The organism is Massilia atriviolacea (genome assembly GCF_003953935.1).
Classification (GTDB): domain Bacteria; phylum Pseudomonadota; class Gammaproteobacteria; order Burkholderiales; family Burkholderiaceae_D; genus Telluria_A; species Telluria_A atriviolacea.
This window is the reverse complement of sequence record NZ_RXLQ01000001.1, coordinates 57672-115013: the sequence shown is the minus strand read 5'-3', so window position 1 is coordinate 115013 and position 57342 is coordinate 57672. Positions and strand designations below refer to the sequence as shown.

Sequence of the window (57342 nt, the reverse complement as noted above, 5' to 3'; positions counted from 1 at the left end):
CTGTCGAGCGCGGGCGCGCGCATGTCGAACGACTTCACGGGTGGCTACGGGCCGGAGGAATTTTCGGTGCGCCGCGCAACGCCCGGCAAATACCGGATCGAAGCCAACTACTACGGCAACCGCCAGCAGGTGGTGGCGGGTGCGACGACCTTGCAGGTCAAGCTGTTTACCGCGTTCGGCACGCCGCGCCAGAAGGAGCAGGCCATCACGCTGCGCCTGAAGGACCGCAGCGAGACGGTCTTCGTCGGCGAATTCGACGTCAAGCCCTGACTTCCCGGGGGCCGGCGTCTATGGTTTGATCGCCGTGATCCGGTCCCGCGTTTCGGCGGGCACCGGATAATCGGGATAGGCGGCGCGGAACCTGGTCCATTCGGCCAGCGCTTCCTTATTCAGCTTGGCCTTGAGCAGCGCGTCGATCACCGACAGCCAGTCGCGCGCGCGCTTTTCATGCGCCTCGGGGCTATCGGGCTTGAACTCCTCCAGACTGTTCTTCGCCTCCCGCGCCGGCGCGCTCGGGCGCGCCATTTTCGCTAACGACGGCGCCACCTCGTCTCTCGCATCCGCAGCAGGCGCCGGCGGCGGTGCAGGCGCCGGCATCGCTCGCGGCGCTGCGGCCACCGGCGGCATGTGCATCTCGGGGACGGGATTGTCGCTGTTGTACCCTTGCGTCGATGGCTTGGACGCCACGCCGTCAGGGTCGCGCGGTAACACCGTTACCGGCGAGCTGGCCTCGGCTGACTTTTGCTTGATCGAGGAACCGGCAAGGTACACCCGCTGACGCTCTTGCGGCGCAGGGGCGGCGGCCAGCTCCGCCGGCGCTGGTGCCGGTGCCTGCGCTGGTGCCGGTGCCTGCGCTGTTGCCGGCGCAGGAGGCGCCACCCTGACGGCCGGCGCAGGCGCAGGCGCCGGCGGCGGCACCGCTTCGGCGATCGCCTCGGGAAGCGGAGGCGGCGCAGCCTGGGCCACCACCACCGGTGGCGGTTCCGCCATCTCGGCCAGCACGGGAGCGGCCGGCGCGGCGGCCATGCCCTCGTCCATCCGCGCCCCGCCGTCCCGGTACACCTGATGCCCGAGCACGCCGGCCAGCACACCGGCCGCAATCCCGGCCGGAATGCGCCAGCGCCGTCCCAGGCCGGGCGCCAGCCGGGGCGGCGCGCCTTCGATCGGCGCGTCGTTGGCCGCCGCAGGACGGGCGGCCTGCGCCTCCTGCGCCAGCCCCTCCTTGACGTAGCCGAGAATGGCGGCATCGAGCTTGGGACTGGAAGCCGGCTGGGTCAACCCTTGCAGACGGCGCGACAGATCGTCTTCCCCACGCAGGAAGGCGTCGAATTCCTCGTCGCTCATGTCATCGTTGTTCACTCAGGCTCCCTTCGCGCAGTTTGCGCATGGCGTAGCGCAAACGGCTCTTGACCGTTTCCACCGGCGCTGCCACCACGGCGGCAATGTCTTCGAGGCTCATGCCGCAGAACTGCTGCAGCACCAGCGCCTCTTTCTGCTCGCTCGGCAGGCCGGCAAGCGCCAGGCGCAGGCTGTCGCTCTGCTGCTTCTGCTCCAGCGCGGCCTCGGGCGAGACCACATCCTGCGCCGCATCGGCCAGCGAGTCAAATACGTCGCGGCCATCCGTGCCGCTGCCCAGTTCCGCCGCCAATAGCGGTTGCTGCTGGCGCAGCAGGTCGAGCAGTCGGTTGCGGGCGATCTGGAACAGGTAGGTGCGAAACGCGGCGTCGGGCTGATAGCGGCTGCGCGCATGGTGCAGCTTGATCCAGCTGTCCTGCACGATCTCGTCGACCCAGTCCGCGCGCGGCGAACGCCAGGCGACGAAGCGGTACAGGCCCGCATGGTGACGGCGATACAGCTCCTCGAAGGCGAGCAGGTCGCCATCGCGGTAGCGCAGCATCAGCTGCTCGTCTTGTAGGGTGGCGGGCATGTGCGGCCATTGTATGGCCTGCCCTGTGAATACGCAAATGCCGCGGCCCTAAGGCCGCGGCATTTGCGAATGGGACGCTGACGCGCTTACTGCCAGCCGCCGCCCAGGGAGCGGATCAGGGCCACCGTGGTGACCGCGCGGTCGCCGCGCAGCTGCACCGCGTTGCGTTCCACCGCCGCCAGGTTGCGCTGGGCGTCCAGCAGGTCCAGATAGCTGGAACGGCCGGCGTCATACAGCTTTTGCGCCAGGTCGGCCGAACGGCGCGCCGATACCACCGCCGCGTCGATCTGCTCCGTCTGTCCAGCCAGGATGCGCAGGCCGGCCAGGTTGTCTTCGACTTCGGCAAACGCCGCCAGCACGTTCTGGCGGTAGCTGGCTACAGATTCTTCCAGCACCGCTTCGCTGCGTGCGACGTTGGCCTTGTTGCGGCCACCGTCGATGACCGGCATCGACAGCAGCGCGCCCAGCACCCAGGAACGCGCGCTCCAGTTGAACAGGTTTGCGCCGCTGCCCGATTCGGTGCCAAGGCCGCCGGTCAGGCTGAACGACGGATACATCGCCGTTTTCGCCACGCCGATGCGCGCATTGGCGGCGATCATCGCACGCTGGGCGGCGGTGATGTCGGGACGGCGCTCCAGCAGGGCCGATGGCAGTCCGGCCGGAATGGCCGGCAGCAGCGCCGACTCCACCAGCGGATTGACGTCGGCGCTGAACATGGCGGCCGGTTTCCCCAGCAGCACAGCCAGGGCGTGCTCCAGCTGCACGCGCTGGCGTTGCAGGCCGATCGCCTCGGCTTTTACCGTCGACAGTTCGGTCCTGGCGCGGGCCAGGTCGAATTCGCCGATGTCGCCATTGTCGTAGCGGCTCTGGTTCACCTTCACGCTCTGGCTGCGCAGGTCGACCGTGCGCGCCAGGGTGGCCAGTTCGGCGTCCGTTTCGCGCAGCTTGAAGTAAGTCTGCGCCACGTCGGCCTGCAAGGCCAGCAAGACCGACTTGTAGGTCGCCTCGGACGCCGCGGCGTCGGCGTTGGCGGCGCTGACACTGGCCGCCACGCGGCCGAACAGATCGAGCTCGTAGCTGGCCGTCAACCTGGCCTGGTACACATTGCCCGGTGCGACCGCCGCATCGTCGGCCAGGCCGCGCGAGACGCCGGAAGTGCGGCTGCGCTGTGCGCCCATGCCGGCGCCAACCTGCGGCGAACGGTCCGCCGCCGAGATGCCGGCCAGCGCCCTGGCCTGCTTGACGCGCGCCGCCGCCACCTGCAGGCTGGCGTTGGCGTCGGTCGCTTCCTTGATCAGGGCGGTCAGGTTGGCGTCCTTGAACGCCAGCCACCACTCGCCGCGCGCCTGCCCTTCGGCCGGCTGCGCCACCTTCCAGCGCGTGCCGTCGGCAGCTTGCAGCGGCTCGGGCGACTCCTTGAAGCTGGACGGCATGTCCAGCGCCGGGGCCTTCAGTTCCGGGATGCTGGAACAGGCCACCAGCAGCAGCGCCGCCAGCAAGGGCGCGATGCGCCTGGTGATGGTTCTCTTCATATCGGTCATTACACTGCTCCTTCCAGATGCGCAGGCACTGCCACGCTCGATTTCTTTTCCATCTTCTTGGCGAAGGTACGCAGGATCACGTAGAACACCGGCGTCAGGAACAGGCCGAAGAAAGTCACGCCCAGCATGCCGCCGAAGACCGCCACGCCCATCGCATGGCGCATTTCGGCGCCTGCACCGCTCGAGAACACCAGGGGCACCACGCCCATGATAAAGGCGATCGACGTCATCAGGATCGGACGCAGACGCAGGCGGCACGCTTCCAGCGCGGCTTCGACGACGGTGCGGCCATGGTCTTCAAGTTCGCGGGCGAATTCGACGATCAGGATCGCATTCTTCGAGGCCAGCCCCACCAGCACGAACAGCGCGATCTGGGTAAAGATGTTGTTATCGCCTCCGGTCAGCTTGACGCCGATCAGCGCGCACAGGATCGACATCGGCACGATCAGGATCACGGCCAGCGGCAGGGTCCAGCTTTCGTATTGCGCCGCCAGCACCAGGAACACCAGCAGTACGCACAGCGGGAACACCAGCACCATCGTATTACCGGACAGGATCTCCTGGTAGGTCAGTTCGGTCCATTCGTACGACACGCCTTTCGGCAGCGTTTCGGCGACGATCTTTTCCAGCGCGGCCTGGGCCTGGCCGGACGACACGCCGGGAGCCGGGCCGCCGTTCATGTCGGCGGACACGTAGGCGTTGTAGCGCTGCACGCGGTCCGGACCATACGTGTCCTTGATGCGCATCAGCGACGACAACGGAATCATTTCGCCCTTGTCGTTACGGACCTTGAGCTGGGCGATCTGGTCGGCGTGCGAACGGAACGGCGCATCGGCCTGCACGCGCACCTGGTAGGTACGGCCGAACTGGTTAAAGTCGTTGACATACAGCGAGCCCAGATTGATCTGCAAGGTCTGGTAGATCGTCGTCAGCGGCACGCCGAGCTGCTTGGCCTTGACCTTGTCGACGTCGGCGAACAGTTGCGGCACATTGATCTGGAAGCTGGAGAAGATGCCCGCCAGTTGCGGATCCTGCCACGCTTTCATCTGCACCGCCTGGGTGGCCTTGTACAACTCGTCGTAGCCCACGTTGCCGCGGTCTTCGATCATCATCTTGAAGCCGCCCACGGTACCGAGGCCGTTGACCGGCGGTGGCGGGAACACCATGATGAAGGCGTCCTGGATGGCGCCCAGGCGCTTGTTTACTTCCGCCGCGATCTCGGGACCGGACATGCCTTTTCCTGTGCGCTGCTCGAAGGACTTGAGCGTGACGAACACGATGCCGGCGTTAGGCGCATTGGTGAAGTCGTTGATCGACAGGCCGGGGAAGGCAATCGACGATTCCACGCCAGGCACCTTGGCCACGATGTCGGACATCTGGCGAATCACGGCATCGGTGCGGTCCAGCGAGGCCGCGTCGGGCAGTTGGGCGAAGCCGACCAGGTACTGCTTGTCCTGCGCCGGCACGAAGCCGCTCGGTACCGCCTTGAACATGAACACGGCGGCAACCGCCAGCACGGCGTACACCATCAGCGAGATGCCCTTGCGTTTCAGGACCACGTTGACGCCGCCTTCATACTTGGTCGATGCGCGGCCGAAGAAGCGGTTGAACCAGGCGAAGAAGCGGCCGAACAGCTTGTCCATCACGCGGGTCAGGCCATCCTTCGGCGCATGGTGCGGTTTCAGCAGGGCGGCGGCCATGGCCGGCGACAGGGTCAGCGAGCTGAATGCCGAAATCACGGTCGAAATGGCGATCGTCAGCGCGAACTGGCGGTAAAACTGGCCCGACAGGCCGGCCACGAAGGCGATCGGCACGAACACGGCGCACAGGACCAGGGCGATGGCGATAATCGGACCGCTCACCTCTTTCATTGCCTGCACCGTGGCGTCGCGCGGCGTCAGGCCGGCTTCGATATTGCGTTCCACGTTTTCCACCACCACGATGGCGTCATCGACCACGATACCGATCGCCAGCACAAGGCCGAACAGCGACAGGGTATTGATCGAAAAGCCGAAGCCCAGCATCACAGCAAAGGTGCCGATGATCGATACCGGTACGGCCAGCAGCGGAATGATCGATGCGCGCCAGGTTTGCAGGAAGATGATCACGACCAGCACCACCAGCGCCACCGCTTCGAGCAGGGTGTGGATGACGGATTTGATCGATGCGCGCACGAACTGGGTCGGGTCGTATTCCACGCTGAAGTCGACGCCTTCCGGGAAGTCCTTCTTCAGTTCCGCCATCTTGGCGCGCACGTCGGCCGACAGTTGCAGGGCGTTGGCGCCCGGCGCTTCGAAGATACCGATGGCGGCGGCCGACTTGTTGTTCAACAGCGCGCGCAGGGAGTACGAGTTCGATCCCAGCTCGATCCGGGCCACATCCTTCAGGTGCGTAATGGCGCCGTCGGACCCGGTACGCACGATGATGTCGCCGAACTGCTCGGTCGATGTCAGGCGGCCCTGGGTGTTGACGGTCAGCTGGAACTCGGAGCCTTTGGACGGCGAGGCGCCGATCACGCCGGCGGCAACCTGCACGTTCTGCTCGCGCACGGCGGCCACCACGTCGGACGCGGTCATGCCGCGCGCCGCGACTTTCTGCGGGTCGAGCCAGATGCGCATGGCGTAGTCGCCCGCGCCGAACAGCTGGGTGTCGCCCATGCCGGGGATACGTGCCAGCTGGTCCTTCACGTTCAGCACCGCGTAGTTACGCAGGTAGACGTCGTCGTACCGGCCGGTCGGCGACACCAGGTGCACCACCATGGTCAGGTTGGGCGAGCTCTTGACCGCCGTCACGCCGATCTGGCGCACTTCCTCGGGCAGTCGCGGCAAGGCGCGCTGGATGCGGTTCTGCACCTGCGACTCGGCCTGCTCGACATCGGTGCCGACCTTGAACGTCACGGTCAGCATCAGCGAGCCGTCCGAGGTGTTCTGCGACGACATGTAGAGCATGTTTTCGACGCCGTTGATCTGTTCTTCCAGCGGGGCGGCGACGGTTTCGGCGATCACTTTCGGGTTCGCGCCAGGGTACTGGGCACGCACCACGACCGATGGCGGCACCACGTCAGGGTATTCGGAGATCGGCAGTGCAAAAATCGACAGCAGGCCGGCCACGAATATGATGATCGACAGGACGGCCGCGAAAATCGGCCGGTCGATGAAAAATCGTGAAAAGTTCATGTGAATTATTCCTTGGTTTTAGCCGATGCGTCGGCAACCTTGAGTTCTGTTTTGGCTTCGGCCGCTTTGGCTTCCGGCGCTTTGTCGCCCTCGGCCTTGGCCTGCGCGGCCTTGCTATCCTGGTCCATCGGCACGATCGACGCCGTCACCGGTGCGCCCGGCTGCACGCGCTGCAAGCCGTTGATGACGATTTTTTCGCCCGGCTTGACGCCGCTGCGCACCACGCGCAGGCCGTCCACGCTCGGTCCGAGGACCACGGCGCGGTATTCGGCCTTGCTGTCGGCGCCGATCACGTAGACGAACTTGCGGTTCTGGTCCGTGCCGACGGCGCGGTCGTTGATCAGGATCGTCTTGGCCTGGTTGCCTTCGCCGCCGCCGAGCTGGACCCGTGCGAACAGGCCCGGTACGAGGGTGTTGTCGGTGTTGTCGAACATGGCGCGCATGCGCACGCTGCCGGTTGCCGTATCGAGGCGGTTGTCGATGAATTCGAGCTTGCCTTCGTGCGGGAAGCCGCTCTCGTTGGCCAGGCCGATCTTGACCGGCACGGTGCTGCCCTTCTGCGCCACGCGGCCGACGCGCAGGTAGGTGTCTTCGTCGCCGTCGAAGGTCGCGTAGATCGGATTGCTCGATACCACCGAGGTCAGGATCACGGCGCCGTCGACCAGGTTACCGGTGGTGACTTCGGCCTTCGAGACGCGCCCGCCGATCGGCGCCTGCACATTGGTGTAGCTCAGGTTCAGGCGCGCCGCTTCGAGCGAGGCCTGGGCCGCGCGCACATTGGCGTCCAGTTCCTTCAGGCCCGAGGCCTTCTCGTCGAATTCGCGCTGCGCGATCGCCTTGTCGCCCAGCAGGCGCTCGGCGCGGGCCAGTTCCAGCTTGGCCAGGTCGGCGCGCGCGCGGGCCGAGCTGACCGCCGCTTCGGCGCGATTGGCTTCGGCCTGGTACGGACGCGGATCGATCACGAACAGCACATCGCCCTTCTTGACCACGCTGCCCGGCTTGAAGTTGACCGCCGTGATAAAGCCGTTCACGCGCGCCCGGATGTCGACGCGGTCGACCGCTTCCAGCCGGCCCGAGAATTCCTGGGTCTCGTTGACCGCGCGTTCGATGACGGTGGCGGCGGTGATCGGCGGCCCGGCGGGAGCGGCTGGCTGGGCCTTGCTGTTCGCGTCTTCGCAACCCGCCAGCGACAAGGCCGCCAGTCCCGCCAGGGCCATCGCGGCCGCGAGCGGGCGGGCGAAGGTCATTAATCGATTAGTGGTTTTCATTTTTTTCCTCTTATTGATGAAAATGATTAATAAATCAGGCGTTGAACGGGCTGGCGTTGGCCTGCCCGCGACCTGCGGTATTGCGATATTGCAAAAATGGCAAAAAAATGGCGAAAAGGGTCCGTACGCTGCGGCGAGGGTCTCTCAGCGCAGCTGCACGGGGGTAAGCGGTATGGAGCTAACGGGTACTACAGCTGAAGCCTTACGTCAGGGGCGGCACCGGAGGACACTCCAGGCCATGCAAAAAACTGCCGATTTCGTGGAGGGCCACGGCCTTGCAGGCGCACTCGTTGCGCGCGGCCGTGTCGTCCAGGGGCGCCGCCGCCATGCGCTTGACGGTCGTCGTCACGCCGCAGGTGGCCAGCTTGGCGCCGTATTGTTCAGCCTCGTCGCGCAATGGATCGTCTTCGGCGGACAGGATCAGCGCGGGCGGCAGGTTTTTCAGGCGGCTCGATTGCAGCGGCGACGCGTACGGGTGGGTGCGGTCGGCCGCATTCGGCAGATACCCGCGATAGCTGGCGGCGCACTTGACGGCCACCCCGGCCAGGCTCACGTCCTGCGGAATCTCGCGCATCGAACAGGTGGACAGGCCCGGATCGAGCATCGGCATGATCAGGATCTGGCCCACCAGCGCCGGCCCGCCGCGGTCGCGCGCCATCAGGGTACACACGGCGGCAAGGTTAGCGCCCGCCTCGATGCCCGACACCAGCAGGCGCTTGCCGCTCCATCCCAGCTTGGCCTTGTGCTTCTTGGCCCAGGCCAGCACCGCGTGCGCATCCTCGGCGGCGGCGGGAAACGGGCGCTCGGTGGCCAGGGTGTAGCGCGATGCCAGCACCAGGTGCTGGGTCGAGCAGCTGGCCAGGTGGCGCAGGAATTCGTCCGCCTCATCGAGGTCGCCGCCGATAAAGCCGCCGCTGTGGAAGAACACGATCAAGCCATCTTTCTTGGCGCCGGCGTCGCCGCCGGAATACAGACGCGCAGCCAGCGGGCCTTCGGCCCCCGCAACCTCAAGGTCGCGGATCTTCAACTGCACTGGCGCGTCCTGGACACTCATGGCGCCTCCGCCAGTTCTTCTTCGCCATCGGCCACCAGCGCGGTGCCGAACAGGTCATGTGCGAGTGCATCAAAACCGATGCTCTCGGCACTTGCCGCCTGCGGGAAGCGGTCGGACAAGGCGGTACCCGTCAGCGTCAGCATCGCCATCGCGATTGTCACGATCATCATGATTGCTTTTTGATAACGCATAATAGTAGCCCTTTCCTTCCCGTTGTCCCGACATCCTTTGATGCAGTACGAGCACTTTAAACTTGATCTACAATCTGATAAAGAGGGCAAGAGCGAATTGATTGTTCAACTTTCTGAACAATACGGAGATATATGAATAAATTACAAGCCATGGAAGTGTTTGTGCAGGTGGTCGACGCCGGCGGCTTTACGCGCGCGGCGGAAAGCATGCAGCTGCCCAAGGCGACCGTCTCGACCCTGGTCCAGGGACTCGAACAGGCGCTCGAAGTCAAATTGCTGCACCGCACAACACGCCATGTCAGCGTCACCGCCGACGGCGCCGCCTATTACGAGCGCTGCCTGCGCATTCTGTCGGACGTGCGCGAAGCCGAGGAATCGCTCTCGCGCAACCGCGCCAATCCGAGCGGGCGGCTGCGGGTGGACGTATCGAGCGGGATCGCCAACGACATCCTGCTGCCGGCGCTGTCCGATTTTTTCGTGCGCTATCCCGACATCCGCCTCGATCTCGGGATCGGCGACCGCCCCGTGGACCTGATCGAAGAAGGTGTCGACTGCGCCATCCGGGGCGGCAACCTGCCCGATTCGGCGCTGATCGCGCGCCGCGTCGGCGTGCTGCACTTCGTCACCTGCGCCACCCCGGGCTACCTGAACCAGCACGGGCGGCCCACCCACCCGAACGACCTGTCCAGCCACCGCTGCATCAACTACTTCTCCACCAAGACCGGCAAGATCTACGACTGGGACTTCATCCGCGGCGATGAAGTGATCAACATCGCGGCGCCGGCCTGCCTGGCGGTGAACGACTCCACCGCCTACCTGACGGCCGGCATGCAGGGGCTCGGGCTGATGCAGATGTCGAGCTTCATGGTCGACCAGATGGTCGCCGCCGGCAAGCTCGAAATCGTGCTCCCCGACTGGACCAGCACCCCGCTGCCGATCAACGTGGTCTACCCACAGAACCGCCACCTGTCGGCCAAGGTGCGCGTTTTCGTCGAATGGGTCGCCGACCTGTTCCTCACCCATCCGTTCCTGCAACTGCAAAGGCCCTGATATGCACAGCATCGTCTTCCTCGACCGCGACAGCCTGATGGCCGACGTGCGCCGCCCCGGTTTCGAACACACCTGGCGCGAACATGGCGCGACAAGCGCCGGCCAGGTGGTCGAACGCCTGCGTGGCGCCACCATTGCGATCACCAACAAGGTGCCGCTGCGCGCGGCCGACATCGCACAGCTGCCGGAGCTGAAGATGGTGGCGGTGGCGGCGACCGGCACCGACAACGTCGATCTCGACGCCTGCCGCGCGCGCGGCATCGTGGTCTCGAACATCCGCAATTACTCGCTGGTGTCGGTGCCGGAGCACTGTATCGGCCTCATTCTCGCCCTGCGGCGCAAGCTGAAGGCGTATTGCGCGGATGTGGATGCGGGTCGCTGGCAGGCGTCGTCCCGATTCTGCCTGCTCGATCATCCCATCGGCGACCTGGCCGGCAGCCGGCTCGGCATCGTCGGCTACGGCGCGCTGGGCAAGAAGGTGGCGCTGCTCGGGCGCGCTTTCGGGATGCGTGTGAGCGTGGTATCGCGCTCGCCGGTGGACGACCCGGATGTCGATGTGGTCACGCTCGACGAGCTGCTGGCGACCTGCGACGTGGTCAGCCTGCACCTGCCGTTGACCGCGCGAACGGCCAACATGATCGGCGCGCGCGAGCTGGCCCGCATGAAGCGCGGCGCGCTCCTGATCAACACCGCGCGCGGCGGCCTGGTGGACGAGGCGGCGCTGGCGGCCGCGCTGAGCGACGGCACGCTCGGCGGGGCCGGCTTCGACGTTTTGAGCGAGGAGCCGCCCGCACCGGACAACCCGCTGCTGGCGCTGCGGCTGCCGAACTTCATCCTGACGCCCCATGTGGCCTGGGCCAGTGCCGGCGCCATGCAGACCCTGGCCGACATGCTGATCGATAACGTGGAAGCCTTCGACGCCGGCCAGCCGCGCAACGTCCTCTAGAACGTCCCGGGGAGCAGGATGTTCCTGTCCACGTCGTTCACATCGCGCAGGCCGCAAAACGCCATCGTCAGATCGAGCTCGTTGCGGATGATCTCCAGGCACCTGGTGACACCCTGCTCGCCCATCGCACCGAGGCCATAGAGGAAGGGCCGGCCGATGTACACGCCCTTGGCGCCAAGGGCCAGCGCGCGGATCACATCCTGCCCCGAGCGCACCCCGCCATCCATATGCACCTCGATGCGCTTGCCCACCGCCTCCACGATGGCCGGCAGCGCGCCAATGCTCGACTGCGCGCCATCGAGCTGGCGTCCGCCATGGTTCGACACGATCAGCGCGTCGGCGCCGGAATCGCGCGCCAGGCGCGCATCCTCCGCGTCCATGATGCCCTTGATGATCAGCTTTCCGCCCCAGCGCCGCTTGATCCACTCCACATCGGCCCACGACAGCGCCGGGTCGAACTGCTGCGAGGTCCACGCCGACAGGGAGGACATGTCCGACACGTCGCTCGCATGGCCGACGATATTGCCGAATCCGCGCCGTGGCGTGCGCAGGATGCCCATGCACCAGCGCGGCTTGGTCATCAGGTTGACGATGTTCGCCAGCGTCATCTTGGGCGGGGCCGTCATGCCATTGCGCAGATCCTTGTGGCGCTGCCCCAGCACCTGCAGGTCGAGCGTGAGCACCAGCGCCGAGCAGCGCGCCGCCCTGGCGCGGTCGATCAGGCGCTCGATGAAAGCCCGGTCCTTCATCACATACAGCTGGAACCAGAACGGCTTGCTGGTGCGCGCCGCCACATCCTCGATCGAGCAGATGCTCATGGTCGAGAGCGTGAACGGCACGCCGAAGCGTTCGGCGGCGCGCGCGGCCAGGATTTCGCCGTCGGCGTGCTGCATGCCGGTCAGGCCGGTAGGCGCGAGCGCCACCGGCATCGCCACCTCCTGCCCGATCATCGTGCTGCGGGTCGTGCGGTCGACCAGGTTGACCGCCACCCGCTGGCGGAACTTGATCTTCGCGAAATCGTCGCTGTTGGCGCGATAGGTCGATTCGGTCCACGAGCCGGCGTCGGCGTAGTCGTAGAACATGCGCGGAACGCGCTTGCGGGCCAGTACCCGCAGGTCTTCGATGTTGGTGATGATGGTCATGCATCTCCTTGTGCGTGTTGACTTCTAGGCTGCCACCCTGAGCGGCAGGTCGATGAAGAAGGTGGTGCCGCGACCCGCGCCGCTCTCGACCCGGATGCTCCCTTCCAGCAGCGAGGTAACGATGTTGTACGTGATGTTCAGGCCCAGGCCCGAGCCGCCCTGCCCCATCTTGGTCGTGAAAAACGGATCGAAAATACGCACCTGGTGCTCGACCGGGATGCCCACGCCGTCGTCATGGAACACTACCTGCACCCGCTCGGCGCCGTGGCGCGCGGCCGTCACCGTGATCGCACCGCCGATGCGCCCTTCGAAGGCGTGCAGCAGCGCGTTATTAATCAGGTTGATCATCACCTGCCCGAAGGGCCCCGGATAGCTGTCCATCTCGACGCCGGCCTCTACCTGCAAGGTGAGCGTGTGGCCGGCCTTGCGCACCTGGTTCATCATGGTGGCCACGATTTCGTGCGCCGCCTGCTCCAGGTCGAAGCGGCGCCGCTGGGCACTGGCCTGGTCGACCGCCACCTGCTTGAAGCTGTTGAGCAGGTCGGCCGCGTTGAACAGGCTGCGCATGATCAGTTCCGACGCCTCGCGCGCGGCGTCGATGAACACTTTCAGTTCGGAGCGGCGGATGGTGGCGCCATCGAATTTTTGCGCGATGTCGCCGGTCTTTTCCTGCAAGGTGCTGGCCATCAGCAGGCTGTTGCCGATCGGCGTATTGAGTTCGTGCGCCACGCCGGCCACCAGCGAGCCCAGTGCCGCCAGCTTCTCCTGGGCCACCAGCTGCGCCTGGGTGCTCTGTAGCTGGCGGTAGGCGTCGGCATTATCGAAGGCCACGCCCACGTACGACGCCAGCGTGCGCAGCATGTCGAGGTGAATGCGTTCGTAGGCGTTTTCCACGTAGCTGTGCACCGACACCACGCCCAGCATGCGGCCGTTGACCGCGATCGGCACATACAGCAGCGAGCGCGGTGGCGTCGGCAGCGATCCATCTTCGAGCGTGCCCAGATGCTCCTCGCTGGACGTGAGCGACAGGTCGCTGATATAGCTGCGGTACTCGCGCTCCAGGTTATTGATGAACACATCGCTCTCGTTGACGATGCACCACACCGCCAGCTGGTTCGGGTCGTCCATGCTGCGCGAATACGGCGAATAGCGCTTGCCGCCCTCGATCGCGAACGGATAATCGATGCTGGCGCGATCCGGCCGGTACAGGCCGATGCCGAACACGCTCGCATCCATCAGCTCATTCACATGCGCGTACAGCATCAGCATGATCGACTCGCTATCGAGCTTGGCGGTCAGCTTGCGGCCGATATCGCTCAGGAGCGCGATGTTGCGGTGCGCCTGTTCGACTTCCGCCTTCTGGCGTTCCACCGATTCCTTTTGCAGTTGCAGCTCCGCCGTGCGCGAGCCCACCTGCCGCTCCAGCAGGGACTTCTGCTGCACCAGCGCGCGCACGCGCAGGCGCATCAGCGCATACGCCGCGCCCAGCACGACGAGCGCCAGCGCAAGGCGGAACCACCAGGTCTTCCAGACCGGTGGAGTGATCGTGATCGCCAGGGTCGTGGGGGTCTCGTTCCACACGCCGTCCTTGTTGCTGGCCCTGACCTGGAACACATACCGTCCCGGATCGAGATTGGTATACGTGGCGAAGCGCTTGCCGGCATCGGTGCTGACCCATCCCAGGTCGAAGCCTTCCAGCTGGTACTGGTAGCTATTGCGCCGGGGATCGGCAAAATGCAGGGCCGCGAATTCCAGCGACAGCACCGAATCGCGGTGCGACAGCGTGATCTGGCGCGCGTCCTCGATGGCGCCGGTCAGCCCTGCGCCATCGCGCTGCGGAACGGCGCGCAACGGGCGGTTGAAGACCAGGAAGTCGGTGATCACGACCGCCGGCGGATAGGGATTGTCTCGGATCGCCTCGGGACGGAAGGACGTCAGGCCGCTGATGCCGCCGAAGTGCAGGCTGCCGTCACGGGTGCGCGCAGCCGCGCCGACAAAGTACGAACCGTCGGTCAGGCCATCCCTGGCGGTGTAGCGCTTGACCTGGCCGGTGGACGGGTCGAGCCGCGCCAGGCCGGCGGTGCTGCTCACCCACAGCATGCCGGCATCGTCCTCCAGGATGCCGCCGATCGGGTCCGACGCCTCCGCGCCGTTGAGCGCGAAGAAGCGGAAGCGCACCTTGCCGTCGGTCCCGGGATCGAGCCGGTGCAGGCCGCCGGCGGTGCCGACCCACAGCTGCCCGGCGCGCGACTCGAACAGATAATAAATGCGGCTGTGGCGCAGGCTGGACGCATCGGCGGGGTCGTAGCGATAGTGGGTAAAGCGGCTGGTGGCCGGATCGAGCCGTTCGAGTCCGTTGTCGGTACCGACCCAGATGATCCCGCGCCGGTCCTCGACCATCGCAAAGCCGTGGTTCTCGCCCAGGCTGTGCGGATTGTGCGGATCGTGGCGCCAGCCGATCCGGTTGCCGCTGGCCGGGTCATGGCGCATCACGCCGCCGCGCGTGAGTATCCACAGCTTGCCGGCACGGTCGATCAGCAGGCGCTGGATGTACGAGGCGTTGGCGTCGCCGCCCAGCGCCAGCGGCGTGACATCCCCTCCCTGTTTATTCATCGACGACAGGCCGGTAGGCGTGCCGACCCAGACCCGGTCCGCGCCGGCCGCCAGCGCCGTCACCAGCTCGCCCTGCCGCATGCGCGTTACCGCGCCGCTGGCCACATCGACCTTGTTGACGCCACCGCCGGTGGTGCCGAGCCACAGCGCGCCGTCGGGGTCGGGCGCCAGGGCGCGGATCTTGTTGGAACTCAGGCTGGCCGGATCGTCCGGCACGTGCGCGAGGCGGTTAAAGCCGCCGCTGGCGATGTCGACCCGGTTCACGCCGCCGAACCAGCTGCCCACCCACAGGGTCCCGCTGCGGTCGAGGAAGGTGGCCGCGACGCGGTTGTCGGACAGCGAATGGCGGTCGAGCGGCTGGTGGCGGTAGCTCACAAACCTGCCGCTGGCGGGATCGCGCCAGAACAGGCCATCGAGTTCGGTGCCGACCCACAGGTTGCCCTTGGGGTCGTGGTACAGCGATTGCACGCGCACCGGGCCGATGCCATCGGCCGCGCCAGGCTGGCGCCGGACCGGCTGCGGCCCGCCCAGCTGCCACGCTTCGAGCCCGCCGCCGGTGCCGATCCATAAGGTGCGCCTGGCCCCGAACGCGAGCGACAGCACCTGGTTGCGGCGCGCGTCGCCGCCCGGGGTGATGACAAACCGTTCGAAGCTACGCGCGCCTGGCGCGAGCCGGTCCAGGCCGCGCGCGGTCGCCACCCACAGGCTGCCATCGGTATCGCGTGCCAGTGCGTTGACGCGGTCGTCGGAGAGGCTTGTGGCATCGCCTGGGTCGTGGCGCAGGGTCTCAAAGCGGGCGCTGGCCGGATCGAAGCGCTTGAGTCCTTCGCCGCTGGCCAGCCACAGGCCGCCGCTGCCGTCGGCGACGATGGCCGAGACCACGCGGTTGTTCATGTCGCCGGTGGCGTAGCGGATGAATTTGCGGGTGCCGCGTTCGTAGCGGATCAGGCCTCCCTTGGTGCCGAACCACAGGCGGCCCTGCTCGTCCTCGAACGAGGCGGAGATGTAGTTATCGGCGATGCTGTCCGGGTCGGCCGGATCGTTCTTGAAGACGGTCATGCGGTAGCCGTCGTAGCGGTTCAGGCCCGCCTGGGTCCCCAGCCACATGAAACCCTGGCGGTCCTGCAGGATGGTCTGCACGGTTTCCTGCGACAAGCCCTGCTCCAGCCCGATATGTTCGAAGCGCAGGCTGCGCACCGGGGCGGCCAGCGCCGCGCCGACGCAGGCCATGCCCAGCAGCCAGGCGAGGGCCAGCCGGGACAGCATCGCGATCGGTCGGGTCGTCAATCGAAGCATCATGGGGGCATTCCACGCAGCAATAGGAGTAATCTAACAGATGCCCGGGCGGGGGTGAAAATTACTTGCTGAGGTGCGCCGCCTGTTTCCGCTCTGGACAAACGGCGGAGGCGCCACTACAATAGCGCCTTCTTCGGAAATGCAAGCGATCCGAAGAGTAGTAGAAACACAAAGTGGATGGCGCCAGCAAATCAAGGGTTCCGAAAACAAAGTGAAGCTGCTATAATCGTTGCTTAAGCGGCTGTAGCTCAGCTGGATAGAGTACTTGGCTACGAACCAAGGGGTCGTGGGTTCAATTCCTGCCAGCCGCACCAAAATTCGTAAGGACGAAGGGCCTTTGAAGAAATTCAAAGGCCCTTTTTCTTTTGCCCTGCTGTTTGCTTGTTCGGTGTTTTTAAAAGATAGCCGCAAGAAGATTTGGTAAAGTCAGAATGCGCTGCTATAATGTTTGCTTAAGCGGCTGTAGCTCAGCTGGATAGAGTACTTGGCTACGAACCAAGGGGTCGTGGGTTCAATTCCTGCCAGCCGCACCACAATTCGTAGGACGAAGGGCCTGAAGAGAAATCTTCAGGCCCTTTTTCTTTGCTCGACGGTTTGCTTGTTCGGCGGCCATGGGAGAAAGCGGTAAGAAGATTTGGTAAAGTGCGAACATGCTGCTATAATCTTTGCATACGCGGCTGTAGCTCAGANTGTTTGCTTGTTCGGTGTTTTTAAAAGATAGCCGCAAGAAGATTTGGTAAAGTCAGAATGCGCTGCTATAATGTTTGCTTAAGCGGCTGTAGCTCAGCTGGATAGAGTACTTGGCTACGAACCAAGGGGTCGTGGGTTCAATTCCTGCCAGCCGCACCACAATTCGTAAGATGAAGGGCCCGAAGAGACATCTCCGGGCCCTTTTTCTTTGCCCACACAATGTCCACATCGGTGCCAGGTCTGACTTTCGGACATTTCCACCTTGGTGCCAGGTCTGACTTTCGGACATTTCCACCTTGGTGCCAGGTCTGACTTTCGGTCACGAACTCTGCTTTAGTCGCTGTTTGTCCACATCGGTGCCAGGTCTGACTTTCGGTCACGAACTCTGCTTTAGTCGCTGTTTGTCCACATCGGTGCCAGGTCTGACTTTCGGTCACGAACTCTGCTTTAGTCGCTGTTTGTCCACATCGGTGCCAGGTCTGACTTTCGGACATTTCCACCTTGGTGCCAGGTCTGACTTTCGGACACGAACTCTGCTTTAGTCGCTGTTTGTCCACATCGGTGCCAGGTCTGACTTTCGGACATTTCCACCTTGGTGCCAGGTCTGACTTTCGGACACGAACTCTGCTTTAGTCGCTGTTTGTCCACATCGGTGCCAGGTCTGACTTTCGGACACGAGCTCTGCTTTAGTCGCTGTTTGTCCACATTGTCCACATCGGTGCCTGTCCACATCGGTGCCAGGTCTGACTTTCGGACACGAGCTCTGCTTTAGTCTCTGTTTGTCCACATTGGTGCCAGGTATGACTTTCGGACGCGACCTCTGCTTTTGTCCGCATCGGTGCCAGGTCTGACTTTCGGACACGAGCTCTGCTTTAGTCCCTGTTGGTAATGTCCATACAGTCGGGTTCGTGTCCGAATGTCAGACCTGGCACCGGGGTGGACACTGTGGGTAACGTCCATACAGTCGGGTTCGTGTCCGAATGTCAGACCTGGCACCGGGGTGGACACTGTGGGTAACGTCCATACAGTCGGGTTCGTGTCCGAATGTCACACCTGGCACCGGGGTGGACACGGCCTGAAGCGGTGGGTCAGAATGAGCGGCCGACCGTCAGTACCAGGCCGTTGCGCGAGGCGATCGTGCCGCTCGAACGGGCGTAGGCGCCCCGCTGCGCGTGCAGCGCATCCCATGCGGCTTGCACTTTCCAGGCGTCGACGCTCACGCCGATGCCGATCCGCCCGTCCACCCGCGTGCCGGAACTGTAGCGCGGCACCGTCGACACCGGACGCAGGTAACCGACACGCGCGAACAGGCCCACGTCATCCGAAAGCGCAACGCCGCCATTGAGTTCTCCGTACACGGTGCCCATGCTCGTGCCCAGATAGGCGGGCGAATACGAAACCCTGCCGCTCAGGCGCTCGCCTCCCAGCCCCGCATACACTTCGCGATAATTCAGGCCCGACATGGTCGAAAAGGTGTGGTTCGATGCGCCGACTTCCCACGAAGGACCGGACCTCATGCGCCGCGCATAGCCGGCATAACCGATCGCGTACACCCCGCGCGGCGCCCCGCTCATCTTCAGCAGCGAAGCGAAACTGCCGGCATAAAAGCCGCTGCGGGTGTCGAACGAGAGATTGAACTGGGCCACCGGGTCGCCCTTGCTGTAGCCGACGCCTCGGTAATAATAGTCGGACACCAGCGCCACGCTGCCGCTGGCCTGGGCGCAGGCTTGGCCGGCAGCCAGGCAGCTCGCCAACGCAAGCGCCAGCGGCCATCTACGCAAGGGCCGCTCCGCGCGCGCGAATGTGTTTCAGATCCTGGGCGGCGAGACCTCGACGCAGACGCATGTACATTTTCCTGTGAGGCGGGTGACGGTGGCGCAGAGGTTGATGCCGCCCGGTTGCAGCACGATGCTCGACCGGACCTGCGGCAAGGTGAGCCCGGGACGCAGCTCGCTCAGCACGGCCATCATGCCAGAGATATGCGCCGCTGAATAGGACGACCCCGATACCATGCCCCAGCGCGCGCCCGGCGCCGACGTCGGAATGTCGCGCCCGGGCGCCATCAGCACCTGCGCCGTCAACTGCCGGCTGCTGTCGGCCGCCACCGCGAACACGCCCGGATGCGAGGCCGGAAAGCCGCCGTCGGCGCTGGCCGCGTCGACCGCGCCAACCACCCGCACGCCGCGCGCGCAGGCGACGTCGATCAATTCGCGCAGCAGGCGGTCGGCCGGCCCGGACAGGCTCAGATTGATCACCTGCGCTCCGTGCATCAGCGCGAAGTTGAGCGCCTTGGCCAGGGTGAAGCTGTTGCAGCGGGTCGCGCCGCCGGCCACCTGCCAGCATGCGCGCAGCGCCATCAGGCGCGCATCCGGCGCCACGCCTTCGATGCCGACACCATTGCCGGCCAGCGCCGCAATCACGCCGGCCACGCCGGTGCCGTGGGTTTCGGCGGCATACGCCTGGCCGTCGACAAAATTCTCCTGGAAGGCGATCTGCCCGGCCAGGTCGGGATGGTCGGTTTCGACCCCGCTGTCGATCACCGCCACCAGCACCTTGCGCCCGGTGGCGGCCTTGCGCACTTCACCCAGCTGCCATTGCAGCGCGGCCGGCTGCACCGGGTACAGCGGATCGCTGGCCTGGGCCGAGAAGGTGTTGATCGCCTGCGCCCAGTCGACCCGCGCATCGCGCGAGAGCGCTTCGACGATCTTGCCCGGCTCGGCGCCGGCCGGTTCGGCCATGCGGTAGCAGTCCACGTTCAGCGCCGGCATGGGCCAGCCTTCGAGGATGGTCAGGCCATGTTCGCGCGCCAGCGCTTCGGCGATGCGGCGCCGCGCCAGCCGTCCGGCATCGTCGCGGTAGTTGGCGCCGTAGGCGGCGTCGGGCCGGAAGTGCGGCGCCGGCAGATGCAGCATGACCAGGATCTGGCGCACTTCGGCCGGGGCCTGGGCCGGCGCCGGCGCCGGCGCCTCCTGGGCGCGGCCGGCGCATGCCGTCAGGAGCAGCAACGCCGACAGCAACAGACGCATAACGGCGCGCATCACGGCGCGCTCCTCGGCCCGAGCGCTTCGGCCAGTTGCACGCCGGCGTCGGCGCGCAGCACCGCCAGCGCCCTGGACTGGCCTCCCGCCGGCGCGTTGAGGACAAAAGCGCCGGTCACGGTCGGCCCGTCGACCACGCGCGCGCCGCTCTCTTGCAGGGTGCGCTGGACCTCGCGCAGGCTGGCGTCGGGCCGGAACATGACGACAATGCTGCCGGCAGGCGCCGCCCCCGATGCGGCGTTACTCAGCGCCTGGTAGGCGGGCCCCTTGTCCGCGGGCGCGATCAGATGGAATGCCAGCACGGCGATCAGGGCGCCCTGCCCGGCCAGCGCCCACGGCATCCAGCCGCCGCCGAACCACGCACGCAGGCCCGCTGGCGCGGGCGGCGCCGCGCGTTCGTGTTTCTCAGGACCGAGGCGCGGCATCAGGCGCGCCAGCGCGCGTTCAGGATCGAGGCCGACCGGGTCGGCCGGCGCCGCCGCATGCAGGCGGCGCTGCCACGCGACTTCGCCGGCGCACTGCGCGCAGTGCTGCACGTGCGCGCGCACGGCGGCCGCCTCGTTCTCGCCCAGGGTGCCGTTGGCAAACCACGGCAGCAGATCGCGCATCGCCTGGTGCGATGCGCCGTTCGGTTCTTGGTTCAGGTTCATAACAGTTCTTCCTGATGTGCGGACAGCAGCACCCGCAGGCGCTGCCGTGCGTGAAACATCCGCGTCTTGACAGTGTTGACAGGGCAGCCCATCGTCTCGGCGATTTCCTGGTAGCCCATGTCGTGGTAATAGGTGAGGGTCACGACCACCCTCTGTTCGAGCGACAGCGCCTTGAGCGCGTCGCCCACGCCCTGCTGCAGCTGCTGCTGCGCGATGGCCTGTTCCGGCTCCTGGCGCATGTCGCCCGCTTCCAGCTCAAAATTCGATTCCACCGGCTCGTCGCGCAAGTTCACCGCCTTGAGCCCCTGGCGGTAGGCGATGGCGAACACCCAGGTCGAGACCTTGCAGCTACTGTCGTAGGTGTGCGCCTTCTGCCATACCACCAGCATGGTGTCGTTGACGATTTCCTCGATCAGGGCGCCGTTGCGCACCATCCGGTCCAGGAAGCGCGCCAGCCGCCCGAAGTAGATCCGGTACAGCGCCTGGAAGGCGTCCCTGTCCCCGCCCGCGATCAGGGCAATCAACTCCGGCTCGCTCGCCCCTTCCGGTCGTGCTGGCGCGCCCCCGAATCGCGCTCTCCATTGTCTAAGCATGCTGCGATGTTCTCCACGATGTTCGCTACTTCTGCGGTGAATACTTGCCCGTAACGAAAAGGTTCATGCTGCCGAGAAAAAAATTTTGTCGTCCTGCCCCAGCCTCCGATTTTACACGCGGCTATTTCCATAAAAATAATTTGCAAAAGCATTGAACCTTTTGCATGCCAGTCTGTATTGACCGTTCAATAACGCCGAACAATGCATCGCCAACGACGAAGGATCAGCATTTTGTTTGCCCTGTGCGGCCCATCACTGTTCGATCACTCGGCGGCCAGCCTGTTTCGCCTGCTCTTGCTCGCGCCGCTGCTGGAGGAACTGGTGGTCCGGGCCGGCCTGCAGGAATGGCTGATGCGCCGCAGCGGCCACGTCGCGGTAGTCCTGGCCGTGCCGGCCCTGGCCTTCAGTCTGCTGCATGCGGCGTCCGGCTGGCAAGCGATGCTGGCCGTGTTCCTGCCCGGACTGGCGTTCGGACTGGTGTATCGCCGCTGGCGCGACTGGCGCTGGTGCGCACTGGTCCACGCGCTGTGTAACGGATACGCATTGGTTTTTTGCAGTTTCAGCATCTAGTTTCAGCATCCATGACACATCAACCAGGAGTAGCAATGAGGGGATTTCGACTGAACCAATCCGGCCTGCGGCATTACATGCGCGGCGCCGGCCTGTGCGCACTGCTGGCGATGGGCCAGGCCCACGCGGCCGATGCCCTGCGCGGCAAGACGCTGTACCTGAACGGGCCGACCGGCGGCGGCACGGCGTGCGCGCGCTGCCACACCGCCAACCCGGCCACCAACGTCAGCCGGATCCTGAGCGCGGCCAATAATCCGGCCGCCATCAGCGCCGCGATTGCCGCCAACAAGGGCGGCATGGGCAATATCTACGCCGGTAAATTCGTCGATGCCGACCTGGCCGACATCGCGGCCTTCATCGGCAACCCGGGCGTGACCGGGGCGCCGGCGGCGAGCCTGACTCCCTCCAGCCTCGCCTTCAGCGGCACGCTGCTGGGGCAGACCGGCAGCGCTCTCGCGGCCACCCTGGCCAACACCGGGACCAGCGCGCTCACGATCGACACCATCGGCGTGACCGGCGCGGCGGCGGCGGACTTCAGCATCGCCGGGGGCACCTGCGCCCCTGGCGGCGCGGTGGCGGCGGGCGCCAACTGCACGGTGCTGGTCAGCTTCAAGCCGAGCGTCGCCGGCGCGCGCAGCGCCACCCTGGCCGTGGCCCACAACGGCACCGGCGGCACCAGCAGCGTGGCCCTGAGCGGCACCGCCAGCGCATCGCCCCAGGCCACCATCGGCGTGTCCGCCACCAGCATCGACTTCGGCGCGCTGGCCATCAATGCGCCATCGGCCCCGCAAAGCATCACCATCAATAACAGCGGCCAGAGCCCGCTGACCTTCAGCGCCCTTACCCTGGGCGGCGCCAATCCCGCCATCTTCTCGCTCGGCGGCGCGTGCGCTGTGAGCAAGCCGCTCGCCGCCGGCGCCAGTTGCGCGCTGACGGTGGTGGCGCAGCCGACCGCCGGCGGCGCCTTCGCCGGCAACCTGACGGTGGCCTCGAATGCCGCAAACGGCAACGTCACCATCGGCCTGGCCGGCAGCGGCGCCAGCGCGACGGCGGCCGCCAGCGCCACCCCGAGCGCGCTGGCCTTCGGCAGCCAGACCATCGGCAGCGCCGCCGGCACGCAGAGCGTCACGCTGGCCAACACCGGCAACGTGTCCCTCGCTTTCTCGTCGATTGCCTTCAACGGCGCCGCTGCGTTCAGCGTGGCGCCGGGCACTCACTGCGGCGCGCCGCTGGCGCCGGGCGCCACCTGCAGCGTACCGGTGCTGTTCGCACCGTCCGCCGCCGGATCGTTTGCGGCTACGCTGGTGGCCAGCTTCAACGGCGGCGCCGTGCAGGTGGCAGTCAGCGGCGCCGGCACCACCGCCGCTGTCGCCACGCCAACCTTGTCGGACACGGGTCCGGTCGGCTTCGGCGAAATCCAGGTCGGTAAAAGCGCAGCGCCGCACACGACGGTACTGCGCAATCCCGGTACGGCGGCTCTGAAGATCGCAACGCTCGCGATCGACGGCGCCAACGGCGGCGACTTCGTCCTCGGCGGCACCTGCGCCGCCGACGCCACGGTCAGCCCCGCAGGCAGCTGCACCATCGAGACCACCTTCAAGCCAGGCGCACCTGGCGCGCGCAGTGCCAGGCTGCTGCTGGCAACCGACGGCGGCACGCAGTTTGCGCTGCCGCTGGCAGGCACCGGCACCGCCGTCGCGGCCGCGCCATCGCTCACGCTCACGCCGCAGTCGTTCGACTTTGGCGCCAGCACGGCGAACAAGCGCTTCACGCTCGGTAATGCGGGCACCGCCGCCATCAACCTGGCCTCCGCGACCTTCAGCGGTCCGTTCGCGCGCGTGCCTGATGCCAGCGGCTGCGCGGCCTTGCCGTTTGCGCTGCAACCGGGCGCCTCGTGCGACCTGGTGGTGGCCTACACCCCGGCCGCCTCGGGCGCCAGCAGCGGCAGCGTGGTGCTGCGCACCGACACCGGCGCCAGCTGGACCATCGCCTTGGCCGGCCAGGCCGCCGCCACGCCAGCCGCTCCGGCGCCGGCACAGAACCAGGGCGGCGGCGGCTGTTCCTCGGTACGCGGCGGCAGCGATCCGATGCTGGCCCTGCTGGCACTGATGGCGGCAGCGGTCCTTCTCTGGCGCCGGCGCAATCCGGCGCAGCCATGATCAACCCACTTTACGGAACCGGCATGAACAACTTCAAACGCAACACACGCGCACTGGCCGCATCCCTGCTCCTGGCGCTGCTGGCGGCGCCCGCCAGCGCGCTGGAAGCGGGAAAACCCGCCCCGGCCTTCGACCTCGCCGGCCCCGATGGCGCGGTCAAGCTCGACAAATACGCCGGCAAGGTGGTGTACCTCGACTTCTGGGCCTCCTGGTGCGGCCCGTGCCGCCAGTCGTTCCCGTGGATGAACGAGATGCAGGCCAAATACGGTCCGCAGGGCTTGCAGATCGTCGGCGTCAATGTCGACGCCAAGGTCGACGATGCGCGCACCTTCCTGGCCGGCACCCCGGCCAAGTTCGCGATCGGCTTCGATCCGGCCGGCGCCACGCCGCGCAGTTATGGCATCAAAGGCATGCCGAGCAGTGTGCTGATCGGCGCGGACGGCAAGGTGCTGTTCGAGCATAGCGGCTTCAAGGCGGGCGACCGCGAGGAACTGGAAACCAAGATCAGGGCGGCGCTGGGAGCGAAGAAATGACGGCCCTGTCCACGATCCTGCTGCGCGCGGCCGCGGTGGCGGCGCTGGCCGCCGGCGCCACCGGCTGCGCGGCCATCACTCCGGTGCAAGCCTGGGAAAAAGGCACGCTGGCCAAGACCGAGATGCTGATGGAGGGCGACGGCCTCGAAGCGCGCTTCAACGAGCATATTTATAACAGCCGCGAGGCGGCGTCCGGCGGCAGCGGTGTCGGCGGCGGCGGCTGCGGCTGCAATTAAGAGGAATCGAACAGCACATGACCACCCCACTCCTCCCCGCGCACAATCCGGCCCTCGGCCACGCCATCCTGGCGGCGGCGCTCATGCTGCCAGGCCTGGTGCATGCCGAAACCCCGCCCGAGCACGCGTCCATCAGCGTCAAGCTGCTCAGTTACGAAGAGAACCAGTCCAGCATGGACCGCATCCGCGTGCGCGCGCCGTCGATCTCGGTCGTCGCGCCGGTGGCCGGCGTGTGGTCGGTCTCCGGTTCGCTGACGGCCGACGATGTGTCGGGCGCCTCGCCGCGCTACCACACGGCGGTGTCGGGCGCCTCGCGCATGAGCGACGACCGCAAGGCCGGCGACGCCGCCGTTACGCGCTACTTCTCGCGCGGCAGCCTGACCGTCGGCGCGGCCTATTCGACCGAGCACGACTACGATTCGCGCGCCCTGTCGCTGACCGGCACCATGTCGAGCGAAGACAAGAACACCACGTACTCGCTCGGCGTGGGCGGCTCGGACGACTCCATCAATCCGGTCAACTTCATCGTGCGCGACGAATCGCGCCAGACCCTGAACTTCCTCGCCGGGGTGACCCAGGTGCTGGGACCGAACGACCTGGCGCAGCTGACCGTGACCCACAACCGCGGGCACGGCTACTTTTCGGACCCGTACAAGGCCTTCGACAACCGGCCGCGCAAGCGCAACCAGAGCACCGTCATGGGGCGCTGGAACCATCACCATGCCGCGCTCGGCGCCACCAGCCGCCTTTCGTACCGCTATTACACCGATACCTACGGCATCCGCGCCCACACCTTCGGCGGCGAATACGTGCAGCCGCTCGGCCAGGGCTGGATCGTCACGCCCTCGGCGCGCCTGTATTCGCAGCGCGCGGCGCGCTTCTACTTCGATCCGGTGTACGACGGCGTGCTGGGCGAGCCGTTCCGGCCCGGCTACGAACGCAACCCGGACGCGCTGTCCTCGGCCGACCAGCGCCTGTCCGGCTTCGGCGCGGTGACGCTGGGGATCAAGGTCGCCAGGCAGTTGAGCCGCGACTGGATCGTCGACGTCAAGTTCGAAGCCTACCAGCAGCGCGGCAGCTGGCGCCTGTTCGACAAGGGCAGCCCGGGACTCGAACCGCTGCGCGCCCACAGCATCCAGCTGGGCCTGACGCGCCAGTTCTGATGGACGTCCAGGCATTCCCGTTCGAGGCCATGGCCAGCCGCTGCGAGCTGCGCCTGGCAACGGCGCCCGGCGCCAATGGCGCGGCATTGGCGCGAGCGGCCATCGACGAGGTGCGCCGCGTCGAGCGCAGCTTCTCGCGCTACCGGGCCGACAGCATTGTCGCGCGCATCAACGCCGCCGCCGGGGGCGATGCGCTGGCCTGCGATGACGAGACCAACGCCCTGCTGGACTATGCCGGCGTGCTGCACGCCAGCAGCGGCGGCCTGTTCGACATCACCTCCGGCGTGCTGCGGCGCGCCTGGGACTTCCGCCGTCCTGTCCTGCCGGCGCAGGCGGCGCTCGACGCGCTGCTGCCGCTGGTCGGCTGGCAGCAGGTGGAGCGCGCCGGCGGCGCCGTCCGCCTGGCCAGGGCGGGCATGGAGATCGACTTCGGCGGCTTCGGCAAGGAATACGCGGCCGACCGCGCCGCCGCACTCTTGTGCGCGGCCGGGGTGCGCCACGGTTACGTCAACCTGGGCGGCGACCTGCGCATCATCGGCCCGCAGCCGGACGGCGCGCCATGGTCGATCGGCGTGCAGGACCCGCGCGACAGCGAACGCCTGGCGGCGGCGATCCCGATCGCCAGCGGCGCGCTGGCCACCAGCGGCGACTACGAGCGCTTCATCGACGTCGCCGGCCGCCGCTACTGCCACCTACTCGATCCGCGCAGCGGCATGCCGGTGTCGCACTGGCGCTCGGTCAGCGTGCTCGGGCCGCTGGCGATTGCCGCCGGCAGTTGTTCCACCATCGCCATGCTGATGCAGGAGGACGGCCTGGCCTTCCTCGACCGGTCGGGCATGGCCTACCTGGCCATCGACCAGCAAGGCCAACGCTACTCCAAAGATGTGCAAGCAGCTTCACCCTGAACCAACTACTGGAGAATCACCATGACATCCGCACCTTTCATGAGATGGCTGCTGTCGCTGCTGGCCATGCTCGCCCTTGCCGGCTGGGCGGGCAAAGCCGCCGCGGCCGACGACTTCCTCGATCCCGAGCAAGCCTTCGTGCTGCGCACCGAAGTCAAGGACGGCGGCGCCGTCGCCCTGCGCTGGAGCGTCGCCCCGGGCTACCACCTGTACCGCGACCGCCTCGGCTTCACCAGCGCCGCCGGCCAGGACCCGGTGGCCGCGCCTGGCCTGCCGGCGGGCGTGCGCAAGTTCGACGAGAACTTCAACAAGGAGATGGAAACCTACGCCGGCCAGCTCGATGTCACGCTGGCCGCGAGGTCCAGGCCGTTCACGCTGAACGTGGCCTACCAGGGCTGCGCCGACGCGGGCCTGTGCTACTCGCCCATCACCAAGACCTATCTGGTCGATCCGGCCAGGCCGGGCGTGCTGACGGCGCAGGCCGAGGCAGCGGCACCGGCTGCCGCACCGGCAGCGCCGGCCGCGCCGGCAGCGGCGGCGGCAGTCCCTGAAGACGACACCACCCTGGCCCAGCGCACCCTGCAAAGCGGCAGCCTGTGGCGCATCGGCAGCGCCTTCCTGCTGTTCGGCCTCCTGCTCTCGTTTACGCCCTGCGTGCTGCCGATGGTGCCGATCCTCTCGTCGATCATCGTCGGCGAAGGCACGGTATCGCGTTCGCGCGGCCTGCTGCTGGCCAGCGCCTACTGCCTCGGCATGGCCCTGGTCTACACCGCGCTCGGCGTGGGCGCGGGGCTGGCCGGCGAAGGCCTGGCCGGCGCGCTGCAAAAACCGTGGGTGCTGCTGACCTTCGGCGCGCTGCTGGTCGGCCTGGCGCTGTCGATGTTCGATGTGTATCAGCTGCAGCTGCCAAGCTCCCTGCAATCGCGCCTGTCCAGCACCGGCGGCGCGGTCCAGGGCGGGCGCTTCGCGGGCGTGTTCGTCATGGGCGCGCTGTCGGCGCTGATCGTCGGTCCCTGCGTGGCAGGTCCCCTGGCCGGCGCGCTGCTCTACATCAGCCAGACCGGCAATGCCTGGATCGGCGGCTGGGCGCTGTTTTCGATGGCGCTCGGGATGAGCGTGCCCCTGCTGCTCACGGGGCTGTCGGCCGGCAGCCTGCTGCCGCGCGCCGGCGCCTGGATGAACGGCGTAAAGAAGGTGTTCGGCATGCTGCTCATCGCGGTCGCCATCTGGATGGTCTCGCCGGTGTTCCCGGTGCAGGTGATGATGGCCTTGTGGGGCGGCTTTGCAATCCTGTGCGCGCTGTTCCTGCACGTGGGCCAGGCGCTGCCGCCGCACAGCGGCATCGGCGCCTATGCCGGCAAGGCGCTGGGCGTGCTGATGCTGGTCGGCGGCCTGTTCGAACTGGCCGGCGCGGCCAGCTCGGGACGCGACGTGCTGCAACCGCTGGCGCACCTGCGCGGCGGCGGCGCGATCGCCACCGCGCACGCCGAAGAAGGGCCGCAGTTCACCCGCATCCGCACCGTGGCCGAACTGGAAAAGGCATTGGCCGACACCACCACCCCGGTGATGCTCGACTTCTACGCCGACTGGTGCGTGGCCTGCAAGGAGATGGAACGCATGACCTTCCCGGACAGCGCGGTGGCCGCCTCGATGAAAAAAATGCGCCTGATCCAGGTCGACGTCACGGCCAACAATGCCGACGACCGCGCGCTGATGAAAAAATTCAGCCTGTTCGGGCCACCGGGCATCATCCTGTTCGATGCCAACGGCAAGGAAGTGCCGCAGGGCCGCATCATCGGCTTTGTGCCGGCCCAGCGCTTTGCCGAGCGCCTGCAGGCGGCGCACGGCACGGCGGGCTGAGCGCGGCGCAGCGGAAGCCAGGGCGATCTTGGCCCGGTTGACGCTGCCGCCGGGCCGGGCGATACTCGCCGGTTATCGATCCCCGGACTGTGAAGCCAGTCCGGCAGCGGTCGCCGTGTCAATACCCTGGAGCCCGCATGCCCCCTGCCTCTGTTCCCATGATCACCAACGATGCCGTCATCTTCGGCATGCTCGCTATCATCCTCGGCACCGTGATGTGGACCGCCGCCCGCCAGGACGGTTTCTGGAAAAAGTTCTACAGCTACGTGCCGGCCCTGCTGCTGTGCTACCTGATCCCGTCGCTGCTGAACACCCTTGGCGTGATCGATGGCGCCACCTCGAAGCTGTATCCGATGGCGCGCGATTACCTGCTGCCCAGTTCCCTCGTGCTGCTGTGCGTGGCGATCGACTTCAAGGCCATCGTCCGGCTGGGACCGAAGGCGGTGATCATGTTCCTGACCGGCACCGCCGGCGTCATGCTGGGCGCCATCGTCTCGTTCGAGGCAATGCGCCTGATCCACCCCGAGACCGTGGCCGGCGACACCTGGCGCGGCATGACCACCGTGGCCGGCGCCTGGATCGGCGGCGGCGCCAACCAGGCCGCCATGCGCGAAGTGTTCAATGTCGACGCGACCATGTTCGGCCAGTTCGTCGCGGTCGATGTGCTGGTCGGTAACCTGTGGACCGCGATCCTGCTGTTCCTGGCCAGCCGCGCCGCCGTATTCGACCGCTGGACCGGCGCCGACCTGACGGCGCTCAACCGCCTGCGCGACAGCATCGAGCTGTACCAGGCGCAGCACGCGCGCATCCCGAGCCTGACCGACATCATGGTGATTCTCGCGATCGGCTTCGGCGCGACCGGGCTGTCCCATTTTCTGTCGCAACTGCTGGTCAGCTGGATCGGGACCCTGCCCGCCGAATGGCGCCTGCAGGACTACAGCCTGACCTCCGGCTTTTTCTGGATCGTGGTGATCGCCACCACCATCGGCCTGCTGCTCAGCTTCACGAAAGCCCGCACCTACGAAGGCGCCGGCGCCTCGCGCATCGGCTCGGTGATGCTGTACGTGCTGGTCGCCACGATCGGCATGCAGATGAACCTGGCCGCCCTGCTCGAGCGGCCCTGGTTGTTCCTGCTGGGCCTGATCTGGATCTTCTTCCACGGCGGCTTGATGATCCTGATGGCCAAACTGATCAAGGCGCCGCTGTTCATGATGGCGGTCGGTTCGCAAGCCAACATCGGGGCCGCGGCATCGGCGCCGGTGGTGGCCAGCGCCTTCCACCCGGCCCTGGCGCCGGTCGGCGTGCTGCTCGCGGTGCTCGGCTATGCGCTGGGGACCTACGGCGCTTACCTGACCGGCATCGCCCTGCGCGCGCTCGCCGCCGGCTAGCTTAAAGCAGCCAGTCGATCGGCAGCAGCGACAGCAAGCCCACTGCCGCGCGCTTCCAGAAACCGGTGCCGGGTTCGGTATCGTGCCGGATCTCGGTCTCGCCCACCCGCTCGGTCCAGTACAGGGCGCCGTCGGGCCCCAGGTGCACCCGGTAGGCGCGCGCCGGCACCTGTTCGCGCAGCGCCCTGGCCATGCGCGCGGCCATGGCCGGGCTCTCGATCACGAAGCCCATCTCGGTATTCAGGTCGGCCGAGCGCGGGTCGAAGTTGAAGGACCCGATGAAGACGCGCTGGCGGTCCACCGAAAACGTCTTCGCGTGCAGGCTCGATGCGGAGCTCCCCAGTTTGCCGCCCTTCGCTCCCGGGGGCGCCCGCTCGCCGCCCACGCCCCGGTGCAGTTCGTACAAGGTCACCCCCGCCTCCAGCAGGCTCTTGCGCCATTTGGCGTAGCCGGCGTGGACGGCCGCCACGTCGGTCGCTTCCAGCGAATTGGTCAAAATGTGCACGTCCACGCCGCGCGCGGCCATCGCCGCAAAATTGGCGGCCCAGGTTTTACCGGGGACAAAGTACGGCGAGACCAGGTCCACCGTCTGCGCCGGCTCGCCCAATAACTGCCGCAGCTGGTAGGCGACCCTGGTGTCGGGCGCCTCGGTGCCGAGCACCTTGCCCGGATCGTCGCTCACCAGCCTTGTTTCGGCCCACTCGAAGGGCAAGGTACGCCCGACCAGCTGTTCCACGAAGGGCGAGGTGCGCACCGCCGCCACGTAGTCGAGCGCCTCGGCGCTCTGCGCTTCGAGCGGATCGGCGCGCCCGGCCGGCGGCACCAGCAGTCCGACCGGATAGGCCGAGCGGCTGTTCCAGTAGCGGTCGAAGTCGCGCGAGACGGCGTCCACCACCGGACCGACCGCCATCACGTCGAGATCGATGAACAGCAGGCTGCCGGCAGCGCCGAAATACTCGTCGCCGATATTGCGCCCGCCGATGATGGTGGCGGCGTTATCGGCGGTGAAGGATTTGTTGTGCATGCGCCGGTTCAGGCGCGAAAAATCGCTCAGGTAGCCCAGCGCGCGGTGCGCGCGCAGCACGAAGGGATTGAACAGGCGTACTTCGATATTGGGCTCGGCGTCGAGCGCGGCGAGGACGGGGTCGAGGCCGGGCGTGTTGTTATCGTCGAGCAGGAGGCGCACCCGCACGCCGCGCTGCGCCGCCGCGCGCACGGCGTTGAACAGCAGGACGCCGGTGGTGTCCCTGCGCCAGATGTAGTACTGGATGTCGAGGGTGCGCTCGGCGGCGTTGGCCAGCATGGCGCGCGCGGCAAAGGCGTCGCGCCCGTTGGCCAGCGAGTACAGGCCCGACATGCCGGGACGGGCCGCGTTCAGGGGCGCCAGCGCGGTACCGAGGCGCGTGGCCGACGTCGCCGCGATGGCATGGCTGGCCGTGCGCCCGTCGAGCGCCGGCAGCCCGGCGCAGCCCTGCAGGGTGGCCGCCGCCAGCAGCAGTGCCGCCAGGGTCGAACCGATTGCGAATAGCTTCATGGTGGGCTCCCGGACCGGGTTAATCCAGGTCTCATCCGTGTGCGCGATAATAGCGAAGTTTGCCTAACCGGACCCGCTCCATGAAAAGAACATCGCCATGAACGTCAGTCTCGGGCCCTTCAGCTTCCAGACGGCGCACTTGTTGCTCGTGATATCGCTACTTATAGCATGCGGTGTCGGAAATTGGGTTGGGCGCCATCAGAAGGTCCGGACCGGCAAGGTCTTGCTGGACATGCTGCTGGTCGGCCTGGTGGCCGGCCGGATCGTGTTCGTGGCCACCTGGTTCGCGCAGTACCGCGCCGCGCCGCTGTCGATCGTCGATATCCGCGACGGCGGCTTTACGCCGTGGGCGGTGGTGCTGGCCGGGCTGGCCTTCGGCGCCTGGCGCATGGTGCAGACGCCGCGCCTGCGCAATCCGCTGGCGGCCGGCGTGCTGGCCGGGGCGCTGGCCTGGTTCACTTCGGGCGCGCCGCTGCTGCTGAACCTGAGCGAGCGCAAGCCGTTGCCGGCGGTGGCGCTGGTCACGCCGGCCGGCGCGCCGGTCGATCTCGCCGCGCTGGCGCAGGGACGGCCGGTGGTGCTGAACCTGTGGGCCAGCTGGTGCCCTCCCTGCCGCGCGGAGATGCCGGTGCTGTCGAGCGCGCAGCAACGCCGGCGCGATGTGCTGTTCGTGTTCGTCAACCAGGGGGAAGATGGCCAGACCGTGACGGCTTACCTGAATGGCAATCGACTGGCGCTGGAGAATGTGCTGCTCGATACCCGCTCGGCCATGGGGCGCGAGGTGGGTTCGAGCGCGTTGCCGACCACCCTGTTCTACGACGCCGGCGGCCGGCTCGCCAATTCGCACCTGGGCGCGGTCTCGGCCGCCTCGCTGGAAAGCAAGCTGAGCGGCTTGCAGAAAAAGCAATAGACGGCGTATTTACATATCGTCCATTGCGGCGAACAGGCCGGCAGGCAATTCCTGTTCGATCTGGACGATCCGGTTGCGCCCTTCCCGCTTGGCTTCGGCCATGGCTTTTTCGGCGCGCTGGATCATCATTTCGGCGGTCTCGGCCGGGGCGTTGGTGGTCAGGCCGGTCGAGAAGGTCACGCTGCGGCCCGGCGTGAGGCCGTCCCAGGCGAAGGCGGCAACCTTGGCGTTGAGGCGGTTCATCGCCAGCACGCCCTGGTGCAGCCAGGTGGCCGGCAGGATGATGCCGAATTCGTCGCTTTCGATGCGGCCGAAACGGTCCAGGGTGCGCAACAGCTCGGTGGCCGAGCGGCTCACCGCCTGCAGGACGGCGTCGCCGGTATCGTGCCCGAACTGCTGGTTGACTTCCTTCAGGTGGTCGATGCCGATCATGGCGAAGCAGAACGGCTGCCCGGTGCGCGAGGAACGCTGCAGTTCTTCGGCCACCAGCTCGGTCAGCGCGCGCCGGTTCAGCACGCCGGTCAGGGTGTCGTGGCGCGTCAGCGACTCGGTCAGCTCCAGGATTTCCTGCTCTTTTTCAGCCAGCCTGGCGCGCAGGGGAGCGCATTCCGGGCAACCGTCGCATGGTGTACTCATGAAAAATTCCTTCAAGTTTGTGCTTGTACGCAAAGCTTAACGCTGGAGTTACTTGCAATCAAGTATTATCGGCGGCGGCAAGCGGCTGGCGTGCACGCGCCGCATCGGCCTGCGCCGGCGCGCTGCCGAGGCGGCGGATGGCGAAGCGGTTGCGCCCGGCCTGCTTGGCCGCGTACAGGGCTTCGTCCGACAGGGCCAGGTAATCCTCCATGCTGGCCGCGCCGCCGCCGATGGCGATGCCGACGCTGGTCGTCACCTGCAACTGCTGCCCGGCGGCCGCGAAGGGGATGCGCGCCATGTCGAGGATCTTGCCGGCCAGGATAGCCGGTTCGGCATCGTCGCGCACGCCTTCGAAGATGGCCACGAATTCGTCGCCGGCCAGGCGCGCCACGCTGTCGGTCGAGCGCACCGCCGCGCGCAGGCGCTTGGCGAACTCGACCAGCACCTGGTCGCCCGCCTTGTGGCCGTAGGTATCGTTGATGGCCTTGAAATGGTCGATGTCGAGGTAGGCCAGCGCCACCACGCTGTCGGCGCGCGCGGCGCGGGCCAGCGCGGCGGCGAAGGTTTCCTCGAACATGCGGCGGTTGTCGATGCCGGTCAGGATGTCGGTGCGGGCCTGGGCTTCGAGCTTGACTTCGGCCTCGCGCCGGTGCTGCGAGAGCGTGAAGAATGCGCGGCTGAGCTCGCCGAATTCGTCGCGCCGGGGCACGTTGAAGACCGCGATATCGGCGCTGCCGTCGGCAATCCTTGCCACATGGCGGCGCAGCGCGCCCAGCGGACGCAGCAGCCGCAAGATGGCCAGCCAGCCGGCCAGGCCCGCCAGCGCCGCCACCGCGACCGAGGCCAGCAGCGCGCTCGGGCGCATCCGGATCAGCGGCGTGAACGCTTCCTCGACCGGGTACACGGCGCCCAGGATCCAGTCGGTCTTGCGCAGGCGCTTGTAGCTGATCAGGGCCCGCACGCCGCTCTTGGTGGGGCCTTCGACCCAGCCCTCGAAACCGTCGAGCGCCGCCTGGGTGGTCGGGATGACCCCGCCGGCCTCGTCCTGCACGCGGCGCAGGATGCGCTCCTTGTCGGGGTGGTGGATCACCGTGCCGTCGCTGGTGACCATGAACAGATAGCCGCTCGCACCCGAGCCGAGCGAGGCCAGCTGGCCGAAAAAGCGCGGCCGCTGGAGGTCGATGGCGCCGCCCAGCATGTAGATCAGCTTGCCGTTGGCGTCGTACAGCGGTTCCGTGATCAGGACCACCGGCTTGCCCGACAGCACGCTCTTGAATGGGCGCGAAATCACGCCCTCTTGCGCGGCGAGGGTGTCGGTGAAGTAGGCGCGCTTGCCGAAGTTCATCTTGTCGTTGTTGCGGCGGTCGTTCAGGTTGGCCAGCATGGTGCCGGTACCGTCGAGCACCAGCACATTGAAGAACTCGTCGCGCAAGCCGGCGTGCGCTTCCAGGAAGGTTTGCAGCCCGCCGCTCGGCCTGCCGTCGGTACGGCCGAGTTCCTCGCGCAGGGTCTTGAGCAGGATCTGGCGCGCCTCCAGGTCGGCATCGATGTAGGCGGCCGCGCTCGACAGCAGCGCTACCTGTTGCGAACCGATCACATCGCGCATCTGGCGCTCGGCCAGGTGCAGCGCGACGAAGGTCAGCACGCTGGTGGCCAGCAGCACCAGTCCGATGACCAGCACGGTCAGGCGGAACTTGAGCGTGGCTGGGTTAAGGGAGAAGCGCATCGGGGCAGTGGCTGGTCGGGGACGGCTCATTCTACCTTGCCCGGACGCCAAGCGTTCCCCCACACCGGCATTGCCGGCCTTAACATAGTTGTGCAAGCGAACGCGACTATTTTGTAAAAATGTTTAACATAACTACATTGTTGAGGTCCCCCGCTGTATGCCGGGCAAGCAGGACGCGCCGCGCGGCGGGGTCGCCGATGACATAGGAAGACTAACGGAACCGTGCAAGCACCGCCCTGCCGGACCGATTCGTGATCAAACCGAAGACTAAAGGTGTACACAGTGCAGCCACAAACCCTCGCCACAAGCCCGACGCCGTCGGCATCCGACCGCCCGCACATCCTGATCGTCGACGACAACGCCGACGCCGCCGACACGCTCGGCACCTATCTGCAACTGTCCGGCTACGAAGTGACCATCGCCACCGACCCGTACAAGGCGCTCAACCTGGCGCGCGAACTGCGCCCGCAGGTCTGCGTGCTCGACATCGGCCTGCCTGGCATGAACGGCAACGTGCTGGCGGAAAACCTGCGGCGCCTGCCCGACACCTCGGGCGCGGTCCTGATCGCCCTGACCGGCTACGGCCAGGCCTACGACAAGCAGCGCTCGCTGGGCGCCGGTTTCGACCATTATTTCGTCAAGCCGGTCAATCCGGGCTCGATCAAGGACTTGATCGACCGCATGCCGTAACCCGGGCGCACCCGCCGCCGGCCGCAGCGCCAGCGCCCACCGCGCTGCGCTGGCGCGCGCGCATGGCGGCCGTTCCGAAAGACCAAAATACAACACCCGTGCGCAAGCGGATGCGATGACACAGGCAGGCTAGCACGCTTGGAAATGTTTCAGCGTCAACGATCATTGCTATAGGTATAATTTGCGCCATCCCGGCGTGCGCCGCCGTTTCACCTTCCACCGCTTTCATGACCTTATCCCCGGCCCTCGCCCCGCTTCCCGCCTTTCTCTCGGATGGGGGCGACATGGGCGCCGTCTACGCCGCCGTCGACTGGGCATCGACCCCGCTGGGACCGATCGCGGCCTGGCCGCAAGCGCTCAAGACCAGCGTCGCCCTGGTCCTGCGCTCGCCGGTGGCGATGACGCTCTTGTGGGGGCCGCAAGGCGTGCTGCTGTATAACGCCGCGTATGCCGTGTTTGCCGGCGCCAACCATCCCGCCATCCTGGGCAAGGGCGCGCTCGAGAGTTTTCCCGACCTGGCCGAGTTCAACCGCCATGTGCTGAAGGTGGTGCTGGGCGGCGGCACCCTGACCTACCGCGACCAGGAGCTGAGCTGGACCCGTAACGGCGCGCTCGAACAGTTCTGGCTCAACCTCGACTATTCGCCGGTGCTGGACGACGACGGCCGGGTCGGCGGCGGCATCGCGATCGTCATCGACACCACCGCCAAGGTGCGCGCCGAACGCCACGCGCGCGGCGAAATGGGCCGCCTGCACAGCATGTTCGAACAGGCGCCCGGCTTCATGGCCCTGCTGGCCGGGCCCCAGCACGAATTCGTGCTGGCCAACAAAGCCTATCTGGACCTGGTCGGCAACCGCGCTGTGATCGGCCGCACCGTGCGCGACGTCCTGCCGGAAGCGGCGGAACAGGGCTTTATCGCGCACCTCGACCGCATGTTTGCCAGCGGCGAAGCGTTTCGCGGCAATGAAGTGGCGTTCGCGATTTCCGCCACCGCCGCCGCGCCGGCGCGCCAGGCCTTCCTCGACTTCGTGTACCAGCCGGTGCGCGACGACGATGGCGCGATCTGGGGCGTGTTCGTGCAGGGCGTCGACGTGACCGAACGCGTGCATGCCGAACGGATGACGCGCGCCAACGAGCGCAAGTTCCGGGTCTGGGCCCAGGCCATGCCCAACCATGTCTGGTCGGCGCGCGCCGACGGCTACCTCGACTGGTTCAACGAGCGCGTGTACGCCTACAGCGGCGCCGCGCCGGGCAGCCTGGACGGCGACGCCTGGACCGCCATCGTCTACGAGCACGACCTGGCCGGCGCCGCCGCGCTGTGGAGCAAGGCCATCGCCGAGCGCGCCGTGTACGAGACGCAATTTCGCATCCGCCGCGCGGACGGCGCCTACCGCTGGCACCTGTCGCGCGCGCTGCCGATCTTCAGCGACAGCGGTGAGCTGATCAGCTGGATCGGCACCAACACCGACATCGACGACCACAAGAGCAGCGCGCTGGCCCTCGAACGCCTCAACAGCACGCTGGCCGAGCAGGTCAATGCCCGCACGGCCGAGCGCGACCGCATGTGGCGCCTGTCGAACGACATCATGCTGGTGGCGGACTTCAATGCCGGCATTGTCGCCGTCAATCCGGCCTTCAGCTGGACCCTGGGCTGGGATGCCGACACGGTGGTGGGACAATCGTTCATGGAACTGGTTCACCCGGACGACCGCGCCGCCACCCTGGAACAGGTCGCCTCGCTGGGCACGGGCGCGACCACCTTCCGCTTCGAAAACCGCTACCGCCGGCACGACGGCGGCTACAGCACGCTGTCCTGGAGCGCGGCGCCCGACGATGAATTCATCCACGCCGTCGGACGCGACATCACCAGCGAACGGCAGGCCGCCGAAGCCATGCGCCAGACCGAACTGGCCTTGCAGCAAGCCCAGAAGATGGAAACCATCGGCAAGCTGACCGGCGGCGTGGCGCACGATTTCAATAACCTGCTGCAGGTTATCTCGGGCAACCTGCAATTGCTGTCGAAAGACGTGCAAGGCAACCCGCGCGCCGCCCAGCGCGTCGACAACGCCATGGCCGGGGTCGGGCGCGGCGCCAAGCTGGCCAGCTACCTGCTCGCCTTCGGACGGCGCCAGGCGCTGGAACCGAAGGTGGTCAGGATCGGCCGCTTCGTGACCGGCATGGAAGACATGCTGCGGCGCAGCCTGGGCGAAGCGATCGATATCGAGACCGTGATTTCGGGCGGCTTGTGGAACACCCTGGTCGACACGGCCCAGCTCGAAAACGCGCTGCTCAACCTGGCCATCAATGCGCGCGACGCCATGGAAGGCAGCGGCCGCCTGACGATCGAAGTCGGCAACGCCCTGCTCGACGACATGTACGCCAGCTGTCACCCGGAGGTGGAAGCCGGCCAATACGTGATGCTGGCCGTGAGCGACACCGGCAAGGGCATGACGCCCGAGGTGCTGGCGCATGCCTTCGAGCCCTTCTTCTCGACCAAGCCGGAGGGCAAGGGAACCGGGCTGGGCTTGTCGATGGTGTACGGCTTCGTCAAGCAGTCCGGCGGCCACGTCAAGATCTACAGCGAAGAAGGACACGGCACCACGGTCCGCATCTACCTGCCGCGCTCGCTGGAAGCGGAGGATGCCCAGGCGCGGCCGGTGGACACCGCGTTCGTCGGCGGCACCGAAACCATCCTGGTGGCGGAAGACGACGAGCAGGTGCGCGCGACCGTGGTGGAAATGCTGAGCGACCTCGGCTACCGCGTGCTCAAGGCCGGCGATGCCGCCAGCGCGCTGACCGTGATCGACAGCGGCGTGCAGGTCGACCTGTTGTTTACCGATGTGGTCATGCCGGGGCCGCTGCGCAGCCCGGAACTGGCGCGCAAGGCGCGCGAACGCCTGCCGCAGCTGGCGGTGCTGTTTACCTCCGGCTATACCGAAAACGCCATCGTGCACGGCGGCCGGGTCGATGCCGGGGTCGAGCTGCTGGGCAAACCGTACACGCGCGAAGCGCTGGCCAAGAAGATCCGCCACGTGCTGGCCAACCAGAAGCAGAAACTGGTCGGCTTGCCCGAGCAGCTGGCTGCGCCAAGCCCGGCGGCGCCGTCGCGGCTGAAGGTGCTGCTGGTCGAGGATGAAGCGGCGGTCGGCGAGATCACCTACGAGATGCTCAAGCTGATGGGCCATGCGGTGGAATACGCCAGCGATGCCCAGGCGGCGCTGGACGCCGTGGCACGCACCGGCTTCGACGTGATGATTACCGATGTCGGCCTGCCCGGCCTGCCCGGCAATGTGCTGGCCGAGAAAGCGCGCGCGGTGTTGCCGGGCTTGTCGGTGGTGTTTGCCACCGGACAGATCCACCCGGGCGTGGCGCCGGGCGACCTGGTGCTCAACAAGCCCTACGACATGGATGCGCTGATGGCCGTCATGCAGAAGGTCATCGAGCGCAGGATGTAGCGGACTATTTTTTGGTCCAGTAGCCGAATTCGGTTTCGTAGCAGTTGGTATCGACTTCGGCGATCTTTTCCTGCATCACCGCCTGCGCATCCTGCACGGCCTTGTTGTAGATCGAGGGGCCGATTTCGCGCAAGCAAAAGTCAAGCAGCAGGCGCGCCTTGAGCACGCCCATCTCTTCATCGAAATTTTTCATGCAATACCGCTGCAGGGAAGACAGCAGGCGCTCTTCGGTTTCCTGGTTCAGTTTGATGGCCATCGTGGTTTCTGCGGAAATGATCGGGAGCCGCAGCTTAGCAGAATCAGGTGGCTTTCGGCATGGGACCTGCCGGCATGGCGCTGCGATAGCAGCGCTCGAGGTGGCTGAGCAAGGCCAGGAATTCGTTTTTGTCGCAGAACATGTTCAGCCGCGTGCTCGAGACGACGTCGGCGCGCAGCGCCAGCAGATCGGCCCGCAGTTGCGCCAGCGCGTCGCAGGTGCGCGCGGCGTCGACCCTGGCGAGCGACGCCGCCACGCCGTCCTCCGAAAAATCGAAGGCGTCGAAGCCGCAGCAGCCGGCCACGCAATGCGTCTCGAGCGCCGCCCACATGCCTGCCAGCTGCGCCAGCAGATGGTCGATCGCGACCGCCTTGTCATAAGCCACCGTCGGCTCGACGTGCGCGATCCACGTATCCGGCCCGGTGGCAATGGCGTTGATGGGGCGCGAAGACGCTTTGCTCATCATGTTTCCTCTGTTACTCATTTGTCCACTATACCAAAGTATAACGACGGCCAGGCGCTCCGCCCCTATACTCGGCACGCGCAAACGACTCCACGCGCGTCGATGAAAGGACCTCACATGCACACTGCCCTCCCCGTTCGCCGGACGATTGCCGCGCTGGCGCTCACGCTCGCGAGCGGCGCCCTCCCCGCCCTTGCCGCGCCGTCGGCGGCATTGCTGCAGCGCTGCGCGGCCTGCCACGGCGCCACCGGCAACACCACCGCCGCCGCGCTCTACCCCAACCTGGCGGGGCAGTCGGCAGCGTATATCGAACTGCAACTGAACAACTTCCGCAATGGCGAGCGCCCCCATGCGCAGATGCGCGCCGTCGCCGAACAATTGACCGGGCCGGACATGCGCGAACTGGCCGCCTTCTACGCCGCCCAGACGGCCAAGGCGCAAGCGCCGGCCGACGCCGCGCTGGAGCGGCTAGGGCGCCAGGTGTTCGAACACGGCAGCGCGGGAGGCGCGCCCGCCTGCGCCAGCTGCCACGGCCCCCAGGGGCACGGCCAGCAACCGTTCCCCCGCATCGCGTCGCAGCCGGCCGGCTATACGCTGGAACAACTGAAGGTCTACCACGACGCACCCAAATTCAATCATCCGCTGGCGACGGCGATGAAACAGGTGGCAGTCAAGCTCAGCGACAAGGAGATGCGCGCGGTCTCGGCCTATCTGGCCACGCTGCCCTAGGGAGCACGGCGCATCCCCCTTTCGTATAGCAGGCAATCGCGTTGGCGCACGCATAATCGCTGCCGTCCGCCCGGCCGGCCCGGGCCGCCCACCACCAACGAAAGGGAAAGCATGAACACCACCACCGCCACCGGCGCCGACATCCTGCAAGACTTCAGCGAACTGGCCGACGTGCGCATCGGCCTCGACGCCTCGGTGCGCTCGACCAGCGTGCGCGCCCTGAACCGCCTGCTGGCGCACACCATGGCCATCCGCGACGCCTACAAGAAGGCGCACTGGCAGACCTCCGGCGCCACCTTTTACGAACTGCACCTGCTGTTCGACAAGCACTACAACGAACAGGTGCTGATCATGGACAGCCTGGCCGAACGCGTGCAGACCCTCGGCGGCGTGGCCTTTGCGCTGGCCCAGGATGTGGCCGACGAATCGGCCATCGCGCGCGCCCCGCGCGGCCGCGAATCGGCCCGCGCCCAGCTGGCGCGCCTGCTCGACGCGCACGAAACCATCCTGATCGACGCGCGTCCGCTGGCGCGCGCCAGCGCCGATGCCGGCGACGACGGCACCAACGACCTGATCGTCAGCCAGGTGGTGCGCAGCAATGAGCTGCACAGCTGGTTCATCGGCGAGCATCTCGCCGCGCAGGCGCGCACGGCCGACTGAGCTTACATCAGCAGGGTGCCGGGCAGCCTGAGCCGCATTTCGCTGCCCTGCCCCGGCGCCGAGGTCCAGCGCACGCTGGCGCCCAGGCGCTCGGCGCGCTCGCCAATGCCGGGCAAGCCCCAGTGACCCGGCACGCCGCCGTCGCGCAGCACCTCGGCCGGCAGGCCGCAACCGTTGTCGCGCACTACCACGGTCAGGTCCTTGCGTTCGAACAGCAATTCCACCTCGATCTTGCTGGCCTTTGCGTGCTGGAAGGCATTGAGCATCGCTTCATTGGCAATCCGGTACACCTCGTGCGCCACCAGCGGCGGCAGCGCGCGGATGCGGCCGCTCTCGCGCAGCGCGAACTGCACGCCGCGCTCGGCCGACATGCGCTGGCCTTCGCGTTCCAGCATGCGCGCCAGTCCCGCCTGGAAATGGTCGTGCGCGCGCAAATCCTGCACCTGGTCGCGCCCTTCCTGCAGCATCAGCTCGGCCTGGTCGAGCGCGCTGTCCATCAGCTGCTTCACCGGCTCCTGCCCCACGATCCTGGCTGCGGCCGTGTGGAAGCGCAGGATCAGGGCCTGCACGCCTTGCAGCAAGGTGTCGTGCAGCTCGCGCGCGATGCGTTCGCGCTCGTCGACCTGGACCTGCAGCCGTCCCTGGATGCGCGCCGCCAGCCGCCGCATGCGCCAGCGGTACAGTCCCCACAACAGCAGCACGGCGATCAGCACGCAGGCGGCGCGGAACCAGACGGTCTCGGTGACGGTCGGCGCGATGCTGAAGGCGAGCACGGCGCCGGTTTCGCTCCACACCCCATCCTCGTTCGAGGCCTGCACCTGGAAGCGGTAGTTGCCCGGCCCCAGGCCGGTGAAGAAGGCGCTGCGGCGGGTGCCGGCATCGCTCCAGCCGGCGTCCTGCCCGTCCAGGCGGAAGCGGAAGCCCACCCGTTCGGGCATCGACAGGCTCAGCGCCGTGTAGTCGAGCTGCAAGCGCTGGGTGCCGGCCGGCAGGCGCATGCCATCGCGCACGGGAAGGTGGCGCCCGTCCACGCTCGCGCCGCGCAACTCCACGTGCGGCGCCAGCAGGTTGCGGCGCAGCCTGGCCGGATCGACCGAGACCACGCTGTTGGCGGTGGTGAACCACAGGCGGCCGTCGCTGGCAGCCACCGCCGAAGGCGTGGGCACCATTTGCGGGGCGGTCCCGGTCAAGCCATCTTCCTGGTCGTAGCGCACGAAGCGCACCCGATAGCCGGGCTCGGCCACCGCGCGCTTGAGCTCGGCCGCCTCGACGACGCTGATGCCTTCGCTGCCGTTCAGCCAGAGCTGGCCGCTGGCCGAGGCCACGATGCCGGACACGCCCATGAATTTTTCGCCGTCGGCGCCGAGCAAGGGATGAAAGCGCTTGCCGTCGAAATGCGCCACCCCGCTGTCGCCGCCGACCCAGATCCGGCCGGCGTGCCGGTAGAACTGGAAGACCGCGCCGACCTGCAAGCCCTCGGCCGCGCCCAGCAGGCGGAACTTGCCTTGCTCGCGCACGGCCACGCGGTCGCCGATGTAGCCCAGCCATACCTGTCCATCGGGCATGGCCGCGATGCTCAGGGCGCCGCGCGAGGCGTAGTCGGCATACGGCACCGCCTTGCGCCATTCGCCGTCGCGCCGTTCGTAGGTGCCGCCGCCGTTGAACGAGATCCACATGGTGCCGTCGGCCTCCCTGGCGATGGCGTGCACCGGGCGGCCGTCGGTGTCGGGCGGCGTGGCCAGCTTGCTGAAACTGTCGCCGTCGAGCCAGGACACGCCGCGATGGCCGCCGGCCCAGATGATGCCGTCGTCGTCGCGGTACAGGCAGGTCAGCTCGGCCAGGCCGTTGGACGGCATCTCGGCCGACGGAATCGGCACCGACCGCGGACCGGGCACGAAGAAGCCGTCGGTCCAGACCGCGCCCTTGTCGGCGGCGGCCAGCGCGCGCGCTTCGCCGCCGTAGTACAGCGGCAAGGCGGCGGCCTCGAGCTTGGTGCGGCGGAACCTGTCCAGCCCGCTGTTACTGGCGACCCAGATATTGCCTTCGCGGTCTTCCAGCGCGGTAAAGGCGATGTAGCCGCTCAAGCCCTGCTGCGGGGTCAGGCGCTGGGTGACGCTGTTGCCGTCGACGCTGAAGCTGCGCTCGACACCTTCGCGCCGCAGCAGCCAGCGTTCGCCTTCGGCATCGAACAGCATGTGCGAGGAATACTGCCCTCCCACCCGGCGCAGCGTCAGCGGGCCGGGCGCCGGCGGCTCGATCATCTCCAGGCTGTCGTTGCGTCCGCCATTGCTCCAGATGGCGCCGTCGGGCGCTTCGATCAGGTTGCCGCTCAGGTCGAGCACATTCGGCAGGCGCCGAAAGGCGCTCGCGCCGGGCTCCAGCACGAAGGCGGTGTCGATGTTGCCGACCCAGAGGCGGCCGCGGCTGTCTTCGATGATCGATTGCGGCTGGTTGGCCAGTTTCTCGAAGCCGGGGACCTTTTCCCAGCGCTCGCCCGCGAGCCGGTACAGACCGCCGTGGGTGGCGGCCCACATGCGTCCCTGGCGGTCGCGCCGGATCGCATGCGGCGACGACAAGGGCAAGCCTTCGGCCGCGCCGTAGTGGCGCAGCGCGCCCTCCTTGAGCATGCCGATGCCGCCACGGCGGTAGCCGATCCACACTTCCCCGTTCGGCAAGGCCAGCAGGGCCGAGATGCCGGGCGACTCCAGCTTGCCGCTGCGCGGCGCGTAGCGTTCGAACCTGACCCCATCGAAGCGGAACAGCCCGGTGGTCGCGCCCAGCCACAGCCAGCCGTCCGGCGACTGCGCCATGGCGAAGATGATGGTGGGGGCGCCGTCGCGCACGGTCCAGCTGCTGTGATGCATGGTGATCGCCGGCGCCGGGCCCGGCGCCGGCTTCGGTTGCGGCAGCGGGCGGCTCGGCGTCGGGGCGGGCGCGGCGCCGGACGGCAGCGCCGTGGCGAATGCCAACACGAGCGCCAGCGCGCGCCCGGACCAGCGTCGGAATGCGGTCATGGAAATTCCTCGTTGCGAAAATGCCAGCATGATACGGGAATGCGGCGGTGCAGCAATAGCTTGGGAGCAATCTGATCCAAGCGGCAAGCGCGCAGACGTGGCATGATCGCGCTCATTTGTTAATAGAAAGTCCATGCTTTATGTCCGCCGAGCACAATCCGATCCGCGTCCTGCTTGCCGACGACCACAGTTTGCTGCGCGAAGGCATCGTGGCGCTGCTGTCCGGCGACAGCGCCATCGAGATCGTCGGCCAGGCCGCCAACGGCGAAGAAGCGGTCGAGCGCTTCATCGCCCTGCGTCCCGATGTGACCCTGATGGACCTGCAAATGCCGCTCATGGACGGGCACGACGCGATGCTGGCGATGCGCGCGCTGGACCTGCATGCGCGCGTGCTGGTACTGACCACCTACAAGGGCGACGCCCGCATCGCCCGTGCGCTCGGCGCCGGCGCGGCCGGCTACCTGCTCAAATGCGCGATCCGGCTGAACCTGGCCGATGCGATCCACCGGGTGCACGCCGGCCACCGCTACATCCCGGCCGAGGTGGCGGCCGAAATGGCCAATTATTTCGGCAGCGACAAGCTGTCAGGACGCGAGCTGGAAGTGCTGCGCCTGGTTGCCGACGGCAATTCGAACCGCGAAGTCGGCGTGCGCCTGGCCATCAAGGAAGAAACGGTCAAGGCGCATGTCAGCGCGGTCCTGTCCAAGCTGGGCGCCAGGGACCGCACCCACGCCACCACCATCGCGCTGCGGCGCGGCATCCTGACGCTGTAGCGCATCCACATCCGTTTTATCGAGGAAACCGCATGAACCAGGCACAAGACAACACCACCCTGCGCGCCGGCCTGCAAGCCGTGCCGCGCGCCCTGCGCAACTTGCACAAGGCGCTGATCGATGTCGAGACCGTGTATTTCGGCGCGGTCGGCAGTGCGCTGGAACACCTGCAGCTGATCGCCAATCACCCGCATTTTGCGTGGCTGAAACCGATGTCGGTCCTGATGGCGGCGCTCGACGAAGCGCTGGACGAACCCGGGCCCCTGAGCGCCGAGGCGGCTGCCGGCTGGCGCGCCGCGATCGAAACGCTGGTCGGACCGGGCACGGCCGCCGCCGGCGAATTCCGCAGCAGGTATGTGATCCTGCTGCACGATGCGCCCGAGGTGGCGATCGCGCACGGCGCCCTGCGCCAGCTGCTGGGGCGCCTGCCGCAGCAAGCTGGCTGACGGGTTCAGGCAGGCGGCTCGGCGGCGGCCCGGCAGGCGGGCCCCAGCCTGACGGCGCCGATGCCCATGCCCGACGCCGCGCACTGTCCACCTGCCTGCAAGTCGAAGCGCCAGCTATGGCGCGGGCAGACCAGGTGCGAGGTCTCGTCGATGGAAGCGTACGCCAGGTCGCCGCCCTGATGCGGGCAATAACGGTCGATTTCATACCGCTGCCCCAGGTGCTCGATCACGATGCGCTCTTGCGTGCGGCTGAAATTATGCTCCAGGGAGCTGGCCAGGTTCGATGCGTCGGCGAACAGGAAGATGTTGGCGACCGTGTTGTACACGTCGGGCACGCGCAGCAGGCTGGCGCGCAGGCTCAGCGCAATATCCTGCCAGCGCGCCTCCCCGCACATCAGCGCGAAATACCGTGGGTCCGCCTTGACGACGATGCAGGGGACAGGCGCCTGGCGCGCGGCCACGAGGCGCTTGCCGGCCAGGTCCACCAGCAGCCAGTCGGCGTCGTCCGGGCCCCAGTTGAACGCGATCGACGGCGTGTCCGGCGGCAAGGCAATTCCGGCGATACTGTCGAGGCGGCGTTGCAGCACCTGCGCGAAGCGTGCCGGCGAGAACGTGTCCTCCCCCTGCTCCCAGCGATCCGGGTGCGTGGCGCGCCAGGCCGCGACCTGGTCCGCCGTGGGCGCGCGGATGGGGACCCGGCTGGACTGCTCGCCAACCGGCTCGCCCGGGCGCGGATAGAGCATGTTGCCGATCCCTTTTTGGGTCAGGTAGCGGTCCAGCTCCTCCTGGTGCACAAAGATCGTTCCGCTGCCGAGGCTGAGCGCGGGATCGAGAAACGGGAAGAAGCACGGTCCCGCCGCCGGCACGAGAAAGCGCGGCGCCAGGGTCGCGACGCCGCTGCGCACGTTGAGGAATTTGGCGAGCACCTTTTTACGGGAGACGGCCTGGCGCTGCTGCTCGGGCATCTCGAAGCAGGCAGGATGCCAGTTGGCGCCGGAAAACTGCACCGAGTAGTAGTCGATCTCGCCGAGTTCCTGCTTCAGCGTTGCCAGCCGGTCGAAGATCTTGCAGTCGTTCTGGTTGAAGAAAGTGAAATCGGGCGTGCTGACGAACAAGGCGGCATCGTGATTGATGCCGCCGTCGTCGATGAACACGCGCATGCGCATCTGCGTGCCGGCCCGGTCGCCTTCGGCCAGTTCGACGGTGCGCAAGCGCATGGCGCGCAGCGTGTCGCGCAGGTATTTATCCTTATATTCCGGAATGAACACCGTGCAGCGCGGGTGCGCCGACAGCGCGCGCAGCGTGGCCGCGTCGGCGTGGTCCTGGTGCGCATGGCTGAGGAAAATGTTCAGCGCGCGGTTGTGGCAGCGTTGCAGCACGCCGTCCAGCAGATGGCTGTTTGGCGGCCACTGGTGCCAGCTGCCGAAAAACGCGCCGCTGTCGCTCAACCAGGGATCGATCAGCAGGATCTCGTCATCGGTCCCGATCAGGAAACCGGCATGGCCCAAAAAGGTGAATTCTGTTGTCATGATTACCGTCTCGAAGTCGAATATCGGGAAACGGGCGTCCCCCGCCTATCGGCCAGTGTGGTCGGCAAGCGCATGTCGCTGCTTGAGGAAGGACAAGCGTTGGAAAGCGCCGGACCGATGGCGGCAGCGGTCCGGCTACCAGCTCACGCCTTCGTACAGGCGAAACAGGTTGTCCCTGGAGTTCTCGATCCAGTTCGTTTCCCACTGCCGTGGGTGGGTCAGGAAACAGATTCTCGCGTGGCGGCCGAGCGCGTCGAACGGGGACAGCGGACGGAAATACTGGGGATACGGACGGTCGGAGATATACATGTCGATGTGATCGAGCAGCGCCCGGTCGTAGGTCTCGCACACGATGCCGCAGCGCTCGCGCAAGCCGGGGTCCTTGAGGATCTCGGTGTTGCTGATCTGCAGGCGGCGGTTGGCAAAATCGCCATGGCTTGCCACGGTGCTCAGCTTGCGCCCGAAGCGCTCCTCGATCACACGGAGATTGCGGGCGAATTCGTCGCGAATATCGGCCATTCGGGCGTGGATCGCGGCGGGGTCCTTGATGTGCTGCCTTTTCGCGTAGGTCGCCAGTTCTTCATAATGGTAGCTGGCCTCGCTGCCATATTCCTCAATCTCGTTCATCAGCGCAAAATCGAGCGTGGACAGGCGAAAATAATAGCTGGCGTGGATGCGGTGTTTTTGTTCGATGTCGAACAGCTTCCTGGCGGTGCGCAGGTCGGTGTCGATGTCGTGCCGGTGCACGACGACCTTGTGCGCGGGGCGCGCGCCCTGCCCGCGCAAGGCCGCGATATACTCGCGAACCGACATGTGCGCGTATCCCGCTTCGCTTGCCGCGCGCACAAAATCCTCGTACAAGGGCAGGCGCGACGGCATGAGGTAGTCGCCATAGAGTCTGTTGATCAGCGTATTCATGGGAGCAGGCGCGTTGCGCGGTGACCGCCGCCGCCGGTGTGCGGAGACAGGCTCCTATTATCGTGAGCTGCGCCGGCGCGGCCTTGACAGGGATCACGCCTGCCTGGTCCCTGCGGCGCGCGCCCCGGTAAGCAAGCGCGTCAGGGCCTCGGTTTCACCAGGCCGTACATGACCGCTTTGGCGACGGCATGCTGGCGGTTCGAAGCGCCCAGCTTCTTGATGACCGAGGTCAGGTGAAAATTGATGGTGCGTTCCGCCACGCCCACGATATTGGCCATTTCCCAGGCCGTTTTGCCCTCACAGGCCCAGAAAACGCATTCGAGTTCGCGTTCGGTTAACTCGTTGACCCTGGGATTTTCGGTTTTATCGATCCGGACGTAGGCGTCGAACAGATATTTGCTGAAGATGCCGGCTGCGGGCAGCAGGTTTCCGAGGCGATGTTCGTCGAACTCCGGATCCGCGCTCACCACGCTGAAAAACGCGGTCTGTCCGCTCGGCGGATTGAGCGGAACCGTCAGGCCGGCCTGCAGTCCGAACTGGCGTCCGGTCTCCATGAAGGCCCTGTCGGTGTCGCCATTAAAGCCCGGCGTGCAGATAAGCTCGCTCCACAGGATCGGGGCCGAATGGGAAAAACTGTACTTCAGGATCGGATCGACCGAGGACGAGCGGTTCTGGAAATACAGGTCGACCCACGGTGCGGGAAAATTGGTCAGCGTGATGATTTTCGGGGCGATCAGGGATACCACTTCGCAGACGCTGAACAGGTAATAATCCAGCTGCACCTCTGCGCAGAACTCCTTGCAGATATTCTTCAGATCGACCAGGTGAGGTGCGGCTGCCAGCGCATGCCTGAATTCACGCAACACGGAATAATCCATTACGCGCCCTCGCTCCAGGCGCGCGATGCCACACACCGCCCCGATCCGGCGTTGTCATGCCGGGCCGGCGGCGACGGCATTGTTTTCCGCGTCGACCGGATCGCATTCGTCCGTGAAGAAAAATCCGAGCGGGTATTTATGAAATCCATCAAAATCTGCCTTTCCTATCGGAACACCAGCTTGCCGCGCAATGGCATAGACCATGCAATAGTGGAAGAAGAAATTCGGCATGGAATACATCAGGTAGTAATCCCAGCCGGATAAGTTCAAGTCGGCGAACCCGGCCGCAGTCTGAATCTTGAGCTCATCGATGTGACGGAAATCCCCATCGGGAATCGCCGACAGATAATCGATCGTCGACGCCAGCTCGGCAAACACACTTTCCAACGTGTAATCATCGTCGCTGAACGAGACGATCTCCCTGCCGGCCAGCGGGCAGGTGGTGCGCAAGGTGAAACCGATCGCCGTTTTCGCTTGCTGCAAAAGCGGAAACATCTCCGGATGCAGGCGGTTCTGAAGAATATCGCCTTCGAACTGTTCCACTTGCTTCAGCAGGGTATGCAATTTCCCCAGATAGTGGAGAAATATCTTAGTCGGGGTCAGCATGTTTTTTCCTATATTAGCATGTTTACTGCAATTGCAATCGTAGCATCCTGACATTTTTCCGAATAGCCATATTCGAAATTCATATCGATGCACCCTTGGGTCGATCCCTGTCCATGCCGCAGGCGATCCGCCCTTCGTTTCATGCGGCATGCATGGGACTTCCATCCCCTGCGGCCGATCGGTGCGTCGCACCGCGCTGAGCGCCAGTCCCGCCTCGATGACAGACAATCGGTAACGCCCACTATAACGGAAATTATTAATGTTATTAACTGTCAGATCTGACAAATTCGATTGAACAAGCGATTTTATTCGATTCGAAGATCGCTCTTTCGCCTGTCATTTCTGACTGTCATTTCTGACAGACAGATCTGACAGTCAGAAATGACAGGCGAAAGTGACAGTCATTTGTTACAGCTTTTCTTCATCCGCCCGACGGTGAAAAATGGACCTCAAGCAAACCCCGGATGAAAGGAAACAACATGTACGGCGATAAACTCGAAAAGGATGAACGGCCGCTCGCCGGCATTCTGATTGTTGTATGCGGCATTGCTGCCGTTTCAGTGGCGGCATTCACCGTGTTATTCGGCCTGGAGCAAGCCGGGCTGGTTGATTTGCAGAATCTGACGAGCTATCCGCATTATCGGCTCCGATAACATCGAAAAACTCAATCGATAGGAATTCATTACCATGACACCATCCGTTTTATCCAATCCAGCCGCAGAAATCATCTCTCCGAACGATGAAGGGAGCGTGGCGCGCACAATCCGGAAAATATGGCGCTTCAATATTCACGAAGACATGCTGGGTAATAACAAGCTCCATCTCTACGGCGCGCTGGCGGCAGCAGGTATCGTCTGGCTGTTCGCAACGCCGAAACTCGCTTTTCTGTTCGACCCGCTCGACACCAATTCGGTGCACATCTTTCATATGATGCCGCAAATCAATTTGAACAATGAATTCGGTCCGATTGCCACCATCCTGTTATGGCTCGCCCTGTTCCGTTTTGCCTTCCTGGTCGCGGTCGGCATTGCCGATATCGTGTTCCACAAGCGGGCCACCGGCAAGCCCTTCGCCTGGAAAGGCATGGTCAACACGTCGATGGCGAATATCATGATGTGGCTGTTCGGATTCCTCTTCATCGGCGTGTCGCCCTACTTCGAGCAATTCATGGCCTATTACATGACGCTGCTGCGCGGGGTGCCGCAGATTGTCGATGTCAATGGCCCGCTGGCCGTGATCGTGGCTTGCCTGATCGGCGACTTTTGCTTCTACTGGTCGCACCGCCTGACGCACAATATGCGGCTGCTCTGGAATCTGGGCCATATCAACCATCACCGCCATGAGAACCTGACGCAATTCCATTTTGCGGCGGAACCGGATGTGCTGGCACTCAAGGCCTCGAAAGGAATCACCCTGTTCATGCTGCCCTTGATGAGCGCCTTGTTCACCTCGGACCTGGTTGGGGTGGGCTGGTTTCTGGTCGCCGTGCTGCTCATCGATATCTGGATCGATCCCTCGCATTCGCCGGTCCTGTACAAACTGGAGCAGAAATACAAGGCGCTGCGGATGATGCGGCTGGTATTCGTCACCGTCGCGGTGCACTACACGCATCACTCAAGCGAGCCGCGCCATAACAAGAAAACCGGATGCAATTTCGGCGCCCGTTTCACCGTCTGGGACCGCCTGTTCGGCACCTATACCGAACCGGACGAAGAGGTTCCGCAAACGGGACTGTTCGGAAAACACGCCGACTACTGCTACAACCCGATCCGCTTCCTGCTGCTGCCGTACGTCCGCTTTTACAAGGAACTGCGTTTCAATCACGTCAGGCACTGGCCGAAGATCCTGTTCGGGAGCGTGTTTTACAGCCCGCCGGTCAAAGCCAGGATGAGCCACTAAGTACTTGACCGGATGCGGCTATTCCCGCCATCTGGCGCAATTCCGGAGGATCTTCACCCCGGACTACCGCACATACGGCTACGGAATGTAAAGCGGAAGCGGCGAACCCTCTCCCACCACTATAATCGCGCACACGGCTGATCGCCGCAATTGTGGACCATTGGACGGAGAGAGGCTCGCATGGCACTGGAATGGACGGAATCGCTCGACGGGATCGACTGGGAGGAACTGTCGGCGCTGTACCGGATCGCGCTCGGCGACAAACCCGCCGCCGAACTGGCAATCGTGTTCGCCAACAGCCGCTACCGCTGCCTGGTGCGCGAGCATGGCCGGATCGTCGGCGTGGGACGCGCCCTGGCCGACGGCATCGACACCTCCTACCTGTGCGATATCGCGGTGTTGCCGGACTACCAGGGCAGCGGCCTGGGCAAGCAGATCGTCGCCCGCCTGGTGGCGCTGTCGCAGGGGCACAAGAAGATCCTGCTGTACGCGGTGCCTGGCAAGGAGCCGTTCTACCGCAAATTCGGCTTCAGGCGCATGGCAACGGCGATGGCGCTGTTCGAGAACCAGCCGCTGGCACGCGAACGCGGCTATCTCGACGATCCTGAGGACGCCTAGCGCAAGGCGGGCACCGGCCTGGCGCGGGTCGCCAGGCTGCGCGAGGCCGGCGCCAGCCCGCCCACGTTGAAGGTTCCCACGACGGCGCTCAGCTCGCGCGCCTGATCCTGCATCGAGGCCGCCGCGGCGGCGGCCTGCTCGACCAGCGCCGCGTTTTGCTGGGTCACCTTGTCCATCTGCGCGATCGCCTGGTTCACCTGCACGATGCCGGCGCTCTGTTCCTGCCCGGCGGTGGTGATCTCGGCCATGATGTCGGTCACGCGGCGCACGCTGTCGACCACTTCCTTCATGGTCGTGCCGGCCGCGTCGACCAGCTTGCTTCCGGCCTCGACCTTCTCGACCGAGTCGCCGATCAGTCCCTTGATCTCGCGCGCGGCCGCCGCGCTGCGCTGGGCCAGGTTGCGCACTTCGGTGGCCACCACCGCGAAGCCGCGTCCCTGCTCGCCGGCGCGCGCCGCTTCCACCGCCGCGTTCAGCGCCAGGATATTGGTCTGGAAGGCGATGCCGTCGATCACGCCGATGATGTCGGCAATGCGCCGCGCCGATTCGTTGATCGAGCCCATGGTGCCGACCACTTCGGCCACCACCTGGCCGCCGCGCATCGCCACGTCGGAGGCGGCCGTGGCCAGGGTGTTGGCCTGGCGCACGCTGTCGGTATTGTGCTGGACGGTGGTGGTCAGCTCTTCCATCGAGGCCGCCGTTTCTTCCAGCGAACTGGCCTGCTCTTCCGTGCGTCCGGACAGGTCCATATTGCCGGCCGCGATTTCGCTCGACGCGGTCGAGATCGTGTCGGTGCCGGCCCTGACCTTCATCACCAGCGCGGCCAGGCTTTGCTGCATGGTGCGCATGGCAACCATCAGGCTGTCGGGATCGGCGTCGGCATCGACCACGATCTCGACCGTCAGGTCGCCGGCCGCGATCGAACCGGCGATGTCGGCGGCGTAGTGCGGCTCGCCGCCGAGCTGGTGCATCACGTTGCGGGTCAGCCAGAAAGCGATGCCGGCGCCCAGCAGCACGGCGCCGGCCGCCAGGGTCAGGCTCAGGATCAGGGTGGCGCGCGTCTGGCTCGACAGTTCGCCCTTGGCGGCGTCGACCGCGCCATTCTTGGACTTGATCAGTTCCAGCAGGTCGCCGCGCATCTGGCGCCACAGCGGCGTTTCGTCGGCGTTGAGTTTCTTGATCGCGGCGGCCTGGTCGGCCTTGGCCAGCGCGACCACGGCGGCCTGGATCTCGGTCTGGCGCTCGTGCAGGGTTTTCAGTTTTGCCAGCGTCTGCGAGACCGCCGGATCGTCCTTGGCCAGTTCGACCGCCGTGCCGTGCGCCTTGCGGAATTCGTCGCGCGCCGCGCTCAGGTTCTTGTAGCCCTGCTGGTTCTCGGGAGCCAGGATGATGTTGCGCAGCGCCTGCCCCATCTGCAAGCCCTGGGCATACAGGCTGGTGCTGGCGCCGAGGAAGGCCTGGTCTTGCTTGATGAACATTTCGAACTTGGTGGTCGCGTTCTGCATGCCTGAAATCGCCACCCCGAGCGCAATCGTGAACAGGCTGAAAACGATCACCATGCACAACGCCATCTTGTTCCGTAATTTCATTCTGCTCAACCCCATTTGTTGTGGAAAGCGCGGCGGCCGGCACGACCACCCGGAAACCGAAAAAATGTTTCAGTAGGACACTGAATTCTATCGATGTTTACCGGTGTGGTCGGCTTTGTTTAAGCAAACGAGGCCAGCGCGCAACACAGATGCGGCAATGACAACGGGCGCGGCGATGCCTGCGCCGCCGCGCCGCGCCGGGGGTGGCGCCAGGCCCGCTTCAGGGCTTGATGTAGGCGTGCTCTTCCTGCGTTTGCAGGCGTGCCACTTCGGCAACGCCGGACGGTACGATGGTCGCTTCGGGCAGCACGCGCTTGCGCTCGATCTTGCGCGCTTCCAGGGTGTTGTTGCAGACCTTGAACTTGACGTTGCGGTTCGACAATTCCTGCACCACCGCATCGTAGGGATTGCCGTTTTTATCCTTGGCGTCTTCCAGCAGGAAGTCGATCCCGGGACCGTGCGTGACGACCACGATCTTCGCCTTCGGGCTGGCGTTGAGGTGGTTGCGCACATTGCCGAGCGCCCCCATCGCGTTGGCGCTGTCGGTGACGTGATACACCACTTTTTCTTCGCGCGCGAGGGCGCTGGCCGGCGCGCTGGCGACGGCGGCAAGCACCACCACGGCGGCCATGGAACGGAACAATTGCATGCTAACTCCTGTAAGGACAATCAAGGTTTCGGCGCACCCGGAATCCGCTTCTGCTGCAGGCTTTCCCTTTCCATCAACAGATAGGTGCCATAGGCATTGAGCCGGTTGGCCTGCGCAAACGCGGGATATTTGTCGAACGCGCTCCAGTCGATCTTACCGTATGCCTCGTCGAAGTCGGCGAGATCGGCCACGGCCTCGCCCATCACGCGGCGCAGGAAGCTCAGGTAGTCGCGGGTCAGGGCAATATCCCTGGCCGGCGTGCGCGACAGCTCGCCGTGCCCGGGGATGGCCGCCTTCGGCGCCAGCGCCAGCATGCGCTCCAGCGCGTCGAGCCAGACGCGGCTGTCGGCCTCGCCCACGAAGGGAATCCGTCCGCTGAAAAACAGGTCGCCCGCGAACAGCACCTGGTCGTCGTCGACCGCCAGCATGATGTCGTCCGGCGCGTGCGCGCCGCTCATGTCGATGATCCGGAAGCGCACGCCGCCCATCTCGAAGGCCATGTTCTTGCCGTCGGCAAAGCTGAGCCAGCGGTCGGCGCCGGTCAGGCGCGTGGCGTCGTCGACCCATGGCGCCAGCGCTTCCTTGCGCTGCGCCAGGCGCGTGGCCGCCATCTCGGACCCCAGGTAGGCGCGGCCCCGCTCGTGCGCCCAGATCTGCGCGCCCTTGGCCTTGAACGCCTGCAGGCCGTAGAAATGGTCGGCGTGATAATGGCTGACGATCACCCGCCGCACCGGCTGCGCCGTCACCTTGCGGATCGCCTTGAGCATCGCTTCGCCGAGCGCGGGCGTACCCAGCGCATCGAACACCACCACGCCGTCGCGCGTGACCACGAAGCCCGCGTTCGACATGAAACCCTGGTTATCGGTGTCGGCCATGCCGGACTTGCCGTGGAAGTAATACACGTGCGGCGACACCTTGATCGGCACCAGCACCGGCGGGCGCGCCGGCGGCGCCGCACTGGCCGCCGGGATAGCCAGCGCCAGCAGGCAGGCGATGGTCGGGATAATGCGCTTCATGGCAGTTCCTTTCACACGGTTAAGGGCTGGCGATCTTGCGCTGCGCCTGCGCCAGCGCGTCGTCCAGGTAAGCGCCGTACATGCCGGACACGTCGCCGCCGACCAGCGGCGGCGCCAGCAGCGCGCCGTGGACGTCGAGCATCAGCACGGTCGGCGCGATGCGCACCTGGTAGCGGGCGGCCAGTTGCGCGCCGCTGGCCGCTTGCCTGTCGAATCCCGTGAAGGACGCCGTGCCGGCCAGGCCGACTTCGCGCACCACCGGCCTTCGTGCTTCGGCGCCGTCGCGCGTGAGCGGCGCCAGGTAGTTGCGGCGCACCACGTCGCAGTAACCGCAACCGGGCAGCGAAAACAGCAGCACCAGGGGCTGGCCGCGCCGCGCCGCCTGCGCCGCGTCGGCAGCCAGGTCGCGCGGCGCGCCCAGGGACTGCGCGCCGGCCGCCATGGTATCGGTCCCGAGCAGGGCCAGCGCCGCCAGCACGGCCGCCTGGCGGCGCAGCCAGCGCGCCGCCGTCCCGATCCTGGCCAGGGTGCGCTTCACCCCATCAGGCCCGGATTGCCCTGCATGCCGATCAGGCGCGGCGTGTCGAGCTTGCGCGGGGTGACGGTTTTCTGTTGCCGCAGCCATTGCGCCACCACGTCCCACACCGGCTCGCCTTTGGCGCCTTCGGCCACCGGCGCCCAGCCGGCCACCTTGTAGGTCTTGGCGGCGTCGAGCGGCTTGCCGTGCAGGCGCATGTCGCTGATGCGCGCGCCCATCGCCGCGGCCGGGTCGATGGCGTAGCTCATGCCGCCCACCCGCACCATGTCGCCGCCCTGCTGGTAGTACGGGTCGGGATTGAACAGATTGTCGGCCACGTCTTCCAGGATGGTCTTGATGGTGGCGCCGTTCATCTCGGTCAGGGTGCTGTACGAGTAGGTCGTAGCGGTCTGGTCCATCAGGTGTTCCATCAGGATCGGGCTGTCCGGCAAGAGCGAGGTGCCCCAGCGAAAGCCCGGCGAGAAAGCGATGTCGGCGCCCTTGACTTCCATCAGTGCGTCGATGATCAACTGGTCGAAGGTGCCGTTGAAATTGCCGCGCCGGTACAGGGTGCCCTGGGTGACCGCCAGTTTTTCCTTGAGTTTGCTCTCGTACGGCGCGCGCACCTTCTTGATCAGCGCGGCCATTTCCTTGTCGGCCGGCAGGAAGTTGGAGAATACCGGCAGCAAACGGTACTGGAAGTTGCGCACCTGGCCGCCGCGCACGTCGAAGTCGAGCACCCCGACGAACTTGCCGTTGCTGCCGGCATTCGTCACCAGGGTCTTGCCGCCGCCATTGGCCACGATCACCGGCTCGGGCACGCCGTCGTGCGTGTGGCCGCCCAGGATGGCGTCGATGCCGCGCACGCGCGAGGCCATTTTCAGGTCCACGTCCATGCCGTTGTGCGACAGTACCACCACGACCGTGGCGCCCTTGCCGCGCGCCTCGTCCACCATCTTCTGCATGTTCTCTTCCTGGATGCCGAAGCGCCAGTCGGGCGTCAGGTAGCGCGGATTGGCGATCGGCGTGTACGGAAACGCCTGGCCGATGATGGCCACCGGCACGCCGTTCATTTCCTTGATTACATACGGGGCGAAGACCGGATCGCCGAAATCGGTGGTGTTCACGTTCTGTGCCACGAAGTCGACCTTGCCCTTGAAGTCCTTGCCGACGATTTCCTGCACCCGCTTGTCGCCGAGCGTCATTTCCCAGTGCGCGGTCATCACGTCCACGCCCAGCAGCAGGCCGGCGTCGACCATGTCCTGGCCACGGGTCCAGAGCGCCGTGGCCGATCCTTGCCAGGTGTCGCCGCCGTCGAGCAGCAGCGCGCCGGGACGGCCGGCACGCAGTTGCCTGACCAGCGTCGCCAGGTGCGCGAAGCCGCCCACCTTGCCGTAGGTGCGCGCAGCCTGTTCGAAGTCCAGCGCGGTGAAGGCATGCGCCTGCGGCGTGTTCGGCTTGATTCTCAGCTGTTTCAGCAGCGCTTCGCCGACCAGGTGCGGGATCCTGCCGGCCGCCTGGCCGATCCCGAGGTTGACGCTCGGCTCGCGGAAGTACACCGGGTTCAGTTGCGCATGGCAATCGGTAAAGTGCAGGAAATGCACATTGCCGTAGCGTTTCAGGTCGTACAGGGCGCCCGGCGACGGCGCGCCCAAGGCGGATTTCGATCCCAGCAGCATCCCGCCGGCGGCGGCGATGCCCATCAGTTGCGCAAACTCGCGCCGGTTCATTCCCATATTGCCTCCTGGCTTACTCGTTGACGGGCGATGCGGGGTCGAGCAGCAGCGCCATCACATCCTTGAGCTGGGCTTCGGTCAGCACCCCGTTGTGGCCGAAACGCGG

General features: G+C 66.1%; 51 protein-coding genes and 3 tRNA genes (2 of these 54 running past the window's edge). 25 read left to right on the top strand and 29 right to left on the bottom strand.

Annotated features, from left to right (window positions below; all coding sequences use genetic code 11):
• Positions 1–270, top strand: the 3' end of a protein-coding gene (locus EJB06_RS00515; RefSeq protein ID WP_164557758.1) for a DUF2135 domain-containing protein. 2610 nt of this gene lie to the left of the window's left edge; 270 of the gene's 2880 nt are visible here — the last part of the coding sequence; its start codon lies beyond the left edge, outside the window; its stop codon occupies positions 268–270.
• Between the two features lie 18 nt (positions 271–288).
• Here EJB06_RS00515 and EJB06_RS00510 read toward each other — a convergent pair whose 3' ends face one another.
• The 7 genes from EJB06_RS00510 to EJB06_RS00480 all read right to left on the bottom strand — a co-directional run bounded on the left by EJB06_RS00510 (position 289) and on the right by EJB06_RS00480 (position 9157).
• A complete protein-coding gene (locus EJB06_RS00510; protein WP_126072038.1) occupies positions 289–1359 on the bottom strand; it encodes a hypothetical protein in 1071 nt (356 codons plus the stop codon).
• Positions 1346–1927: a sigma-70 family RNA polymerase sigma factor gene (locus EJB06_RS00505; protein WP_229426868.1), complete on the bottom strand. Its 582-nt coding sequence runs from the start codon at positions 1925–1927 to the stop codon at positions 1346–1348. Before EJB06_RS00505 ends, EJB06_RS00510 begins: the two co-directional genes overlap by 14 nt.
• 86 nt (positions 1928–2013) lie before the next feature.
• A complete protein-coding gene (locus tag EJB06_RS00500; RefSeq protein ID WP_126072523.1) occupies positions 2014–3459 on the bottom strand; it encodes an efflux transporter outer membrane subunit in 1446 nt (481 codons plus the stop codon).
• 8 nt (positions 3460–3467) lie between these two features.
• Positions 3468–6644, bottom strand: coding sequence for an efflux RND transporter permease subunit (locus EJB06_RS00495; RefSeq protein WP_126072037.1), 3177 nt, complete (start codon positions 6642–6644; stop codon positions 3468–3470).
• A 5-nt stretch (positions 6645–6649) separates the two neighbouring features.
• Positions 6650–7912: an efflux RND transporter periplasmic adaptor subunit gene (locus EJB06_RS00490; RefSeq protein ID WP_126072036.1), complete on the bottom strand. Its 1263-nt coding sequence runs from the start codon at positions 7910–7912 to the stop codon at positions 6650–6652.
• Positions 7913–8114: 202 nt separating this feature from the next.
• Positions 8115–8966: an alpha/beta hydrolase gene (locus tag EJB06_RS00485; protein ID WP_126072035.1), complete on the bottom strand. Its 852-nt coding sequence runs from the start codon at positions 8964–8966 to the stop codon at positions 8115–8117.
• Entirely contained in the window at positions 8963–9157 is a 195-nt protein-coding gene (locus EJB06_RS00480; protein WP_126072034.1) for a hypothetical protein, read from the bottom strand. The genes EJB06_RS00485 and EJB06_RS00480 overlap by 4 nt, the downstream gene beginning before the upstream one ends.
• A 132-nt stretch (positions 9158–9289) precedes the next feature.
• On the opposite strand from EJB06_RS00480, the gene EJB06_RS00475 reads away from it, so the two are divergent.
• Together EJB06_RS00475 and EJB06_RS00470 are read left to right on the top strand one after the other, a co-directional pair.
• Positions 9290–10207 carry a LysR family transcriptional regulator gene (locus EJB06_RS00475; RefSeq protein WP_126072033.1) on the top strand — a complete coding sequence of 306 codons (918 nt, stop codon included), beginning with the start codon at positions 9290–9292 and terminating at the stop codon, positions 10205–10207.
• Position 10208: 1 nt separating this feature from the next.
• Positions 10209–11153: a D-2-hydroxyacid dehydrogenase gene (locus EJB06_RS00470; protein ID WP_126072032.1), complete on the top strand. Its 945-nt coding sequence runs from the start codon at positions 10209–10211 to the stop codon at positions 11151–11153.
• Here EJB06_RS00470 and EJB06_RS00465 read toward each other — a convergent pair.
• Entirely contained in the window at positions 11150–12295 is a 1146-nt protein-coding gene (locus EJB06_RS00465; RefSeq protein ID WP_126072031.1) for an alpha-hydroxy acid oxidase, read from the bottom strand. The two genes, EJB06_RS00470 and EJB06_RS00465, sit on opposite strands and share 4 nt — an antisense overlap.
• Positions 12296–12319: 24 nt before the next feature.
• Complete coding sequence (locus EJB06_RS00460) at positions 12320–16207, bottom strand: two-component regulator propeller domain-containing protein (protein WP_229426867.1); 3888 nt, start codon at positions 16205–16207, stop codon at positions 12320–12322.
• A 234-nt stretch (positions 16208–16441) separates the two neighbouring features.
• Here EJB06_RS00460 and EJB06_RS00455 point away from each other — a divergent pair.
• The 4 genes from EJB06_RS00455 to EJB06_RS00445 all read left to right on the top strand — a co-directional run bounded on the left by EJB06_RS00455 (position 16442) and on the right by EJB06_RS00445 (position 17053).
• Positions 16442–16518 (top strand) — tRNA-Arg (locus EJB06_RS00455).
• Positions 16491–16628, top strand: a complete 138-nt coding sequence (locus EJB06_RS31650; protein ID WP_164557757.1) for a hypothetical protein — start codon at positions 16491–16493, stop codon at positions 16626–16628. Before EJB06_RS00455 ends, EJB06_RS31650 begins: the two co-directional genes overlap by 28 nt.
• A gap of 32 nt (positions 16629–16660) precedes the next feature.
• A tRNA-Arg gene (locus tag EJB06_RS00450) sits at positions 16661–16737 on the top strand.
• Between the two features lie 239 nt (positions 16738–16976).
• Positions 16977–17053, top strand: a tRNA-Arg gene (locus tag EJB06_RS00445).
• A 929-nt stretch (positions 17054–17982) separates the two neighbouring features.
• On the opposite strand, the gene EJB06_RS00440 is transcribed toward EJB06_RS00445, so the two are convergent.
• From EJB06_RS00440 to EJB06_RS00425, 4 genes are read right to left on the bottom strand one after another with little or no spacing between them, the layout of a single operon-like run.
• Complete coding sequence (locus tag EJB06_RS00440; protein WP_126072030.1) at positions 17983–18675, bottom strand: TorF family putative porin; 693 nt, start codon at positions 18673–18675, stop codon at positions 17983–17985.
• 27 nt (positions 18676–18702) lie between these two features.
• Positions 18703–19932, bottom strand: coding sequence for a S8 family peptidase (locus EJB06_RS00435; protein WP_229426895.1), 1230 nt, complete (start codon positions 19930–19932; stop codon positions 18703–18705).
• On the bottom strand, positions 19932–20582 hold the full coding sequence (locus EJB06_RS00430; RefSeq protein WP_126072029.1) for a zf-HC2 domain-containing protein: 651 nt from the start codon (positions 20580–20582) through the stop codon (positions 19932–19934). Before EJB06_RS00430 ends, EJB06_RS00435 begins: the two co-directional genes overlap by 1 nt.
• A complete protein-coding gene (locus EJB06_RS00425) occupies positions 20579–21106 on the bottom strand; it encodes an RNA polymerase sigma factor (RefSeq protein WP_229426866.1) in 528 nt (175 codons plus the stop codon). Before EJB06_RS00425 ends, EJB06_RS00430 begins: the two co-directional genes overlap by 4 nt.
• Before the next feature lie 300 nt (positions 21107–21406).
• On the opposite strand from EJB06_RS00425, the gene mrtJ reads away from it, so the two are divergent.
• The 8 genes from mrtJ to EJB06_RS00385 all read left to right on the top strand — a co-directional run bounded on the left by mrtJ (position 21407) and on the right by EJB06_RS00385 (position 29989).
• Entirely contained in the window at positions 21407–21745 is a 339-nt protein-coding gene (mrtJ, locus tag EJB06_RS00420) for a JDVT-CTERM system glutamic-type intramembrane protease MrtJ (protein WP_229426865.1), read from the top strand.
• Positions 21746–21780: 35 nt separating this feature from the next.
• Positions 21781–23904 (top strand): choice-of-anchor D domain-containing protein, encoded by a 2124-nt coding sequence (locus EJB06_RS00415; protein WP_229426864.1) that lies wholly within the window; start codon positions 21781–21783, stop codon positions 23902–23904.
• A gap of 23 nt (positions 23905–23927) precedes the next feature.
• Positions 23928–24437, top strand: a complete 510-nt coding sequence (locus EJB06_RS00410; protein WP_126072026.1) for a TlpA family protein disulfide reductase — start codon at positions 23928–23930, stop codon at positions 24435–24437.
• Positions 24434–24673, top strand: coding sequence for a DUF4266 domain-containing protein (locus EJB06_RS00405; protein ID WP_126072025.1), 240 nt, complete (start codon positions 24434–24436; stop codon positions 24671–24673). The genes EJB06_RS00410 and EJB06_RS00405 overlap by 4 nt, the downstream gene beginning before the upstream one ends.
• A 17-nt stretch (positions 24674–24690) precedes the next feature.
• Entirely contained in the window at positions 24691–25836 is a 1146-nt protein-coding gene (locus tag EJB06_RS00400) for a DUF3570 domain-containing protein (protein WP_126072024.1), read from the top strand.
• Positions 25836–26741 (top strand): FAD:protein FMN transferase, encoded by a 906-nt coding sequence (locus EJB06_RS00395; protein ID WP_126072023.1) that lies wholly within the window; start codon positions 25836–25838, stop codon positions 26739–26741. The genes EJB06_RS00400 and EJB06_RS00395 overlap by 1 nt, the downstream gene beginning before the upstream one ends.
• 21 nt (positions 26742–26762) lie before the next feature.
• Positions 26763–28601, top strand: coding sequence for a protein-disulfide reductase DsbD (gene dsbD / locus EJB06_RS00390; protein ID WP_229426863.1), 1839 nt, complete (start codon positions 26763–26765; stop codon positions 28599–28601).
• 137 nt (positions 28602–28738) lie between these two features.
• Entirely contained in the window at positions 28739–29989 is a 1251-nt protein-coding gene (locus tag EJB06_RS00385) for a DUF819 family protein (RefSeq protein ID WP_126072022.1), read from the top strand.
• Between the two features lies 1 nt (position 29990).
• Here the strand turns inward: EJB06_RS00385 and EJB06_RS00380 are convergent, their stop codons facing one another.
• Entirely contained in the window at positions 29991–31523 is a 1533-nt protein-coding gene (locus tag EJB06_RS00380; RefSeq protein WP_126072021.1) for a phospholipase D family protein, read from the bottom strand.
• A 232-nt stretch (positions 31524–31755) separates the two neighbouring features.
• Between EJB06_RS00380 and EJB06_RS00375 the strand changes: the two genes are divergently transcribed.
• On the top strand, positions 31756–32433 hold the full coding sequence (locus EJB06_RS00375; protein ID WP_229426893.1) for a TlpA family protein disulfide reductase: 678 nt from the start codon (positions 31756–31758) through the stop codon (positions 32431–32433).
• A 9-nt stretch (positions 32434–32442) separates the two neighbouring features.
• On the opposite strand, the gene EJB06_RS00370 is transcribed toward EJB06_RS00375, so the two are convergent.
• Together EJB06_RS00370 and EJB06_RS00365 are read right to left on the bottom strand one after the other, a co-directional pair.
• Positions 32443–33069: a GGDEF domain-containing protein gene (locus tag EJB06_RS00370; RefSeq protein ID WP_126072019.1), complete on the bottom strand. Its 627-nt coding sequence runs from the start codon at positions 33067–33069 to the stop codon at positions 32443–32445.
• 58 nt (positions 33070–33127) lie between these two features.
• Positions 33128–34795, bottom strand: a complete 1668-nt coding sequence (locus EJB06_RS00365; protein WP_126072018.1) for a sensor domain-containing diguanylate cyclase — start codon at positions 34793–34795, stop codon at positions 33128–33130.
• A 282-nt stretch (positions 34796–35077) separates the two neighbouring features.
• Here EJB06_RS00365 and EJB06_RS00360 point away from each other — a divergent pair, with 282 nt between their 5' ends.
• Entirely contained in the window at positions 35078–35485 is a 408-nt protein-coding gene (locus EJB06_RS00360) for a response regulator (protein ID WP_164557756.1), read from the top strand.
• 227 nt (positions 35486–35712) lie between these two features.
• Positions 35713–38940 carry a hybrid sensor histidine kinase/response regulator gene (locus tag EJB06_RS00355; protein ID WP_198420732.1) on the top strand — a complete coding sequence of 1076 codons (3228 nt, stop codon included), beginning with the start codon at positions 35713–35715 and terminating at the stop codon, positions 38938–38940.
• Positions 38941–38944: 4 nt separating this feature from the next.
• Here EJB06_RS00355 and EJB06_RS00350 read toward each other — a convergent pair whose 3' ends face one another.
• The gene (locus EJB06_RS00350) at positions 38945–39196 is read right to left on the bottom strand and encodes a DUF2164 domain-containing protein (RefSeq protein WP_126072016.1); all 252 of its coding nucleotides are present in this window, start codon (positions 39194–39196) and stop codon (positions 38945–38947) included.
• A 43-nt stretch (positions 39197–39239) separates the two neighbouring features.
• On the bottom strand, positions 39240–39659 hold the full coding sequence (locus tag EJB06_RS31645; protein ID WP_164557755.1) for a DUF6331 family protein: 420 nt from the start codon (positions 39657–39659) through the stop codon (positions 39240–39242).
• 117 nt (positions 39660–39776) lie between these two features.
• Between EJB06_RS31645 and EJB06_RS31640 the strand changes: the two genes are divergently transcribed.
• Together EJB06_RS31640 and EJB06_RS00340 are read left to right on the top strand one after the other, a co-directional pair.
• Positions 39777–40388 (top strand): c-type cytochrome, encoded by a 612-nt coding sequence (locus tag EJB06_RS31640; protein WP_164557754.1) that lies wholly within the window; start codon positions 39777–39779, stop codon positions 40386–40388.
• Positions 40389–40499: 111 nt separating this feature from the next.
• A complete protein-coding gene (locus tag EJB06_RS00340) occupies positions 40500–41048 on the top strand; it encodes a Dps family protein (protein ID WP_126072014.1) in 549 nt (182 codons plus the stop codon).
• Positions 41049–41050: 2 nt separating this feature from the next.
• Here EJB06_RS00340 and EJB06_RS00335 read toward each other — a convergent pair whose 3' ends face one another.
• Positions 41051–44062, bottom strand: coding sequence for a sensor histidine kinase (locus tag EJB06_RS00335; protein WP_164557753.1), 3012 nt, complete (start codon positions 44060–44062; stop codon positions 41051–41053).
• Between the two features lie 140 nt (positions 44063–44202).
• Here EJB06_RS00335 and EJB06_RS00330 point away from each other — a divergent pair, with 140 nt between their 5' ends.
• Together EJB06_RS00330 and EJB06_RS00325 are read left to right on the top strand one after the other, a co-directional pair.
• Positions 44203–44835 carry a response regulator transcription factor gene (locus EJB06_RS00330; RefSeq protein ID WP_126072012.1) on the top strand — a complete coding sequence of 211 codons (633 nt, stop codon included), beginning with the start codon at positions 44203–44205 and terminating at the stop codon, positions 44833–44835.
• Positions 44836–44867: 32 nt separating this feature from the next.
• Complete coding sequence (locus EJB06_RS00325) at positions 44868–45281, top strand: hypothetical protein (protein ID WP_126072011.1); 414 nt, start codon at positions 44868–44870, stop codon at positions 45279–45281.
• 5 nt (positions 45282–45286) lie between these two features.
• Here the strand turns inward: EJB06_RS00325 and EJB06_RS00320 are convergent, their stop codons facing one another.
• From EJB06_RS00320 to EJB06_RS00305, 4 genes are all read right to left on the bottom strand, one after another.
• On the bottom strand, positions 45287–46810 hold the full coding sequence (locus EJB06_RS00320) for a Rieske 2Fe-2S domain-containing protein (RefSeq protein ID WP_126072010.1): 1524 nt from the start codon (positions 46808–46810) through the stop codon (positions 45287–45289).
• A gap of 135 nt (positions 46811–46945) precedes the next feature.
• The gene (locus EJB06_RS00315) at positions 46946–47728 is read right to left on the bottom strand and encodes a hypothetical protein (protein WP_126072009.1); all 783 of its coding nucleotides are present in this window, start codon (positions 47726–47728) and stop codon (positions 46946–46948) included.
• A 140-nt stretch (positions 47729–47868) separates the two neighbouring features.
• Entirely contained in the window at positions 47869–48594 is a 726-nt protein-coding gene (locus EJB06_RS00310) for a helix-turn-helix transcriptional regulator (protein ID WP_164557752.1), read from the bottom strand.
• 66 nt (positions 48595–48660) lie between these two features.
• Complete coding sequence (locus EJB06_RS00305; protein WP_164557751.1) at positions 48661–49212, bottom strand: DUF1993 domain-containing protein; 552 nt, start codon at positions 49210–49212, stop codon at positions 48661–48663.
• A gap of 479 nt (positions 49213–49691) precedes the next feature.
• Here EJB06_RS00305 and EJB06_RS31635 point away from each other — a divergent pair, with 479 nt between their 5' ends.
• From EJB06_RS31635 to EJB06_RS00295, 3 genes are all read left to right on the top strand, one after another.
• Entirely contained in the window at positions 49692–49865 is a 174-nt protein-coding gene (locus tag EJB06_RS31635) for a hypothetical protein (protein WP_164557750.1), read from the top strand.
• A 145-nt stretch (positions 49866–50010) separates the two neighbouring features.
• Positions 50011–51111, top strand: coding sequence for a sterol desaturase family protein (locus EJB06_RS00300; protein ID WP_164557749.1), 1101 nt, complete (start codon positions 50011–50013; stop codon positions 51109–51111).
• 180 nt (positions 51112–51291) lie between these two features.
• The gene (locus tag EJB06_RS00295) at positions 51292–51729 is read left to right on the top strand and encodes a GNAT family N-acetyltransferase (protein WP_126072005.1); all 438 of its coding nucleotides are present in this window, start codon (positions 51292–51294) and stop codon (positions 51727–51729) included.
• Here the strand turns inward: EJB06_RS00295 and EJB06_RS00290 are convergent.
• The 6 genes from EJB06_RS00290 to soxX all read right to left on the bottom strand — a co-directional run.
• Positions 51726–53288, bottom strand: a complete 1563-nt coding sequence (locus tag EJB06_RS00290; RefSeq protein WP_229426862.1) for a methyl-accepting chemotaxis protein — start codon at positions 53286–53288, stop codon at positions 51726–51728. The genes EJB06_RS00295 and EJB06_RS00290 overlap by 4 nt on opposite strands.
• Before the next feature lie 250 nt (positions 53289–53538).
• A complete protein-coding gene (locus tag EJB06_RS00285; RefSeq protein WP_126072003.1) occupies positions 53539–53967 on the bottom strand; it encodes a DsrE family protein in 429 nt (142 codons plus the stop codon).
• 20 nt (positions 53968–53987) lie between these two features.
• Positions 53988–54983, bottom strand: a complete 996-nt coding sequence (locus EJB06_RS00280; protein ID WP_126072002.1) for an MBL fold metallo-hydrolase — start codon at positions 54981–54983, stop codon at positions 53988–53990.
• Positions 54984–55002: 19 nt separating this feature from the next.
• A complete protein-coding gene (locus EJB06_RS00275) occupies positions 55003–55521 on the bottom strand; it encodes a thioredoxin fold domain-containing protein (protein ID WP_229426861.1) in 519 nt (172 codons plus the stop codon).
• Positions 55518–57230, bottom strand: a complete 1713-nt coding sequence (gene soxB / locus EJB06_RS00270; protein ID WP_126072516.1) for a thiosulfohydrolase SoxB — start codon at positions 57228–57230, stop codon at positions 55518–55520. Before soxB ends, EJB06_RS00275 begins: the two co-directional genes overlap by 4 nt.
• A gap of 19 nt (positions 57231–57249) precedes the next feature.
• Positions 57250–57342, bottom strand: the final stretch of a protein-coding gene (gene soxX / locus EJB06_RS00265; protein ID WP_126072001.1) for a sulfur oxidation c-type cytochrome SoxX. Its footprint extends 531 nt past the window's final position; only the last 93 of its 624 coding nucleotides appear in the window; the start codon falls outside the window, past its right edge; its stop codon occupies positions 57250–57252.

Bases quoted from the DNA above. Each gene is read 5' to 3' on its own strand.
- EJB06_RS00400 (WP_126072024.1), top strand. From the start codon at position 24,691: ATGACCACCCCACTCCTCCCCGCGCACAATCCGGCCCTCGGCCACGCC.
- EJB06_RS31645 (WP_164557755.1), bottom strand. From the start codon at position 39,659: ATGAGCAAAGCGTCTTCGCGCCCCATCAACGCCATTGCCACCGGGCCG.
- EJB06_RS00485 (WP_126072035.1), bottom strand. From the start codon at position 8,966: ATGAGTGTCCAGGACGCGCCAGTGCAGTTGAAGATCCGCGACCTTGAG.
- EJB06_RS00330 (WP_126072012.1), top strand. From the start codon at position 44,203: ATGTCCGCCGAGCACAATCCGATCCGCGTCCTGCTTGCCGACGACCAC.
- EJB06_RS00320 (WP_126072010.1), bottom strand. From the start codon at position 46,810: ATGACAACAGAATTCACCTTTTTGGGCCATGCCGGTTTCCTGATCGGG.
- EJB06_RS00405 (WP_126072025.1), top strand. From the start codon at position 24,434: ATGACGGCCCTGTCCACGATCCTGCTGCGCGCGGCCGCGGTGGCGGCG.
- EJB06_RS00505 (WP_229426868.1), bottom strand. From the start codon at position 1,927: ATGCCCGCCACCCTACAAGACGAGCAGCTGATGCTGCGCTACCGCGAT.
- EJB06_RS00375 (WP_229426893.1), top strand. From the start codon at position 31,756: ATGCTGCTGGTCGGCCTGGTGGCCGGCCGGATCGTGTTCGTGGCCACC.
- EJB06_RS31635 (WP_164557750.1), top strand. From the start codon at position 49,692: ATGTACGGCGATAAACTCGAAAAGGATGAACGGCCGCTCGCCGGCATT.
- EJB06_RS00490 (WP_126072036.1), bottom strand. From the start codon at position 7,912: ATGAAAACCACTAATCGATTAATGACCTTCGCCCGCCCGCTCGCGGCC.
- EJB06_RS00470 (WP_126072032.1), top strand. From the start codon at position 10,209: ATGCACAGCATCGTCTTCCTCGACCGCGACAGCCTGATGGCCGACGTG.
- EJB06_RS00380 (WP_126072021.1), bottom strand. From the start codon at position 31,523: ATGAAGCTATTCGCAATCGGTTCGACCCTGGCGGCACTGCTGCTGGCG.
- EJB06_RS00355 (WP_198420732.1), top strand. From the start codon at position 35,713: ATGACCTTATCCCCGGCCCTCGCCCCGCTTCCCGCCTTTCTCTCGGAT.
- EJB06_RS00335 (WP_164557753.1), bottom strand. From the start codon at position 44,062: ATGACCGCATTCCGACGCTGGTCCGGGCGCGCGCTGGCGCTCGTGTTG.
- EJB06_RS00340 (WP_126072014.1), top strand. From the start codon at position 40,500: ATGAACACCACCACCGCCACCGGCGCCGACATCCTGCAAGACTTCAGC.
- EJB06_RS00410 (WP_126072026.1), top strand. From the start codon at position 23,928: ATGAACAACTTCAAACGCAACACACGCGCACTGGCCGCATCCCTGCTC.
- EJB06_RS00495 (WP_126072037.1), bottom strand. From the start codon at position 6,644: ATGAACTTTTCACGATTTTTCATCGACCGGCCGATTTTCGCGGCCGTC.
- EJB06_RS00480 (WP_126072034.1), bottom strand. From the start codon at position 9,157: ATGCGTTATCAAAAAGCAATCATGATGATCGTGACAATCGCGATGGCG.
- EJB06_RS00365 (WP_126072018.1), bottom strand. From the start codon at position 34,795: ATGCGCTTCTCCCTTAACCCAGCCACGCTCAAGTTCCGCCTGACCGTG.
- EJB06_RS00295 (WP_126072005.1), top strand. From the start codon at position 51,292: ATGGCACTGGAATGGACGGAATCGCTCGACGGGATCGACTGGGAGGAA.
- EJB06_RS00305 (WP_164557751.1), bottom strand. From the start codon at position 49,212: ATGCTGACCCCGACTAAGATATTTCTCCACTATCTGGGGAAATTGCAT.
- EJB06_RS00280 (WP_126072002.1), bottom strand. From the start codon at position 54,983: ATGAAGCGCATTATCCCGACCATCGCCTGCCTGCTGGCGCTGGCTATC.
- EJB06_RS00350 (WP_126072016.1), bottom strand. From the start codon at position 39,196: ATGGCCATCAAACTGAACCAGGAAACCGAAGAGCGCCTGCTGTCTTCC.
- EJB06_RS00415 (WP_229426864.1), top strand. From the start codon at position 21,781: ATGAGGGGATTTCGACTGAACCAATCCGGCCTGCGGCATTACATGCGC.
- EJB06_RS00285 (WP_126072003.1), bottom strand. From the start codon at position 53,967: ATGCAATTGTTCCGTTCCATGGCCGCCGTGGTGGTGCTTGCCGCCGTC.
- EJB06_RS00500 (WP_126072523.1), bottom strand. From the start codon at position 3,459: ATGAAGAGAACCATCACCAGGCGCATCGCGCCCTTGCTGGCGGCGCTG.
- EJB06_RS00465 (WP_126072031.1), bottom strand. From the start codon at position 12,295: ATGACCATCATCACCAACATCGAAGACCTGCGGGTACTGGCCCGCAAG.
- EJB06_RS00325 (WP_126072011.1), top strand. From the start codon at position 44,868: ATGAACCAGGCACAAGACAACACCACCCTGCGCGCCGGCCTGCAAGCC.
- EJB06_RS00315 (WP_126072009.1), bottom strand. From the start codon at position 47,728: ATGAATACGCTGATCAACAGACTCTATGGCGACTACCTCATGCCGTCG.
- EJB06_RS00395 (WP_126072023.1), top strand. From the start codon at position 25,836: ATGGACGTCCAGGCATTCCCGTTCGAGGCCATGGCCAGCCGCTGCGAG.
- EJB06_RS00385 (WP_126072022.1), top strand. From the start codon at position 28,739: ATGCCCCCTGCCTCTGTTCCCATGATCACCAACGATGCCGTCATCTTC.
- EJB06_RS00370 (WP_126072019.1), bottom strand. From the start codon at position 33,069: ATGAGTACACCATGCGACGGTTGCCCGGAATGCGCTCCCCTGCGCGCC.
- EJB06_RS00475 (WP_126072033.1), top strand. From the start codon at position 9,290: ATGAATAAATTACAAGCCATGGAAGTGTTTGTGCAGGTGGTCGACGCC.
- EJB06_RS31640 (WP_164557754.1), top strand. From the start codon at position 39,777: ATGCACACTGCCCTCCCCGTTCGCCGGACGATTGCCGCGCTGGCGCTC.
- dsbD (WP_229426863.1), top strand. From the start codon at position 26,763: ATGACATCCGCACCTTTCATGAGATGGCTGCTGTCGCTGCTGGCCATG.
- soxB (WP_126072516.1), bottom strand. From the start codon at position 57,230: ATGAACCGGCGCGAGTTTGCGCAACTGATGGGCATCGCCGCCGCCGGC.
- EJB06_RS00460 (WP_229426867.1), bottom strand. From the start codon at position 16,207: ATGATGCTTCGATTGACGACCCGACCGATCGCGATGCTGTCCCGGCTG.
- EJB06_RS00300 (WP_164557749.1), top strand. From the start codon at position 50,011: ATGCTGGGTAATAACAAGCTCCATCTCTACGGCGCGCTGGCGGCAGCA.
- EJB06_RS00290 (WP_229426862.1), bottom strand. From the start codon at position 53,288: ATGGTGATCGTTTTCAGCCTGTTCACGATTGCGCTCGGGGTGGCGATT.
- EJB06_RS00430 (WP_126072029.1), bottom strand. From the start codon at position 20,582: ATGAACCTGAACCAAGAACCGAACGGCGCATCGCACCAGGCGATGCGC.
- EJB06_RS00435 (WP_229426895.1), bottom strand. From the start codon at position 19,932: ATGCGCGCCGTTATGCGTCTGTTGCTGTCGGCGTTGCTGCTCCTGACG.